General features: G+C 63.5%; 53 protein-coding genes (2 of these 53 running past the window's edge). 29 read left to right on the top strand and 24 right to left on the bottom strand.

The features are described 5' to 3' along the window. Positions 1-335, bottom strand: the 5' portion of a protein-coding gene (locus J3D46_RS02155; protein ID WP_231343382.1) for a hypothetical protein. 301 nt of this gene lie to the left of the window's left edge; the window shows 335 of its 636 coding nt (coding positions 1-335); the start codon lies at positions 333-335; the stop codon falls past the left edge of the window. 78 nt (positions 336-413) lie between these two features. Continuing rightward, on the bottom strand, positions 414-920 hold the full coding sequence (locus J3D46_RS02160; protein ID WP_231343381.1) for a hypothetical protein: 507 nt from the start codon (positions 918-920) through the stop codon (positions 414-416). A 199-nt stretch (positions 921-1,119) separates the two neighbouring features. Here J3D46_RS02160 and J3D46_RS02165 point away from each other — a divergent pair, with 199 nt between their 5' ends. From J3D46_RS02165 to J3D46_RS02185, 5 genes are all read left to right on the top strand, one after another. Continuing rightward, entirely contained in the window at positions 1,120-1,839 is a 720-nt protein-coding gene (locus tag J3D46_RS02165; RefSeq protein WP_231343380.1) for a FadR/GntR family transcriptional regulator, read from the top strand. Then, a complete protein-coding gene (locus J3D46_RS02170) occupies positions 1,836-2,867 on the top strand; it encodes an asparaginase (RefSeq protein ID WP_231343379.1) in 1,032 nt (343 codons plus the stop codon). Before J3D46_RS02165 ends, J3D46_RS02170 begins: the two co-directional genes overlap by 4 nt. Positions 2,868-2,880: 13 nt before the next feature. Further along, on the top strand, positions 2,881-4,314 hold the full coding sequence (locus J3D46_RS02175; protein ID WP_231343378.1) for an aspartate ammonia-lyase: 1,434 nt from the start codon (positions 2,881-2,883) through the stop codon (positions 4,312-4,314). A 126-nt stretch (positions 4,315-4,440) separates the two neighbouring features. Then, positions 4,441-5,949: an amino acid permease gene (locus J3D46_RS02180; RefSeq protein WP_231343377.1), complete on the top strand. Its 1,509-nt coding sequence runs from the start codon at positions 4,441-4,443 to the stop codon at positions 5,947-5,949. A gap of 199 nt (positions 5,950-6,148) precedes the next feature. Then, on the top strand, positions 6,149-6,820 hold the full coding sequence (locus J3D46_RS02185) for a FadR/GntR family transcriptional regulator (RefSeq protein ID WP_231340285.1): 672 nt from the start codon (positions 6,149-6,151) through the stop codon (positions 6,818-6,820). Positions 6,821-6,833: 13 nt separating this feature from the next. On the opposite strand, the gene J3D46_RS02190 is transcribed toward J3D46_RS02185, so the two are convergent. The 5 genes from J3D46_RS02190 to J3D46_RS02210 are packed head-to-tail and all read right to left on the bottom strand — an operon-like array spanning position 6,834 to position 11,555. After that, positions 6,834-7,697, bottom strand: coding sequence for an amidohydrolase (locus tag J3D46_RS02190; RefSeq protein WP_253464846.1), 864 nt, complete (start codon positions 7,695-7,697; stop codon positions 6,834-6,836). Then, entirely contained in the window at positions 7,690-8,655 is a 966-nt protein-coding gene (locus tag J3D46_RS02195; RefSeq protein WP_374110759.1) for an aldo/keto reductase, read from the bottom strand. Before J3D46_RS02195 ends, J3D46_RS02190 begins: the two co-directional genes overlap by 8 nt. Next, positions 8,640-8,954, bottom strand: coding sequence for an L-rhamnose mutarotase (locus J3D46_RS02200; protein WP_253464852.1), 315 nt, complete (start codon positions 8,952-8,954; stop codon positions 8,640-8,642). The genes J3D46_RS02195 and J3D46_RS02200 overlap by 16 nt, the downstream gene beginning before the upstream one ends. Continuing rightward, on the bottom strand, positions 8,947-10,254 hold the full coding sequence (locus J3D46_RS02205) for an alpha-L-fucosidase (RefSeq protein WP_253464855.1): 1,308 nt from the start codon (positions 10,252-10,254) through the stop codon (positions 8,947-8,949). Before J3D46_RS02205 ends, J3D46_RS02200 begins: the two co-directional genes overlap by 8 nt. Further along, positions 10,251-11,555: an L-fuconate dehydratase gene (locus tag J3D46_RS02210; protein WP_253464857.1), complete on the bottom strand. Its 1,305-nt coding sequence runs from the start codon at positions 11,553-11,555 to the stop codon at positions 10,251-10,253. The genes J3D46_RS02205 and J3D46_RS02210 overlap by 4 nt, the downstream gene beginning before the upstream one ends. A 141-nt stretch (positions 11,556-11,696) precedes the next feature. Here J3D46_RS02210 and J3D46_RS02215 point away from each other — a divergent pair, with 141 nt between their 5' ends. Both J3D46_RS02215 and J3D46_RS02220 read left to right on the top strand, forming a co-directional pair. After that, entirely contained in the window at positions 11,697-12,620 is a 924-nt protein-coding gene (locus J3D46_RS02215) for a fumarylacetoacetate hydrolase family protein (protein ID WP_253464860.1), read from the top strand. Between the two features lie 4 nt (positions 12,621-12,624). After that, entirely contained in the window at positions 12,625-13,386 is a 762-nt protein-coding gene (locus J3D46_RS02220; RefSeq protein WP_231340278.1) for an SDR family NAD(P)-dependent oxidoreductase, read from the top strand. A gap of 16 nt (positions 13,387-13,402) precedes the next feature. Here J3D46_RS02220 and J3D46_RS02225 read toward each other — a convergent pair whose 3' ends face one another. Further along, positions 13,403-14,509 carry an FG-GAP-like repeat-containing protein gene (locus tag J3D46_RS02225; protein ID WP_253464862.1) on the bottom strand — a complete coding sequence of 369 codons (1,107 nt, stop codon included), beginning with the start codon at positions 14,507-14,509 and terminating at the stop codon, positions 13,403-13,405. A gap of 259 nt (positions 14,510-14,768) precedes the next feature. On the opposite strand from J3D46_RS02225, the gene J3D46_RS02230 reads away from it, so the two are divergent. Further along, positions 14,769-16,067, top strand: a complete 1,299-nt coding sequence (locus J3D46_RS02230; RefSeq protein WP_253464865.1) for an ATP-binding protein — start codon at positions 14,769-14,771, stop codon at positions 16,065-16,067. A 115-nt stretch (positions 16,068-16,182) separates the two neighbouring features. Then, the gene (locus J3D46_RS02235; protein ID WP_231340275.1) at positions 16,183-17,427 is read left to right on the top strand and encodes a low temperature requirement protein A; all 1,245 of its coding nucleotides are present in this window, start codon (positions 16,183-16,185) and stop codon (positions 17,425-17,427) included. Positions 17,428-17,453: 26 nt separating this feature from the next. Here the strand turns inward: J3D46_RS02235 and J3D46_RS02240 are convergent, their stop codons facing one another. Together J3D46_RS02240 and J3D46_RS02245 are read right to left on the bottom strand one after the other, a co-directional pair. Then, the gene (locus J3D46_RS02240) at positions 17,454-17,990 is read right to left on the bottom strand and encodes a phosphohydrolase (protein ID WP_159708288.1); all 537 of its coding nucleotides are present in this window, start codon (positions 17,988-17,990) and stop codon (positions 17,454-17,456) included. Between the two features lie 101 nt (positions 17,991-18,091). Then, positions 18,092-18,883 carry an SDR family oxidoreductase gene (locus J3D46_RS02245; protein WP_231340274.1) on the bottom strand — a complete coding sequence of 264 codons (792 nt, stop codon included), beginning with the start codon at positions 18,881-18,883 and terminating at the stop codon, positions 18,092-18,094. Positions 18,884-18,986: 103 nt separating this feature from the next. On the opposite strand from J3D46_RS02245, the gene J3D46_RS02250 reads away from it, so the two are divergent. Beyond that, positions 18,987-19,616, top strand: a complete 630-nt coding sequence (locus J3D46_RS02250; protein ID WP_231340273.1) for a TetR/AcrR family transcriptional regulator — start codon at positions 18,987-18,989, stop codon at positions 19,614-19,616. 50 nt (positions 19,617-19,666) lie between these two features. Here J3D46_RS02250 and J3D46_RS02255 read toward each other — a convergent pair whose 3' ends face one another. Continuing rightward, complete coding sequence (locus J3D46_RS02255; RefSeq protein WP_231340272.1) at positions 19,667-20,812, bottom strand: serine hydrolase domain-containing protein; 1,146 nt, start codon at positions 20,810-20,812, stop codon at positions 19,667-19,669. A 25-nt stretch (positions 20,813-20,837) separates the two neighbouring features. Beyond that, the gene (gene gluQRS, locus J3D46_RS02260) at positions 20,838-21,725 is read right to left on the bottom strand and encodes a tRNA glutamyl-Q(34) synthetase GluQRS (protein WP_231340271.1); all 888 of its coding nucleotides are present in this window, start codon (positions 21,723-21,725) and stop codon (positions 20,838-20,840) included. A gap of 370 nt (positions 21,726-22,095) precedes the next feature. On the opposite strand from gluQRS, the gene J3D46_RS02265 reads away from it, so the two are divergent. The 3 genes from J3D46_RS02265 to J3D46_RS02275 all read left to right on the top strand — a co-directional run bounded on the left by J3D46_RS02265 (position 22,096) and on the right by J3D46_RS02275 (position 24,792). Next, positions 22,096-22,554 carry an Lrp/AsnC family transcriptional regulator gene (locus J3D46_RS02265; protein ID WP_231340290.1) on the top strand — a complete coding sequence of 153 codons (459 nt, stop codon included), beginning with the start codon at positions 22,096-22,098 and terminating at the stop codon, positions 22,552-22,554. Between the two features lie 100 nt (positions 22,555-22,654). Then, the gene (locus J3D46_RS02270; protein ID WP_231340270.1) at positions 22,655-24,136 is read left to right on the top strand and encodes a WXG100 family type VII secretion target; all 1,482 of its coding nucleotides are present in this window, start codon (positions 22,655-22,657) and stop codon (positions 24,134-24,136) included. A gap of 143 nt (positions 24,137-24,279) precedes the next feature. Next, a complete protein-coding gene (locus J3D46_RS02275) occupies positions 24,280-24,792 on the top strand; it encodes a hypothetical protein (RefSeq protein ID WP_308102714.1) in 513 nt (170 codons plus the stop codon). 22 nt (positions 24,793-24,814) lie between these two features. Here the strand turns inward: J3D46_RS02275 and J3D46_RS02280 are convergent, their stop codons facing one another. Beyond that, the gene (locus J3D46_RS02280) at positions 24,815-25,270 is read right to left on the bottom strand and encodes an Lrp/AsnC family transcriptional regulator (RefSeq protein ID WP_231340269.1); all 456 of its coding nucleotides are present in this window, start codon (positions 25,268-25,270) and stop codon (positions 24,815-24,817) included. A 101-nt stretch (positions 25,271-25,371) separates the two neighbouring features. Between J3D46_RS02280 and J3D46_RS02285 the strand changes: the two genes are divergently transcribed. Then, the gene (locus J3D46_RS02285; protein WP_231340268.1) at positions 25,372-26,028 is read left to right on the top strand and encodes a LysE family translocator; all 657 of its coding nucleotides are present in this window, start codon (positions 25,372-25,374) and stop codon (positions 26,026-26,028) included. Here J3D46_RS02285 and J3D46_RS02290 read toward each other — a convergent pair. The 3 genes from J3D46_RS02290 to J3D46_RS02300 form a co-directional block, all read right to left on the bottom strand. Then, positions 26,025-26,492, bottom strand: a complete 468-nt coding sequence (locus J3D46_RS02290) for an SRPBCC family protein (protein ID WP_231340267.1) — start codon at positions 26,490-26,492, stop codon at positions 26,025-26,027. The two genes, J3D46_RS02285 and J3D46_RS02290, sit on opposite strands and share 4 nt — an antisense overlap. A gap of 32 nt (positions 26,493-26,524) precedes the next feature. Beyond that, on the bottom strand, positions 26,525-26,875 hold the full coding sequence (locus tag J3D46_RS02295; RefSeq protein ID WP_231340266.1) for a helix-turn-helix transcriptional regulator: 351 nt from the start codon (positions 26,873-26,875) through the stop codon (positions 26,525-26,527). A 107-nt stretch (positions 26,876-26,982) separates the two neighbouring features. Next, on the bottom strand, positions 26,983-27,954 hold the full coding sequence (locus J3D46_RS02300) for a hypothetical protein (protein ID WP_231340265.1): 972 nt from the start codon (positions 27,952-27,954) through the stop codon (positions 26,983-26,985). 156 nt (positions 27,955-28,110) lie between these two features. Here J3D46_RS02300 and J3D46_RS02305 point away from each other — a divergent pair, with 156 nt between their 5' ends. Then, positions 28,111-28,590: a DUF4383 domain-containing protein gene (locus J3D46_RS02305; protein ID WP_159708264.1), complete on the top strand. Its 480-nt coding sequence runs from the start codon at positions 28,111-28,113 to the stop codon at positions 28,588-28,590. Positions 28,591-28,679: 89 nt separating this feature from the next. Here J3D46_RS02305 and J3D46_RS02310 read toward each other — a convergent pair whose 3' ends face one another. The 4 genes from J3D46_RS02310 to J3D46_RS02325 all read right to left on the bottom strand — a co-directional run bounded on the left by J3D46_RS02310 (position 28,680) and on the right by J3D46_RS02325 (position 33,465). Continuing rightward, complete coding sequence (locus tag J3D46_RS02310) at positions 28,680-29,483, bottom strand: IclR family transcriptional regulator (protein ID WP_231340264.1); 804 nt, start codon at positions 29,481-29,483, stop codon at positions 28,680-28,682. A gap of 86 nt (positions 29,484-29,569) precedes the next feature. Then, positions 29,570-30,826, bottom strand: coding sequence for an aminopeptidase P family protein (locus tag J3D46_RS02315; RefSeq protein WP_231340263.1), 1,257 nt, complete (start codon positions 30,824-30,826; stop codon positions 29,570-29,572). A gap of 28 nt (positions 30,827-30,854) precedes the next feature. Beyond that, the gene (locus tag J3D46_RS02320; RefSeq protein WP_231340262.1) at positions 30,855-32,219 is read right to left on the bottom strand and encodes an MFS transporter; all 1,365 of its coding nucleotides are present in this window, start codon (positions 32,217-32,219) and stop codon (positions 30,855-30,857) included. A 574-nt stretch (positions 32,220-32,793) separates the two neighbouring features. After that, the gene (locus tag J3D46_RS02325) at positions 32,794-33,465 is read right to left on the bottom strand and encodes a GntR family transcriptional regulator (RefSeq protein WP_253464867.1); all 672 of its coding nucleotides are present in this window, start codon (positions 33,463-33,465) and stop codon (positions 32,794-32,796) included. 152 nt (positions 33,466-33,617) lie between these two features. Between J3D46_RS02325 and glyA the strand changes: the two genes are divergently transcribed. Genes glyA through purU form a run of 7 tightly spaced genes read left to right on the top strand, consistent with a single transcriptional unit; the run spans position 33,618 to position 42,536 of the window. Next, positions 33,618-34,988: a serine hydroxymethyltransferase gene (gene glyA, locus J3D46_RS02330; protein ID WP_253464869.1), complete on the top strand. Its 1,371-nt coding sequence runs from the start codon at positions 33,618-33,620 to the stop codon at positions 34,986-34,988. Beyond that, positions 34,985-36,205 (top strand): sarcosine oxidase subunit beta family protein, encoded by a 1,221-nt coding sequence (locus J3D46_RS02335; protein ID WP_026542964.1) that lies wholly within the window; start codon positions 34,985-34,987, stop codon positions 36,203-36,205. The genes glyA and J3D46_RS02335 overlap by 4 nt, the downstream gene beginning before the upstream one ends. A 21-nt stretch (positions 36,206-36,226) precedes the next feature. Then, positions 36,227-36,658 (top strand): sarcosine oxidase subunit delta, encoded by a 432-nt coding sequence (locus tag J3D46_RS02340; protein ID WP_253464871.1) that lies wholly within the window; start codon positions 36,227-36,229, stop codon positions 36,656-36,658. Between the two features lie 2 nt (positions 36,659-36,660). Then, entirely contained in the window at positions 36,661-39,606 is a 2,946-nt protein-coding gene (locus tag J3D46_RS02345; protein WP_253464874.1) for a sarcosine oxidase subunit alpha family protein, read from the top strand. Next, positions 39,599-40,243 carry a sarcosine oxidase subunit gamma gene (locus J3D46_RS02350; protein WP_231340257.1) on the top strand — a complete coding sequence of 215 codons (645 nt, stop codon included), beginning with the start codon at positions 39,599-39,601 and terminating at the stop codon, positions 40,241-40,243. The genes J3D46_RS02345 and J3D46_RS02350 overlap by 8 nt, the downstream gene beginning before the upstream one ends. Next, the gene (locus J3D46_RS02355) at positions 40,243-41,634 is read left to right on the top strand and encodes an L-serine ammonia-lyase (protein WP_253464876.1); all 1,392 of its coding nucleotides are present in this window, start codon (positions 40,243-40,245) and stop codon (positions 41,632-41,634) included. Before J3D46_RS02350 ends, J3D46_RS02355 begins: the two co-directional genes overlap by 1 nt. Positions 41,635-41,636: 2 nt before the next feature. Then, positions 41,637-42,536, top strand: a complete 900-nt coding sequence (gene purU / locus J3D46_RS02360; RefSeq protein ID WP_231340255.1) for a formyltetrahydrofolate deformylase — start codon at positions 41,637-41,639, stop codon at positions 42,534-42,536. A 92-nt stretch (positions 42,537-42,628) separates the two neighbouring features. On the opposite strand, the gene J3D46_RS02365 is transcribed toward purU, so the two are convergent. Then, complete coding sequence (locus J3D46_RS02365) at positions 42,629-44,098, bottom strand: PucR family transcriptional regulator (RefSeq protein WP_253464878.1); 1,470 nt, start codon at positions 44,096-44,098, stop codon at positions 42,629-42,631. A gap of 108 nt (positions 44,099-44,206) precedes the next feature. Between J3D46_RS02365 and J3D46_RS02370 the strand changes: the two genes are divergently transcribed. Both J3D46_RS02370 and J3D46_RS02375 read left to right on the top strand, forming a co-directional pair. Further along, positions 44,207-45,742, top strand: a complete 1,536-nt coding sequence (locus tag J3D46_RS02370) for a cytosine permease (RefSeq protein ID WP_253464882.1) — start codon at positions 44,207-44,209, stop codon at positions 45,740-45,742. Next, positions 45,739-46,692 (top strand): polysaccharide deacetylase, encoded by a 954-nt coding sequence (locus J3D46_RS02375; RefSeq protein ID WP_159708236.1) that lies wholly within the window; start codon positions 45,739-45,741, stop codon positions 46,690-46,692. Before J3D46_RS02370 ends, J3D46_RS02375 begins: the two co-directional genes overlap by 4 nt. An 84-nt stretch (positions 46,693-46,776) precedes the next feature. Here J3D46_RS02375 and J3D46_RS02380 read toward each other — a convergent pair whose 3' ends face one another. After that, positions 46,777-47,280 (bottom strand): DUF456 domain-containing protein, encoded by a 504-nt coding sequence (locus J3D46_RS02380; protein WP_253464884.1) that lies wholly within the window; start codon positions 47,278-47,280, stop codon positions 46,777-46,779. A 255-nt stretch (positions 47,281-47,535) separates the two neighbouring features. On the opposite strand from J3D46_RS02380, the gene J3D46_RS02385 reads away from it, so the two are divergent. Next, positions 47,536-49,104, top strand: coding sequence for an alkaline phosphatase family protein (locus J3D46_RS02385; RefSeq protein ID WP_253464885.1), 1,569 nt, complete (start codon positions 47,536-47,538; stop codon positions 49,102-49,104). 88 nt (positions 49,105-49,192) lie between these two features. Here J3D46_RS02385 and J3D46_RS02390 read toward each other — a convergent pair whose 3' ends face one another. Together J3D46_RS02390 and J3D46_RS02395 are read right to left on the bottom strand one after the other, a co-directional pair. After that, on the bottom strand, positions 49,193-50,383 hold the full coding sequence (locus J3D46_RS02390; RefSeq protein ID WP_231340250.1) for an NADP-dependent malic enzyme: 1,191 nt from the start codon (positions 50,381-50,383) through the stop codon (positions 49,193-49,195). A gap of 280 nt (positions 50,384-50,663) precedes the next feature. Beyond that, positions 50,664-51,272: a TetR/AcrR family transcriptional regulator gene (locus J3D46_RS02395; RefSeq protein WP_231340249.1), complete on the bottom strand. Its 609-nt coding sequence runs from the start codon at positions 51,270-51,272 to the stop codon at positions 50,664-50,666. 207 nt (positions 51,273-51,479) lie between these two features. Here J3D46_RS02395 and J3D46_RS02400 point away from each other — a divergent pair, with 207 nt between their 5' ends. From J3D46_RS02400 to J3D46_RS02415, 4 genes are all read left to right on the top strand, one after another. Continuing rightward, positions 51,480-52,607 carry a VCBS repeat-containing protein gene (locus J3D46_RS02400; protein ID WP_231340248.1) on the top strand — a complete coding sequence of 376 codons (1,128 nt, stop codon included), beginning with the start codon at positions 51,480-51,482 and terminating at the stop codon, positions 52,605-52,607. Between the two features lie 51 nt (positions 52,608-52,658). Then, a complete protein-coding gene (locus J3D46_RS02405; RefSeq protein ID WP_231340247.1) occupies positions 52,659-53,807 on the top strand; it encodes a VCBS repeat-containing protein in 1,149 nt (382 codons plus the stop codon). An 8-nt stretch (positions 53,808-53,815) separates the two neighbouring features. Next, entirely contained in the window at positions 53,816-55,660 is a 1,845-nt protein-coding gene (locus tag J3D46_RS02410; protein WP_253464886.1) for an FG-GAP-like repeat-containing protein, read from the top strand. A gap of 143 nt (positions 55,661-55,803) precedes the next feature. Then, a protein-coding gene (locus tag J3D46_RS02415; protein WP_253464887.1) for a VCBS repeat-containing protein crosses the window boundary here: on the top strand, positions 55,804-57,022 show its 5' portion. It continues 56 nt past the right edge of the window; only the first 1,219 of its 1,275 coding nucleotides appear in the window; the start codon lies at positions 55,804-55,806; its stop codon lies off the right edge, out of view.

Here is a 57,022-nt window from a genome sequence, read left to right on the forward strand (position 1 = left end):
CCCATGACGCGTCCGCCGCCCAAAGGAATCAGCTTGTCTGACTTGCCTAAAAACGCGGCCAGGACGGGGATCTCCGTCAGCCAACTGGCAATTTCAGGAAGCACGTCCTCCGGCTTCGCTGCTCCCTTGGTCCACGCTGCGATGTCATGGGCCAGGTCGTCGAGAATCCCGACATGCAGCAGGGTCATATGTAAGCCCGAGGGATTTCGAAGCGAATCGACGAAGCGGTTAAGGCCCTCGTAGTCCGAGGCACCGGCCCCAACACGGAGAACGGGTACCTCAACGGTGACGCGAGGTCCATGCGGTTTGCTTCCAGTGGGGTTGCTGGCCGTCATGGTTGCCATTATGCGCCGGCCGCGAAGCAAGCGGGAGGCCGACGGCGGAACTCGGCTTCCGCCGTCGTGCGTTGTTCCTTACTTCTTGGAGCGGGCCTGGACCAGGTTGGCAAACGGAAGCCGACCGAAGGCCGCAATGAAATCAGCGTGGTAGGTCGCTTCGGCGGCATTGACTTCGCTTGCAGGAAGCTCCTTCCATGCAATCACCAAGTCCAAGGCATCACGCAGTTGCCAGATGAGCCGCGCGTCCCAGACAACGGTCGGACGTCCGCGGCCGTAATCCATGAACTCCTGGATCTGCTTGCGGAGCCCGCGGTTACCCTGGCTGCCGGCACTCGCTTTGCCGAGGTACACCACAGAAGCGTCCGGAATCCACTCTGCTTCCAGTGCTTCCCGTTTGAGGGAGGGGTCCTTCTTCTTGAACGTTCCGGCGGCGCTCTTGCTAAGGAACATGGGCTCGAAGTCGGCCGGGCGGAGGATCGCAAAGATGCCGGGTCCTTGGGGGATCCTCATGGGATCGAGTTCGTCGAGCGGCCGGAACCCGGTGAACCCGTCGTCGGTGAGGGACTTTCTGGTGAAGAGCATGGTCCATTGTGTCAAGGATGGGTGGTCGGGTGGATGGCCAAGGCGGCTTCCCGTACCGCTGTGCCGTATCCGGGAAGTCGGCGTACGGCGACATTTGCGAATGTCGCCGTACGGCGACAGAGGGCAGTACCAGCTTCCAAACCCTGAAGCGGTTCTTTCAGCGTTGACAGGCCCTTGTGACCCGTGCCATATTCAAAGCGTGAACCTGTCAGACAGCCGGACAGCCGGACAGCAAGAGCCCCAGGGTGCGCATATGCCCATCTCCCGCATCTCCGCAGCTGAAGCGGTCTTCGCGGCCCTGAGGCGAGCCATCGAGGGCGGCCAGTTCGATATCGGCACCAAGTTGAGCTCCGAAGCAACGCTCGCTGGTCAGTACGGCGTCAGCCGCTCCGTCATCCGGGAAGCGCTGAGGTCCTGCAACACGTTGGGCCTCACGGTCACCAAAACCGGCAAAGGCACGTTCATCGTGGCGAACAAGGTTGCTAACGACCTTACCTTGGGTCAGTACAGTGCACGGGATCTCAACGAGGCACGTCCGCACATCGAGATTCCGGCGGCCGGGCTCGCCGCCCAGCGCCGCACTGATGAGGAGCTGGAGCACCTCAAGGAAATCGTCCAGGAAATGCTCAGCGAGAACGACCCCGAAGCCTGGGTGAACCTGGACGCGAGCTTCCATTCAGCCGTGGCCCGCGCCAGCGGAAACCGGGTGTTCGCCAGCGTCGTCTCGGATATCCGTGAGGCACTGGCCCACCAGTCCGAAACCCTTAACCTCGTAGCAGACCGGCAACACCGCTCGGACGAGGAACACGTTGCCGTGCTCAACGCGATCGAAGCGGGCGACTCCGAAGCCGCAAGTAAAGCCATGGCCGCCCACCTGCAGGCCGTCAGCGTGGCACTGGACACGATCCTCAGCAAATGACACACCCCAAGGACACCATCACCATGCCCGTCCCCGAAGCAATGGCCACACCCCAGGCCTCCGCGCACCAAGCCCCCAAGCATGTCCCGCTCGTCGAGGTAACCCGCGACGGCTTGGTGGAGAGCATCCACTACGGTTCGCTGATCGCCCTGCGGAGCAACCGCACCACCGCAGTGGAGGCCGGCGAGCCTGACGCCCCGATGTACCCGCGTTCAAGCCTGAAACCATTGCAGGCCGTAGCCCTGCTCAAGGCCGGCTTGGATATCCCCCAAAACCTCTTGGCCCTCACGGCGGCCAGCCACTCCGGTGCGCAGATGCACCAGGCTGGCGCCACTGAAATCCTGAAGCTGCACGGCCTCACAGAAGCGGCTCTGGGTAACAGCACGGACCTCCCGTACGGCGTCCCCGAGCGCGAAGAGTGGCTCCGCCAGGGCAACGGCCCTACCCAAATCGCGCAAAACTGCTCCGGCAAGCACGCCTCCATGACTGCCGTGTGCGTCATCAACGGCTGGCCTGTGGAGGGGTACCTGCATCCCGAGCACCCGCTGCAGGTCCTGGTCCGCGACACCATCACCGAACTCACCGGGGAGGAAGCGGCCGCAGTGAGTACTGACGGCTGCGGAACCCCGCTCTTCGCACACTCGCTGCACGGCATGGCCCGCGCTTATGGCCGCCTCGCGGCCGCCGACGAGAGCACTGACGAAGGCAAAGTCGCCCACGCCATGCGCCGCTTCCCGGAAATGGTGGCCGGCGAGGGCCGCGACGTCACCGCCCTCATGCGGGCCGTGCCAGGCCTGCTCGCCAAGGACGGCTTTGAGGGCCTCCAACTGGTGGGGCTCCCGGACGGCACGGGCATCGCCGTGAAGATTTCCGACGGCGGCGATCGCGCCCGCATGCCCGTCACCGTTGAGGTTCTTCGCCGGTTGGGCGTCGACGGCGGCAGCTTGGACACGCTTCAGAGCCCGCCCGTGCTGGGTGGCGGCCTTCCGGTCGGCGAACTCCGCGTAGCCCAAATTTTCAGCAACTAAACCAAGGACAGCTATGACCACCGTCGATCAGGCAATCCCACTCCGTTCCGAACACGACCTTCTGGGGGACCGAAACGTCCCTGCGGATGCTTACTGGGGCGTTCATACGCTCCGGGCTATCGAGAATTTCCCCATCACCGGACAGCCCCTCTCAACCAACAAGCACCTCGTCAGGGGTTTGGCTGCCGTGAAGCAAGCTGCGGCCCGCACCAACCATGAGCTTGGCCTCCTGGATGCCGAACGGGCAGGCGCCATCGAGCAGGCGTGCCAGGACATCATGGACGGCATGCTCCATGAGCAGTTCATGGTGGACGTGATCCAGGGCGGCGCGGGCACCAGCTCAAACATGAACGCCAACGAGGTCATCGCCAACCGTGCACTGGAAATCCTGGGTCACCCCAAGGGGGATTACTCCAAGCTGCACCCGAACGACCACGTCAACCTGAGCCAGTCCACCAATGACGTCTACCCGACGGCGGTGAACCTCGCCACGATCTTCTCCGTCAAGGAACTCCTCCTGGCACTTGAAGAACTCGAGGTCGCTTTCGCAGAGAAGGGCCGCGAATTCAGGACCGTGGTCAAGATGGGCCGCACCCAGCTCCAGGACGCCGTGCCCATGACCCTGGGCCAGGAGTTCGGCGGGTACGCAGTGACCATTGGCGAGGACCGCGCACGCCTGGACGAGTCGCACATGCTGATCCACGAGATCAACCTGGGTGCCACCGCAATCGGCACTGGCTTGAACGCCCCGGCCGGTTACGCCGAAGCTGCCTGCCGCCACTTGGCTGAAATCACAGGCCTTCCCCTCCTCACTGCTGCGGACCTCATCGAGGCCACCCAAGACGTGGGCGCGTTCGTTCACCTGTCCGGCGTCCTCAAGCGGGTGGCAGTGAAACTCTCCAAGATTTGCAACGACCTCCGCCTGCTGTCCTCCGGACCGCGTGCGGGTTTGGGCGAGATCAACCTTCCGGCTGTGCAGTCCGGCTCGTCGATCATGCCCGGCAAGATCAATCCGGTGATCCCGGAAGTGGTCAGCCAGGTGGCGTATGAAGTCATCGGCAACGATGTCACTGTCACCATGGCCGCCGAGGCGGGCCAGCTTCAGCTGAACGCCTTCGAACCGATCATTGTGCACAGCCTGCACAAGAGCATCTCCCACCTGGAAGCAGCGTGCCGCACCCTTACGGCACGCTGCGTCCGGGGCATCACCGCAAACACCGAACGGCTACGGCTTACCGTGGAGCAGTCGATCGGTCTCGTCACGGCATTGAACCCCCATATCGGTTACGCCTCCGCCACCGCTATCGCCCAGGAGGCGCTGGCAACGGGCAAGGGTGTGGCAGAGCTCGTTCTGGAGCACGGCCTGCTGACCGCAGCGCAGCTGGAAGAACTTCTCAGCCCCGAACGTCTGGCAAATCTCAGCAAACAGGTCGAAACTGACCACTAAGCCCAGCGGCTTTAGTCAGCCGTCCCGCCCGATGAGGCATACCGCCACGAGGCGCTGTCTTGCGTGCCCGAATCCCTGACCGGACGCGCCCAGGACACCCCCAACAGGACACTCCTAAGGATTCCAATGACCAATCCCATCACGGACCACACGGTCCCGGCCCAAGCGCACGCCAGCGAAAAAGCCCTCCACCAGGAGGACTCCGGCTACCACAAGGACCTCAAGCCCCGCCAGATCCAGATGATCGCGATCGGCGGCGCTATCGGCACCGGCCTGTTCCTGGGCGCCGGTGGCCGGCTCAATGCGGCCGGCCCGTCCCTTGTCATTGCGTACGCAGTCTGTGGCTTCTTCGCTTTCCTGATTCTTCGCGCCCTTGGTGAACTCGTTTTGCACCGCCCGTCGTCGGGGTCGTTCGTCTCCTACGCCCGTGAGTTCTACGGCGAGAAGGCAGCATTCGTCTCGGGTTGGTTCTACTGGATCAACTGGGCCACCACCACCATCGTGGACATCACCGCAGTGGCGCTATATATGAACTTCTTCGGCAAATACATCGCCTGGATGGGCGCCGTTCCGCAGTGGGCCTGGGCGCTCATTGCCCTGGTGGTGGTACTCTGCCTCAATCTGGTGTCCGTGAAGGTCTTCGGCGAAATGGAGTTCTGGTTCGCGCTGATCAAGGTGGCCGCGCTGGTGGCCTTCCTCCTTGTCGGCACCTACTTCGTCATCTTCGGCACCCCAGTGGATGGCCAGGAAGTGGGCTTCAGCCTCATCTCGGACAACGGCGGTGTCTTCCCGAACGGCATCCTGCCCATGATCATCCTCATGCAGGGTGTGCTGTTCGCCTACGCCTCGATCGAGCTCGTGGGAACCGCTGCTGGTGAAACTGCCAACCCGGAGAAGATCATGCCCAAGGCCATCAACTCCGTGGTCTTCCGCATCGCGGTCTTCTACGTTGGCTCCGTCATCCTGCTGGCCCTGCTCCTCCCTTACACCTCGTACGAGAAGGGCGTCAGCCCCTTCGTGACCTTCTTCGGCTCCATCGGCGTCGAAGGCGTAGACGTCATCATGAACCTCGTGGTGCTCACCGCCGCCCTGTCCTCGCTGAACGCCGGGCTCTACTCCACGGGCCGCATCCTCCGCTCCATGTCAGTGGCCGGCTCCGCCCCGAAGTTCGCGCAGCGCATGAACAAGGCAGGCGTCCCTTATGGCGGCATCGCCATCACAGCAGGCGTTTCGTTGCTCGGCGTTCCGCTGAACTACCTGGTGCCGTCCGATGCCTTCGAAATCGTCCTCAACGTTGCCTCCGTGGGCATCATCGTCACCTGGGCCACGATCGTCCTTTGCCAGATGCAGCTCAAGCGCTGGTCCGACAAGGGCTGGTTGAAGCGACCGTCGTTCCGGTTGTTCGGCGCCCCCTACACGGGCTGGCTGTCCTTGGTCTTCCTGCTGGGTGTCCTGATCATGGTGTTCATCGAGTCCCCGCTCACCATGCTGGTCACTGCGATTGCCTGCGGACTCATGGTCTGGGGCTGGTTCCTGTGCCGTAAGCAGATCCACGAACTCGCTGCCACGCGCGACGGTTACACCGGCAGCGCACCGGTGATCGCCAATCGCCCGCTCCCCGGCGGCGACAAGTAGCAAGCAACAACCGCTGAATCACGACGGCGGCACCCACGTTCCGTAACAGCGGAACCCGGGTGTCGCCGTCGTCGGTTAACGCGCCCAAGCAGGTCGCACTTCAGGTCGTTCCGAGCGCTGGGAACGACCTGAGCTGCGACTCGGTGGGTGCGGACGCGGCGGAAACAGACATCGGATCATTCGTGGCTACTATTGGTCCATGGCTGTCACAGACGAGGCGATCAGCAAGATCAAAGACATGCTGATCCGCGGGGAACTTAAGGCTGGCGACCGACTTCCGCCGGAAAAGGAACTGAGCGAGAGGCTTGGCCTTTCAAGGAGTTCGTTGCGGGAAGCCGTGAAGGCGCTTGAGCTGATCCGCGTGTTGGACGTCCGTCGCGGAGATGGCACTTACGTCACCAGCCTGGACGCCAAGCTGCTCAATGAAGCCGTGGCATTTGTGGTTGACCTGCACCAGGACAGGTCCATCCTTGAGCTCTTTGAGGTCCGACGAATCCTGGAACCGGCCACCGCACACCTGGCGGCTGGCAAAATCGGACCCGGGCAACTGCTGGCCCTCCGCAGCACCATGGACGGTATCGACGAAAACACGGACGTGGAAGAACTCGTGGCCCATGACCTCGAGTTCCACAGCATCATCACCGAAGCCGCCGGTAACGACTACCTCGGCAGCCTCCTTGAAGCCCTGTCAAGCAGCACAGTCCGGGCACGGATCTGGCGGGGACTGACCCAGGAAAAGGCTGTGGCGCACACCTTGGCCGAGCACCACGCAATCGCGGACGCCCTGGAACGGGGCGATGCCGAACTGGTGCGGGCTTTGGTTACCGTGCACATCAGCGGCGTGGAAAACTGGCTGCGGCAAGCCCTCTAGCTTTCCTCGCGCTCTAGGCGCCAGCGTGCGGAGCAAGGCCGTAGGTACGGATCGCAGTCCCTTCAAGCACAGCGTCCTGCTCGGCCGGACTCAGGGTGGAAACAAGTTCCAGCAGGACGTCCAGGGTCCGCCTATACGGCGCTCCGAGCGTACTGACCGGCCAGTCGCCGCCGATCATCAACCGCTCCGGGCCGAAGGCCTCCAAAGCTGATTCGAACAAGGTCAGCAAACTGTCCGCCGAGTACTCAACGCCCGGCACGTGAAGGCCGGACAGCTTGGCCACGGCGTTCGGCTGGCGCCCAAGGGAACGGAAATCGGCGTGCCACGAGTCCATGGCCCCGGGGTCGGCAAGAGGCGGCTTGCCCAGATGATCGAGCACTATGGTCAGTTGGGGCATCTCACGGGCCAGCCGGACTGCCGACCCCAGATGCCGGGGAAAGGCATCCGGGACATCGAAGGCGAGCCCGCGCCCTGCCACCAGCGCCAGCGACTCGCGAACGGCCGGCAGGTGGAGGAAGTCAGCCCGGGGATCCTCATGGATCAGGTGCCGGACGCCCTTGAAAACGGGATGGGCGCCAAAACGGGCCAATTGCTCGGCGGCCTCGGTCGGTGACTCCAGCCGCACCCAACCCACCACTCCCAGCACCCAGGAATTCCGCGCGGCCACAGCCAACATGGCCTCGGTGTCGGCCTCGGTGTCGTCGGCCTGCACCAGGACGGCTCCCCTGGCCCCGGCAGCATCCAACACCTCATGGGCCTCGTCCTCGCCGTAGCTGCGGAAGAGCGCACCGTGCTGCGGACCGAGCCAGGAATAGGGGCGCGCTCCGCCGGTGACGAAGGTGTCCAAGGTCCACAGATGCAGGTGCGAGTCAATCACGCCCGGATGCCTCCAGTGCTTCCCACAACTCGTCGGGAACGGTTTCCTCCATCCGGGCCGCGTTGGTGGCGACCTGCTCGGGAGCGCTGGCTCCGGCGGTCACGTTCACCACGGCGGGATGCCGCAACGGGAACTGGAGTGCCGCCGTCGGAAGTTCCACGCCAAAGTCGCGGCAGACCGTCGCCAGGTGACGTGCCCGTTCCACCAGTGCTTTCGGTGCCCGATCGTAGTTGTAGTGGGCGTCGTCGGGGACTTCCGCTCGGGCCAGCAGCCCGGAGTTGAAAGCACCAACGCTGACGACGCCGGTGCGGCGCTCCACACAGCGCTCAAGCAGCGGGACGCTGGGCTGCTCAAGCAGGGTGTAGCGTCCGGCGAGCATGACAAGGTCCAGGTCTGCGGCTTCGACGCATTCGAGCGCAGCTTCGGCCGAGTTGATGCCCACGCCGATTGCCTTGATCAGGCCCTCGGACCGCAGCTTTTCCAGTACCGGCAGCGCCTGGGAGATTCCGGCTTGGAGGTCGTGGACGTCGGGATCGTGGAGATACGCGATGTCCACATGGTCCAGGCCGAGGCGCTCCAAGGAGTCTTCGATGCTGCGCCGAATGCCGGCGTCGGAGAAGTCCCATACTCGCCGGGTGCTGGCAGGGACATCGAAGCCTTCCGGGTCCTGTCCACCGGCGTTGTTGGGTTCCAGCAGCCGGCCGACCTTGGTTGAGATGACAAACTCGTCCCGCGGCTTGTCCCGAAGGACGGCTCCAAGTCGCTGCTCGGACAGGCCCAGGCCGTAGTGCGGCGCGGTGTCGAAGTAGCGGATCCCGGCGTCCCAGGCAGCCAGGACAGTGGCGAGCGCCTCCCCATCGGGGATGGAACGGTAGAGGTTCCCGATCCCGGCCGCGCCAAAGCCGAGCCTGCCCAGATTAAGTGGCGTCAGTGATTCAGCATTCATGGCAACTCCCATACCTTATGAATACCCTGATCCTCCCCTGAGTAATCGTCCTGGACCTCCAAAAGTTCTGCCATCCTGGCCTGCCACGGCACATTGGCAGGGTGGTCGGCGAGCGCGTGGCGCATCGATTGGTAGTCGTCGACGTCCACCACATGGAAGAGGTGGAGCCCGCTGCGCCAAATACGCCAGTTCCTGACCCCGGCGTCCTTGAGAGCCGCAACCAATTCAGGCGGGATGTGCTGGTGGGCGTCGGCGTATTCCTCTTCGGCTCCCGGTTTGAGCTTTGTGTGGAGGGCGATGCTCTCAGCCATGGGATGCCCCGCGCTCCGCAGTCCCGGGCTTCAGGAACAGTTCCAACACTGGAACTGCAACGTCGGGGCGTTGAACAGGCAGCTTGATGGTCAGTGTTCCCGGGGGTTGGCCGCCCGGTGTCATGTTCATTGCCTGCTGCCCGGGGTCCACCTCTTTGAGGAAGACCTCCGAGGCATCGTTCAGCAATTGCGCGTACTCGACCTTGCCCGCGAGGTCCGGCAGATGAACGTACTCGAACGGCCACGCAAAGAGGTGGACATAGAGCCGGTCGCCGCGCTGGGTGTAGCGGGCATCCGCCGGGGCTGTCAACGGCGAAGCCCCGGCACCGTAGATGGCGCGGGAGTGCAGCTTCATCCACTCTCCAATGCCCGCCAAGGAGGCGAGCGCCCGGGGATCGATGCTGCCCCGGCCTGTCGGCCCGACATTGAGCAGCAAGTTGCCGCCCTTGGACACCCCATCCACCAGCATGCGGATGAGCAGGTCCACGGACTTGTCATTCAGATTGTCCCGGTCGTAGCCCCAGCTGCCGTTGAGAGTCTGGCAGGCCTCCCAGGTGACCGGTTCGCCGTCGAGCATCATGGGGCCAGCGGGCTGGTACTGCTCCGGCGTGACGAAGTCTCCCGGTATGTCCAGCCGGTCATTGACGATGATTCCGGGCTGCAGCTCCCGCACCATGGCGAGCAGTGCTTCCGAGTCCCAGTCCTTGCGACCCTTGCCACCCCAATAATCCTCTTCGTGTCCACCTGTGTAGGAGAAGTCGAAGAACAGGTAGTCGATGGTGCCGTAGTTGCTCAGGAGCTCACGGACCTGCCCATGCAGGTAGTCCCTGTAACGGGCCATGTCGCGTCCGCTGTTCAGGCTTTCGACGTCGGCCGCGTTGCGTTGGGGATGGACCCCGTCAATAGGGAAATCGGGGTGGTGCCAGTCGATAAGGGAGTGGTAGAAACCAACCTTCAGCCCCTCTGCCCTGAGCGCTTCCACATAGGGGGCGACCAAGTCCCGGCCCGCAGGAGTATTGGTGGCTTTGTACTCCGTCAGGGCTGAATCCCACAGGCAAAAGCCGTCGTGGTGCTTGGTGGTGAGGACCACGTACTTCATCCCTGCTTCCCGGGCGGCGCGGGCCCACTCCCGGGGATCGTAGAGATCCGGGTCAAAGCGCCTGAAGTACTTGGAGTACTCCTCCACAGTGGTCTCTTCCCGGTTCATTACCCACTCGTGCCGTGCCGGGAGCGCGTATAGGCCCCAGTGCACGAACATCCCAAAGCGTGCTTCTTCGAACCAAGGTGCGTGCTGGATCAACGGGATTCCTTCCATACGGGGCCGTTCGGAAAGCTGTACGCGGCCAGTGTTTCACGGAGCATTTCGTTGCCGGCTCCGGGAGCCGACGGCGGCCAGTACGCGCCGCTGTGGACATCTACGGGTGTGATGAAGTGTTCGTGGAGGTGATCCACGAACTCAATGGTCCGGCCTTCCTTTGTCCCGGATACGGCGATGTAGTCGAACATGGACAGGTGCTGCACGGCCTCGCAGAGCCCAACCCCGCCGGCATGTGGGCATACCGGGACGCCGAACTTGGCGGCGAGCAGGAGGATGGCGATGTTCTCGTTGACTCCTGCCACACGGGCAGCGTCGATCTGCAGGACTTGGAGTGATCCGGCTTGGAGCATCTGTTTGAACACCACCCGGTTCTGGACGTGCTCCCCGGTTGCCACGGGAATCGGAGCAACGCCGCGGGCGATGGCTGCATGGCCCAGAATGTCATCCGGGCTGGTGGGCTCCTCGATCCAGGCAATGTCGTAGGGGGCCAGATGGGCCATCCAGTCGATGGCGTCCTGGACGTCCCAGCGCTGGTTGGCGTCCACGGCGATCCTGATATCCGGGCCAACAGCTTCGCGCGCAGCCCGGACGCGACGGATGTCATCCTCCAACGAGGCTCCGACCTTGAGCTTGATCTGCGTGAATCCGTCGGCCACGGCTTCCTTGGCCAGCCGCGTCAGTTTTTCATCGCTGTAACCCAGCCAGCCCGGCGTCGTGGTGTATGCAGGGTAGCCCTCGGCGAGAAGAGCCGCTGTGCGCGTTTCCCTTCCTGGCTCGGCGGCTCGAAGTATCGCCAACGCCTCGTCAGGGGTGAGCGCATCCGTGAGGTAGCGGAAGTCAACCAAGGCCACCAGCTCTTCCGGAGTCATCCCGGCGAGCAGCTCCCAGAGGGGCAACCCGGCGCGTTTGGCCTTCAGGTCCCACAGGGCGTTCACCACGGCGCCGATGGCCATGTGAATGACGCCCTTCTCCGGACCGAGCCAGCGGAGTTGGGAATCGTGGGCCAACAGTTTCCAGGTGGCGCCCATGTCTGCGAGCAGGTCCTCAACTGTCCGGCCGATGATGTGCCCGCGGAGGGCATCGAGTGCCGCAGTTTCCACCTCGTTGCCACGCCCGATGGTGAACACAAAGCCGTGGCCCTCATGCCCGTCCCCGGCGTCGGTGCGGATGATCAGGTAGGCGGCGGAGTAGTCGGGGTCCGGATTCATGGCATCCGAGCCGTCCAGTTCGAGGGATGTGGGGAAGCGGATATCGTACGTATCCACTGCGGTAATGGTGCTCATGCGGCTCCTGAAGTGCGTCACGATTCTTCACCGAGCCTAAACATCCGATGTCTGCCTTGTCAATGGGTCACATTTCCGTATTATGGGGGGGAAACAGCACACTAGAGCTCGGATGTTAGTCCCGAACGCACGGAGGAAGCCATGACCTTGAAATTCGCCAGGCTGGGTACGGCCGGAAACGAACAACCGGCAGTCATCGCCCAGGACGCCGACGGCACCGAGAAGTACTTCAACCTTTCGAGCCTGACCAGCGACATCGACGGCACTTTCCTCGCCTCCGACGGCATCGAACGCACCCGTGAGGCCCTGAATAAAGGGGAACTTCCGGAAATCCCAGCCGCAGGCCTGCGCATCGGCGCTCCCGTTGCCCGCCCCGGTGCCGTGGTGGCCATCGGCCTGAATTACACGGCCCACGCTGCCGAATCCGGTGCGACGCCGCCCGAGGTTCCCGTAGTCTTCCTCAAGCCGAGCAACACCATCGCCGGCCCGTTCGACGCCGCCCCCATCCCGCCGTCGTCGGAAAAGTACGACTGGGAAGTTGAACTGGCGATCGTGATCGGCCGCGAAGCGTCATACCTTTCCTCTGTTTCAGAGGCTGAAGCATGCATCGCCGGCTACGCAGTGGCCAACGACCTCTCCGAGCGCGAGTACCAGATCCCCGGTTCGGCCGGACAGTGGACCAAGGGCAAATCCCTCCCCGGCTCCACTCCCTTGGGCCCGTGGTTGGTTCCCGCCTCGGACGTCGACCCCGGCAACCTGCGCCTGCAGACACTGGTCAACGGAGAAGCCCGCCAGGACTCCACGACCTCGGACATGATCTTCGACCCTGCCACGATCGTCCATCATCTCAGCCAGTACATGGTCCTCGAACCCGGCGATGTCATCATCACCGGCACCCCCGAGGGCGTCGCACTGTCCGGGCGCTTCCCGTTCATCCAGCCGGGTGACGTTGTGGAACTGGAGATCGACGGCTTGGGCCGGCAGCGCCAGGAGTACTTCCGGGCCACGTCCGGCTCAGCCACAGGTACTGGCCACGCCGTTTCCTTCGCCAGCACCACTGCCTGACCCGATGGCAAAATCGGTGGGCAATGAATTCGAAGGCCTCGCAGCTCTGGTGACCGGCGGCGCCTCCGGGATCGGAGCGGCCATCGCGGACCGCCTGGCGGCCGGAGGTGCGCAGGTGGCGGTCCTCGACCTCGCCCCGGAAACCAGCCCGCACTTTGGCGTGCAGTGCAACGTTGCCGATGACGCCTCGGTGCGTACCGCCGTCGAAAGCGTTGCCAGGCAGTTCGGCCGCCTGGACATCGTCATCAACAACGCCGGCATCGGCGCCCAAGGTGACATCGCAGCGAACGACGACGACGAATGGCTCCGCGTCCTCAACGTCAACGTGGTGGGAATCGCCCGGGTCAGCCGGGCAGCCCTGCCATATCTGCGTGAGTCGCCGGCCGCCGCGATCGTGAACACCTGTTCCATCGCCGCCACGGCAGGGCTCCCGCAGCGGGCACTCTACTCTGCGTCCAAGGGCGCGGTCCTGTCCCTGACGCTCGCCATGGCGGCTGACCACGTGCGGGAGGGCATCCGCGTGAACTGCGTGAACCCCGGCACCGTGGACACTCCGTGGGTGGGCCGACTGCTCGATTCGGCCGCTGATCCCTCCGGCGAGCGCGCCGCGCTCAACGCCCGCCAGCCCCACGGCCGGATGGTTGACCCCACGGAGGTGGCCGGTGCCGTCGCGTACTTGGCGAGCCCGCTGTCAGGTTCGACGTCGGGCACCTCGCTGGCGGTCGACGGCGGCATGCAGGGTTTGCGGTTGCGGCCGGTTCAGTAACCGGTGTGGGGCTGGATCACAAGATCCCGTTGAAGATCTGCCAGCCCCAGCCAACGGTTTCGGCGCCTTTCCAACCACCGCGGCCATCGGCGTAGTACATCACCAGTTCGCCGGCCGCGTTAATACCGTGCACGTCATTGAAGCCATCGCGGTTGAAGTCCCCTGCGCTGCCGATGCTGGTCAGCGCGTTCCAGCCCTGCCCGATCCAGCGTGAGCCGGTCCATCCACCTGCGCCGTCTCCACCGTAGAGATGGAGTCCTCCGGCCTTGTCTTTGGCCAGGACATCCACGTTGCCGTCGCCATCAAAGTCGCCGGGACCGATCAGGAGGTCCATGACGTCCCAGCCCTGGCCGACCTTCACCCTGGGACTCCAACCTCCCCACGGATGCGAAGGGAAGACGTAGAGATCCCCGTTCGCCTCGCTGCCCAAAAGATCATTGAGGCCATCGCCGTTGAAATCGCCGGGACCCAACACTTTGTCCATGCTGTTCCACCCCCAGCCCACGGCATAGCGGAAGGTATAGAACCCGCCGTCACCCGTTCCTTGGAAGCGGTACAGCGTCCCGGAACCATCGGTGGCCATGAGGTCGGTGATGCCGTCAGTGGTGAAGTCTCCGGCGGCAAAGATCCTGGTAAACGCGTCCCATCCAGGGCCTACTTGCCGGGTTTCCTGCCAACCTTGGACACCATCCCTCCCCAGGTACATCAAGAGTGTTCCGTCGCGCCTGCGGGCCATCAGCTCAAACACGCCCCGGCCAGTGAAGCCCTCCGCCCGCATTGGTTCTTTGCGGATCTCCTCCGACTCGCCGGTGACAACTTCCTTGCCGGCGCAGTTGGTAGGCGAGCCAGTGGCAATCGCAGAGATCCGGCCGCCAATGTCATCAGCTTCCAAGGGATAGAGGTATGGAGAATAGGGCGGACTGGTTTCCACGGGTTCGCCGTCCCGAAGCCACTGGATGGAATAGCTGGACTCGCCGCCCCCACCGCAGTTGGCGAAGTAGGCCGGCGCACCTTCCACGGACAGGACCGCGCCCACGATCGGATGGCCATAAACGCTCACATCCCGGGCGTCTGCTGCGTGCGCGGCCGGCATCAAGGTAGTGCCCACCAGCAACGCAGCCATGACTCCTGCCGCGCCGATTCTTTTCCCGCAAAACAGGCCCACGATTCTCCCTCGAAAGGTGCCATATGCGCCCATCCTAGGAGGCGCCCCCGACGGCGGGACGAACGCGGGGGACGACAGGCCGCCGTCGTGCGCTGTTTCCTGCGGCGCCTCCATTGCGTAACGCAACTGGCCCGCAACGTCCGGCCCTCACGGTTCGCCTATGCTCAACCACAAGGAATCAACGGCGACTCACTTAGCAAACCCAGGAGACACGGCCATGAGCAACTGGCGCATCAGGGACTTCCACTCGTCCGACCTCGACGGCATCCTGCACCTGTGGGAATCACTCAAGGCCGATGGCGTGGAACCCGTCTACGCGTTGTCCGAGGTCCTGGCATCGTGCGAAAAGGACCACGCGGTGGTGGCCGTGCAGGGTGATCAAGTAGTTGGCGCCGCAGTGGGCCGCGCCGCGCACGACCAAGGCTGGATCGTCTTCCTGGCCACCCTCACCGAATTCCGCGGCCGTGGCATCGGCACCTCGCTGCTGTCCGCCGTCGAGAACCGAATGGCTCCCCACGGCCTGAACAAGCTGTCCGCGCTGATGCCGGAAACCGAGACGCGCGTAGAGGCGTTCCTTGGCCGCGGTTTCGTGGTGAAGAAGAACCTGCGCTACTTCGAACGGACCATTCCCGTGCAGCGGCAGGAGCTGGGCGCATTGGGGCTGCTCGGCGGGCGGATCCTGGCGCGGGATCTCTGGGAGAACGTGGCGGGCATGCGCCGTGAGAAGGAACTGCTGGAACGCCGCTTGGTGCTGCCGCTGGCCGAGGCCGACCTCGCCGACGAATACGGCGTGGTCCCGCCGCGCGCCGTCGTGCTGTTCGGCCCGCCAGGCACGGGCAAAACCACTTTTGCCAAGGCCATTGCTTCACGGCTCGAGTGGCCGTTCGTTGAGGTCTTCCCTTCGCGTTTGGCCGCTGATCCCAAGGGCCTGGCCGGTGCGCTGCGCGAGACGTTCCTGGAAATCGCCGAACTGGAGCACGCCGTGGTGTTCATCGACGAGGTGGAGGAAATCGCGTCACAGCGTGCCGGGGATCCGCCGTCGCCGTTGCAGGGTGTCACCAACGAGCTCCTTAAGATCATCCCGGCCTTCCGCGAGCAACCCGGCCGTTTGCTGGTGTGCGCCACCAACTTCATCCGTGCCTTGGACACGGCGTTCCTCCGCCACGGCCGCTTTGATTACGTGATCCCCATCGGCCTGCCCGACGTCCATGCCCGCGAGGCCATGTGGCAGCGATTCATCCCCGCCACCGTGGTGGACTCGGTGGACATCGCCCAACTGGTGGAACGGACCGAGGGCTTCTCGCCCGCAGACATCGAGTTCGCTGCCCGCAGCGCCTCCCAGCGTGCTTTGGAAAAAGCCGTGTACGACGACGACGGCTCCGGTCTTGCGAGCAACGGACGTAAGGGACCGGCCACCCAGGATTACCTCGACGCGATTGGCGACACCCGGACGACTGTGAGCCCGGAGGTGCACCAGGACTTCCTGGAGGACATCGACGTGCTGGGCCGGGTCTAGGGGCTCTTTTTCGCGAGATCGCCGCAGCGGTGTGGGTTCGCCGGAGCAATCCGGCAATCTGGACGCAATCCGGCGATCTCGGCGCAGGGACACGGGCGACGGTAATCTTTGAGCCATGTCCACGAATCCCCTTCGCCATGCGCTTTCCCGCATGGGCGGCCGCGATCCCCATGAAAAGCACCGTACAGCCACTCCGTTGGAGCTGTTCTTCGACCTGACCTTCGTCATTGCATTCGGTGTTGCCGGCGGCCAGTTCGCCCATGCCGTGGCCGAGGCGCATTTCTGGCCAGGCTTGTTGGCATTTTCGTTCGCCATGTTCGCGGTGATCTGGGCCTGGATCAACTTCACCTGGTTCGCCAGCGCCTACGACACCGACGACTGGGTGTTCCGCGTCGTCACCATGGTTCAAATGCTGGGGGTGCTCATCCTGGCCATGGGCATCGAGCCAGTGTTCCACTCCATCATCGAGGGCAAGCACGTGGACAACGTCACCATGGTGCTCGGGTACATCGTGATGCGGGTGGCCCTGATCTTCCAGTGGCTGCGTGCTGCCCGCCAAGACCCCGAACGCCGCGAGACCTGTTTGCGCTACGCAAAGTACGTGGCAGCCATACAGGTCGGCTGGGTGGCGGTCCTCCTCATCGATGCGAACGTCCTCACGACGTTCCTCATGGCCACGCCCCTGTTCATCCTGGAGATGGCGGCACCGTACTTCGCCGAACGCAAGATCCGCACCCCTTGGCACGCCCACCACATCGCCGAGCGCTACGGACTCCTGGCCATCATTGCCCTGGGTGAGTGCCTGATCGGCGCCATCGAAACCCTGCGGGCGATCGTTGCCTTGCACGGTTGGACGCTGGATGCCGCCTTGGTTGGCCTCAGCGGAACAGGCTTGGCGTTCGCCATGTGGTGGATCTACTTCATCCTGCCCTCAGGTCCGGCGCTCCATTTCCAGCGGAACCGTTCGTGGGTCTTCGGGTACGGGCACATCTTCATCTTCGCTGCCATCGCCGCGACGGGAGCCGGCCTCCATGTCGCCGCCTACTTCATCGACCACGAAGCCCACATTCCTGCGGCCGCCGCGGTCGCCTCGATCGCGTTGCCGATCATCCTGTTCAAGGTGTCCCTGACAACGCTCTACAGCATCATGCTCGGGAGGGACCGCGAACTGATCTGGAGCACCACACTGGTGGTCCTTGCCCTTGCGGGAAGCATCGCCATGGCGGCGGCCGGGGCATCTGTACCGCTGTGCATGCTGGAGATGATGGTGGTCCTGGGCCTGTCCATCGCCTACGACGAACGCCGTGGGCACAAGGGCAGGGCGGCAGCGCTTCGACGGCTGGAAGCTGCCGCCGGCTAGGGTTCTCTTCGCGTTGTGAGGCCAACCTACTCGGGAACGATCTCGTCCAACTCCGCGATCAGGTACGGATTGATCCGCTCCAGGATCATCAGGATTTCCTCGCGGGGAACCGCCGTGTACAGCACTGGGCGGGCATCAGCATAGCGGGTCACCGGCGGCTTGTCCGGCCACTTCTCAGCGAGGGCTTGGACCCGCTCAGGGAGCGAGTTGTGGGCGTTGTCGGCGATCTTGACCAACGTGGCGTCGTGGTCCTCGGCAACGTAACGGATGCCGGCGTCGTAATCTTCCGGGTCATCGTGGAAGCGGCGGGTGACTCGTTCGATAATCGCGAGCGCCCGTTCAGAGACGCCCATGTCCAGCAACGCCTGCCGGGTGATGGGCGTGTCCTCAGCGATGTCGTGAAGGTAGCCGGCGATCTGGATGTCCTCGTCGAAGTCCGCGAGCGCATCGCCCACGGCCAGGACATGTTCCCGGTATGGACGTTTGAGCTTGTCTTTCTGCCGGTTGTGGGCCACCTCCGCCAGGACCTGGGCTGTCTCTACAGTGAAGCGTGGTTCGGTCATGCGGGCCTCCGGGTTGAACATGGGACCACGGGGATTGGTCCCATGTTCAGGCTATCCGCTGTTGAGTGACCGAAAGCGCGCTTTGCGGGTTGGGGACCTGTTTACCAATCCTGAACTGCGCGTGCGGCGATGGCGACGGTGACGGCCCTCGGCAAGCGCTGCGCGAACCCGGCCGCAATGCGGTTGACCCAGCCCGAGACGACGCTGCCGGGTGTTCCCTTGCGATCGAGGGCCTTGAGTGCAGTCCCCACAACCTGTGCAGAGGTCTGCATCTTGCCCACGGCCGCGGACTCACCGCCAAGGACTTCGAAGAACTCGGTGCGGGTTGCTCCGGGGCAAAGCGCCAGGACATTGAGTCCGGAATCCTTGGTCTCGTGGGCCACGGCTTCGGTGAAGCTCAGGACGAACGCCTTGGTGGCACCATAAACGGCCATGCCGGGGATGGGTTGGAATGCGGCCGTGCTGGCGACATTCACCAGGGCGCCCTTCCCGGAGGCGAGCAGGTTTGGCAGGAAAGCGCGGGTAATGTCCACGAGGGCGGCAACGTTCAGGGCAATCTCAGACGCGATGGTGTCCGGGTCCTCCTCGACCAAAGGACCATGGGTGCCGAAACCGGCATTGTTGATCAGCGTATCCACCGTGATTCCACGGCCGGCCAGCTCGTCGAAGAGCTCACGGCCAACGCCTGCGCGGCCCAGATCCATGGGGAGCACCGTCACGGTGACTCCGCTCTTGGAGCGCAGTTCCGTGGCCAGCTCCTCCAAGCGATCCACGCGCCGGGCAACCAGGACCAGGTTGGAGCCACGGGCAGCGAAGCGGTGGGCGAATTCAGCACCGAGTCCGGAACTGGCACCGGTGATGAGTGCGGTGGTGCCGGTGTAGGTCATGGTCATGGCATATCCAATCGGTTTGAGGCTGAAACTGATGTAGTCACTGTCAACATGGTAGGCAGTGTCTACTTTGTTGTCAATGACTACATTGGCCTAGACTTATCCCATGATCGAGCAGCCCTACCACCACGGCAAACTCCGGGAAGCCCTCCTGGAACGCGCCATGGAAACCATCGAAGAAGGCGGCGTTGACGGACTCTCCCTGCGGCAACTCGCCCGCGACGTAAATGTCAGCCACGGGGCCCCGGCCAAGCACTTCCGCGATAAACAAGCCCTGATTGATGCGATGGCACTGGCTGGCTTTGAGTCGATGAACAGCCTCATCCTGGAGGCCGCCCAGTCCGACAGCGATCTCCGCAGCCGCTTCGTCAGGGTTGGAAAGGCATACGTCGACTTCGCCGTTGCGCACCCGGCCCTCCTGACCGTGATGTACTCCACCAAGCACCACCCTGATTCCAGCACCGAATTGCGAAGCACAGGCGAGCAAGGGATCCAGGTTGCCCAGGACATGATCACCGAGGCACAGGAGGCCGGCGCCCTGGCTCCAGGCGACCCCGAAACGCTGGCCATGGTGTGCTTCGTGAGCCTCCACGGCGCCGCGCTGCTTGCTGCCGGCAATCATTTGGAGGGAACAACGGTGGACGCCGTAGTGGCCGCCACCACCGACACGTTATGGGCCGGCATGGCGGCCGGAGTCCGTTCCGCGCAGCTCGCGCAAGCAGCGCAGCCCAGCTAGGCGCCAAGCAGCACAGCTAGGCGCACAGCAGAGCTAGGCAGCGAGCAGAGCTAGGCAGCGAGCCCCGCGATCACTTCCCTCACCGCCGAGCTCAGCTGGAAGTTGCGGCAGCCCACTCCCCCGGGCTCGGCCTGCTGCGGCACGTACCCAAAGCCGAGTTCATACACGGGGTCCGCGAACCCCAACGATGCGCTGGCGCCGTCGTGTCCGAACGCGCGGTAGCTGCCGAACGGCATCCGGCTGTGCGACTTCATGAAAACTGTGCCAAAGCAGCCTGTTTCCCCAAAAACGCGGTCAATCCCGAACACCCGTTCGGCGGTCACCGCACGGATCGTTTCCTCGGTGAGAAGAGGCGCGACGGCGGCCTGACCGTCGGACACTGAAGCGTCGCCTTCGCCAACGAAGCCCGTCAAGGCCGCCGCATAGATCCTCGCCATTCCTTCGGCACTCGCCACGCCGGCAGCGGAACTCAACCCTGCTGCCCTCACTTCGCGGATGTTGGGCAGGTCCAGGATCTCACCCACCGCGGAGTTGGCCGCCAGGCCGAAGTGGCTGGCGGGATCCACCCATGGCCACGAAGGATCGGCGGCCCAACGGAACGGGGCAAACCGGGCTTCTTCGGAATCGGGCAGCCCGAGGTAGAAATGGGCTCCGGTCACCGCGCGGATCCGCTGTTCGAAGACTTTCTGCAGCGTGGAACCGGTGATACGGCGACACAGCTCTTCCATAAAAATGCCGATGGTCAGCGCGTGATATCCGAACGCCGCGCCCGGTTTCCACAGTGGTGGCAGCTTGGCGAGCTTCACCGCGGCGAGCTCGGAGTTATTAACCTCCTCAAGCGTCAGCCCGCCTTCTACGCCCAAAAGCCCGGCCTGATGGGACAGGAGCTGCCCAACGGTGATCGACGTTTTGCCCTCAACGCCAAACTCGGGCCAGTACTTGACCACCTCGACATCAAGGTCCAGAACTCCGTCCTGGACCAGCAGAGCCATGACCAGTCCCGCCATGCCTTTGGAACACGAAAATACGCCAGTCACCGAGTCCGGGCGGGTGTGCGGTCCGCCGCTAAGGTCCAGCACTTTGACGCCGCGGTGGTAGGCCGCGACTTGTGCAGAGTAGTCCGGATCCTGGTCGAGGAAACGGCCGAAGAGCTCGGCGACAGTTTCAAAACCTGGGGCGATCACCTGTGAATGCATCCAGACAGCCTACGTGGTGGGTCTCTCAGCTTCGGGGCGTTATCCACACCCAAGGCTCCTTCGGCAGGGTTCCAGGGCTGAATGCCGGGAGAGCCCCGGGCAACGGACCGGCTGGAAGATGGAGCGATTCAAGGATCAGGTCCCGCACCCGTTCCGCAGGAATTCCGACGGCGGCGAGGTCGCCCAGCGTGACCGCGCCGTCCCGCTTGGCCAGCCTGGCGCCGTCGTGGTTTACCACCAGCGGAACGTGGGCGTATTCCGGAGTCGGCAGGCCCAACAGCGTAGCCAAATACGCCTGCCGGGGAGTCGATGGAAGGAGGTCGTCGCCGCGCACCACCTGGTCAATTCCCTGGGCGGCGTCGTCCACCACGACTGCCAGGTTATAGGCGGTTACACCGTCGTTCCGGCGCAGCACGAAGTCGTCCACCACGCCCACGTACTTGCCATGCAACTGGTCCTCAACAGCCCACTCAGTAACGTCCGAAAGCAGGCGGATCGAGGCCGGACGTGAGGCGCGCCGGATCTCACGTTCGGCGTGGGAAAGCCGTCGGCACGTGCCCGGATACGCACCCTGAGGAGCATGCGGCGCGGACGGCGCCTCTTGGATCTCCCGCCGCGTGCAGAAGCATTCATAGGTACGGCCCTCATGGGCGAGGCGGGCGATCGCGTCGTCGTAGAGCGCCGCGCGCTCAGTCTGGCGTACGACGGCGGCGTCCCAACCGACGCCGATTGCCTCAAGATCGCGGAGCTGCTCCGCCTCCGCACCGGACCGGGCGCGGTCCAGGTCCTCGACGCGCAGCAGGAAATCACGGCCGCTGGACTTCGCGAACAGCCAGGCGAGGATGGCCGTGCGGAGATTGCCGACGTGCAACTCACCGGAGGGGCTCGGGGCGAAGCGGCCAGCAGAAGTCATGATCCAAGCCTATGCGGGTCTTTCGGGCCGGGCGGATTGTGCGCCTGAAGTCCCGGCAACGCAAGAGCCCCTCAGCTACCGCAACGATCCGGTGGCTCAGGGGCTCTTACTGTGCTGCCCGCACGAACGGGCGAGTGCAGAATGACAATGCTGTGAACAAGAGTCAATCAGCGGCTGCTTCCTTGCGGGAAACCTGTGCAGGGCTCCGGGTGGTGTTCCGGGTGCCTGGTGCCTGCGGGGTCCGGCGGTAGCCTCGTCCTGCTTCGTTGTCACCATTTGAGCAGGAGACATACAGTTGGTGCAACGGACAACGATAAGAATGGTCGATCTGACCAGTCTGCTGTGAAAACATGGACAGGAAGTGGTCACATTGCAGGAACTCGACGCCACGGACCGCCGGATCCTCGCCGCGCTTGATGAGGACCCGAGGGTGCCCATCATGGTGTTGGCCCAAAGGCTCCACCTCGCGCGGGGGACTGTTCAATCCCGCCTGGAGCGGATGACCGCGGCAGGGGCCCTGCGCCCGAACAGCAGCCGTGTACTGCCGTCCGCCCTGGGGCGCGGTGTTGCCGCCGCGGTCAGCGCAGAACTCGACCAGAGCCATTTGAACGAAGCCATCGCCGCCCTCCGGAACATCCCCGAAGTCCTCGAATGCCATGCACCCGCAGGCGACACCGACCTCATTATCAGGGTGGTGGCCAAAAGCCCGGACGACCTTTACCGGGTCTCCGAGGAAATTCGTCTATGTCCTGGAATCGTGCGAACGTCCACCAGCATGTTCCTCCGGGAAGTCATTCCGTATCGAACCACCGGCCTCCTTCAGGAGTAGGCACGCACGTTTATCCACATAGGGCAGTTGTGCCCATGTGCCAGTCTCTGGCCCCGGCCTAGGATGGGACAGATCAACGGCAGACAAATCTGGGGGCATAGTGGCGGGCAACTTCTACGGCGCAGACGTCGCGCAGCTGCGCCAGTTGGCCAAGGAACTGGCCCGCAAAGCGGACCGCCTCACGGATCTGGGACAACAGTTGTCAGGGTCAATCACCAACAGTCCATGGCGGGGGAACGACGGCGACCGCTTCCGTCATGAGTGGAACAGCTCGCATCTGCGGGCCCTCCAGAGCGCGGCGTCCGGCATAAAATCCGCCTCCGAGAGTCTTCTCAAGAACGCCCAGGAACAGGACACTGCCAGCACAGGTGGCGGTCCCGGTGGCGCAGGCTCCGGCGGAGCTGGTTCGTCGGGCGGGAACGGGCAGGAGCTCACGGACCTGCTGAACGCCATGACGCCCGGGGAACGTGCTGAATACCTCCGAAGCGACGAATTCAAGAGGTGGGCGCTCGAACATCCCGACGCAGCCAAGGCAGCCATGGATGCGGCCGCCGATTCGGGGCTTATCGAAAAGAAGTCACCCGAATACTCCCAATTCCTCAGCGATTACTGGAACCAGCAGGCCATGCGGGAGATGGGCATCGATCCCTCCACTTGGGACACCAGCAAGGGCACCGAGTACAACTGGGAAACCATCAAGAAGGTCTACGACTTCTACGGACAGGCCTTCCTGGCCAACCCGGACCTCCAATGGGCCGGCATGGCCAACATGATCGGCCCCTCCTTCGCCGGCGGCTTCAAGGACATGGCCATGCTGCGCGACCTCGCCCAGCAAATAGCCGACAACCCGGCCTCGGACATCCCCATCCCGGTGCTTGACCAGATCGAGCAACTGGCCGGCATGACCGATGCCGAGATCAAGTTCTATGAGACGTCCATGCTGGACATGAACAAAGAGATCTTCCTGGACCAGGCCCGCCAGCACCAGGCGTACATGAATGGCGGCATCGACGAGATCAACCGTCTCCGTGATTCCGGGGCCATCGACCCCGGAACTGCAGAGGCTTGGGCACAGATCGATTCCGGCGACCCCGCACAGGTCAAGGAGGGCAACACAGCCCTGTTGTACCGCGAGCAGAACGAAATCATCGCTGACGATTACACGAACATGCGCAACCACCCTGGCGGGGAAGCCGTGACCTACATGGTCACCCTGGCCGGTGAGCCATCCATCCCTGGAGCCAAGAGCTATCCCGAGGTCTTCCCTTACGAATTCAGCGTGGAGAGCCCGGGACCCGAGAACGTCCCCTTCACCAACTGGGATAACCCGGCACAGTTCCGCACGGATTTCACCACTGGGTTCCCGGACGGCAACATCGCCGATGCCGACCAACGGTGGGCGCTGATCCAGCAAGACACTCTCCCGGCCTACCAGGACCTGTTGGCCAACGATCCGCAGGAGGCCAGGGACATCATCGGATCAGACTTCAACGATCGCGTTGAGCAGTATCGGCCTACCAACAATATTCCCGGCATCATGGACCGGTTCCTGGATGGCTTCGACGCGGAGGTGCACCAATGATGCGGCCGTTCCGCGGGCTTCGTCAGCCAGCACTCTCCGTGGTTGTCGGTCTTGGACTCCTGGCCACGACCGCATGCCAAATGCCCGGCCCCGTTCCGCAGTCCCAGCCGTCAGAAACGTCCTCATCTTCCCAAGGGAGCACAGTGATTACCTCGGAATTCTCCACGCTCGACGCCGCAGGTGTTGACCGGATCAGGACGGACAAGCAGGCCCGGCTGGACATGAGCGGCGGTACCCTGCAGAAATCGGCCGTGCGTGTTTCCGGGGATAGCTACGGACCGGAAATCAATACTCAAGGCTCCGGCAAGATCAACCTCACGATCGTGGGCCCCAGTGGCGAGGTCAACGGCCAAACGGACCGCATCCGGTTCAAGACCACGGATGCCCGGCCCGACTTTACTGAGGTCACCTACTTCCTCACCGCAGATTCCTTGGACGGACTCAGCACTCTCATCCGCGACGGCGTGGAGAAGTACGGAATCGACTCCGATGACGCCGAGCGTTGGATTGACTCCGCCGGAAAGGACCCGGGGTCAAAGAGCGACTACTCGCTGACCTCAGGCACCAGCACAGGGCTTGAGGTGAACTACGACCTCCGCTTTGACGGCTCCAAGGACCAATACGTCATCATCGTTCACGTAAGCCCCGCCGACTGACCCGCCCGTTGCATGGAGATGGCTAGACGGGTGGACCAATGTTCGTCTTCAGGTTCTTCATCACCAGGGTTGATGTCAGGCGTTCCACCCCAGGAAGAGCTGCGAGCTCGTCGTCGTAGAAGCGCTGATAGGCAGGCAGGTCGGCGGCAATGACCTTCAGCAGGTAGTCCGGAGAGCCGAAGAGCCGCTGGGCCTCCACAATGTTGGGACTCGCTGTTACGCGCTCCTCAAAATCGGCCAGAATGGTGCGCTCCACCTGCCTGAGGGTGACAAACACAATCGCTTCGAAACCCAACCCCACCGCGGCAGGATCGATGTCGGCGCGGTAGCCACGGATCACCCCTGAGGACTCCAAATCACGAAGCCGCCGGTGGCATGGGGCTACGGTCAAGCCCACCTTGGAAGCGAGCGCCGTGGCCGTCATTCGCCCATCCTCTTTGAGGTGACGCAAAATGCTTCTATCAATTCCGTCAATCACGCAATAATCTTACCCAAAATTGCGGATACAGAGCTAAATCAGGGAACACTTATGGGGCCTTTTTCCCTAGAGTTTTCTTACCAACCAACTCTGGAGAGATCGTGAATCCGCAGCTGTTCCTCGCCTTCATGCTTGTGGCCGTCAGTTTGGCGTGCACCCCCGGCGTCGACTGGGCGTACTCGATTTCCGCCGGCCTCCGTCAACGGAGTTTCGTCCCCGCTGTTGCCGGCCTCTGCAGCGGGTACGTCATCCATACATTGCTGATGGCAGCGGGGTTGGCCGCACTGCTCGCAGGAGTCCCGGGACTCCTGGGGTGGTTGACCATCGCGGGCGCCGCGTACTTGCTTTGGCTCGGCGTGGCGACGATCCGCTCGTGGCGAGGGGCGAGCTTCAGTGCGGAAGGCGGCGTCGTGCAGTCCGGAAACCAGCTCCGAACGTTCATCCAGGGCATGGGTACCAGCGGCATTAATCCCAAGGGCCTGCTGTTCTTCGTCGCCTTGGTTCCGCAGTTCGTCAGCCCCGAGGCAGCGCTGCCCGTTCCGGTCCAGTCAGGCTTGTTGGGCCTGACCTTCGTAGTCCTTGCCGGTCTTGTCTACACCGGCGTGGCCTTGACGTCCCGGAAGTTGCTGGCTTCCCGGCCTGGCGCCGCGCGGGTTGTGACGCTGGTCAGCGGGATCATCATGATCGGACTCGGGACAGTGCTGTTGTCGGAACAACTCATTCCATTGCTGCCACTGCTGGCGTCGTCGGGCGCTTAGGCCGCCAGCAGCTCGTCCAGGCGCTCGTATCCTTCGATCACGCCGTAGTCCATGCCAGTGGCCAGGGCCATGTCGCGGGCTTCCACGGACGGATAGACCTCATGGGCCGACATCCGGGTCCTGCCATCGATTTCCTCGAAGGTGGTGGTGCTGATGACCACTTGGTTGGGAGCGCCGTCGAACTCGACTGTCTGGATGATCAACGCATCGGATTCAACGGTGTGGAAGACGCCGCGGAAGCCATACATCCCACTGTCGTCGCCACTTTCGTACCGCCAGCTGCCTCCAGTGGTGGCGTTGTACTCGGTAATCTTCGTGACGGTGCTGCGCGGGCCCAGCCATTTGGCCAACAGGTCCGGGTCAACGTGGGCTTTGAAGACTGCACTGACCGGGGCATCGAATTCGCGGACTGTGTCAACGAACGGGACGCCATCGCCGGCAGTGATTGTTGTTGGATTGCTCATTTCAGTTCCTCTTTCTTCTTTGCTGGTTGTGTTTAAGGTTCTTGTTCCACTGGGCTGGCGCCCAACAGGTCATCCAGGCGCCGGAAGCGGGATTCGGCGATCAGGCGGTACTGGTCAATCCAGGCCGTCAAACGCTCAAGCGCCGCTGCATCGAGATGGACAGGCCTCCGCTGGGCATCGCGGGAGCGGGTCACCAACCCAGCGTGCTCCAACACCTGGATGTGCTTTGAAACGGCTTGCTTGGTGATGGCGAATGGTTCCGCGAGCTCGTTGACAGTGGCATCTCCGCGGGAAAGCCGGGCAACGATGGCCCGCCTGACCGGATCAGCCAATGCCATGAAGGCCTTGTCCAAGGTGTCAGGGCCCGGAGCATCGTGTTGCATCGCCGCGTCACCCTTTCGTCATCATCATTAATCAACCGTTTGCTTGATCAACTACTTGGTTGATTACAACGATACGCCTCTCCTGTGGAAGGCACAATGGTTTTTTCCTACTCGCCGCCCAGCTGCCGGAAGTCGTTCTCCCACAACCTGCGCATTTCGGCGTCCTTGCGGATGACTTCCGAGGTCTCCAGCTCTGCCGGCGGGGCGGGCCGCTTGGACCGCGGAGTCAGGGTACGGCGGCCTTGGTCAACTGCCAGGAGTGCCCTGTCAGTGAGGGCGTCATTCTTCAACGCCAGATTGGTCTTCCGACGACGCAGGACTTCCTTCAAGGCAGCCTGCGCGGATTCGAAGTCGCCCCGGGCCCGCAGGGAACGTGCCCGGATCAACAACAACGCGGCCGAAAGGTCGTCCGTGTTGAGCAAACCCTCAGTCCAGAGCACAACGTCGCGGTGCCGCTGCAACGAGTATGCGGCTGTGCAGCGTGCCAGGGCAGAAGGCAACGACGGCGGCAGGCTCACCACAGCCTCCAGCGCCGACTCAGTCATCCCCATCTCCCGGAGGCAATGGGCCAGCGCCAGGAACACCGATTCCTCGCTGAACAAGACAGGAACCTCAATGCGTTCGGCAACCTCGACCCGGGTGACCACCTGCCCAAGGTAGATGGCCGAGAACTGGCTGGCGTCGTCGTCGATCCTTGTTGTCAGACCGCGCTGCAACAGCTCGGATGCCCTGAGGAACCCGCCGTGCTTGTATGCGAGCAGGCCAGCCATCACATTGCATAATCCGGCCCACCCCGGATTCATGCGGCCAAAAGCCAGGAGCCGGTCCGGTTCCGTGGACGTGAAGACGGCTTCGTGCATCGCCTTCGCTGTCTTGGGGGAGAGCATCTTCAGCCTCGGAACATTGCCCACCAAGGATAACTTCGCGTGGTCACGGCCGTTCAGGACCCCGGAGAGAACGTCATTGACACCGTCGGCCAAGCCGCGGACCGGTGTCCGGACGTAACCTTCCCGGAACGGTGTCAAATCCCGGGTGTCATGGAAGATCGTGTGCACGCGCCCGTTTGGAACTTGGCTCATGAAACCATGCTAACCGCCGCTGAACTGGGCACATCCCCTGCTATCGGAGGCATTTCAGGAGTATTATGGCGGCGTCGGCAAGGTTTTGCCACACCCCTTGCCGCAGGTCGGCTCTCCATGAGAAGAGCCGGTTAACCGCGTGAAAGGGAGGACTTGATGACCACCGCTTCGCACCCCGCCGAACACCACCACATGATGGGGTTGACACTTCGCAACACCGCCATGGGCGTTGGCATTGTATTTCTGCTGGTTGGTGTCCTGGGCTTCATCCCGGGAATCACCACCAATTTCGGCGCCATGACCTTTGCGGGACATGAATCCGGCGCCATGCTGCTTGGAGTCTTCCAAGTGTCCATACTCCACAACATCGTTCATCTGCTGTTTGGCGTGGCCGGCTTGGCCATGGCAAGGAACGCACGCATGGCCCGCCTGTTCCTCCTGGGCGGCGGCGCCGTGTACATCGTTCTTTGGATCTATGGCCTGGTCATCAACCAGGAAACAGGCGCCAACTTCGTTCCGTTCAACACGGCCGACAACTGGCTGCACCTGATCCTCGGCGTTGCCATGATCGGTTTGGGCGCCTGGCTGGGCAGGGATGCCATGGACGAATCACCGGCGGCGCGAAGGAACATGTAAACCTTCCTGCACGTCTTGTGAATCAACGACGGCGGCTGCCCCCTTCGTGGGGACGGCCGCCGTTTTGTTTTCGCCGAGGTTTTCTGGCTTTAGCGCGGGGCTCGTCCGCCCAACCGCGTGGTGACCTTGGCAGCTGCTGCAGCACACGCTTCGCCGAGGCTTGCCAGGGTGTCCTGCGAGACGCGGAATTTCGGCGCAGGGATCAGGACCGACGCCACGATGTCGCCCCGGTGGTCATAAACGGGAGATGCCACGCCCACCTCTTCGATGGACGTTTCCCCGAAGTTCACAGCCCAGCCGCGCTCCATCGACTCCTTCAGCCGCACAAGGTACGTCTCGACCGCGTCCTCGTCCATGCCAGAAAGGATGACCGAACCGCTGCGCAACAGCTGTCGCACGCGGTCCTCGTTCTCCGCGGCAAGGAACACTTGCACCGACGAACTCAGGGCCTCGTTGTAACGGGCACCCAGCGGAGCCAGGTGCTTGACCTGGTGCCTGCTGGGGATCTGTTCCACGCACATGGATTCGTTGCCGTTCCACACCATGAGCGCGCTGGTCTCCCCTGTACGTTCGGTGAGTTCGCGCAGCACGGGGTAGGCGACACGGCGCTCTTCGAGTTCCGCCAGGAGCGGGCCCGCCATGGCGATCATCCCCAGCCCCATGCGGAACCTGCGCGAATCGACGTCGCGCTCTACCAGGTTCTCCTGTTCCAGCGTCGCCAGGATGCGGGAGACGGTGCTCTTGTGCAGTCCGATCCGGCCCGCGATTTCAGTAACTCCCAAGAGGGGCTCGTCAGCCGTGAAGCTGCGAAGGACTGCTATGGCGTTGACGATCACCGACGTGCTTTTGTTATCGCCGTTGCTTGGAGCGTCGTTGGATTCCGAGGGGGTCATGGGTTCACTATATTTCGACGGCGGTCGCCGCGCCGGACCCGACTTGGCCAGTGGACACCGCGCACAGTATCCACCGGCCCAGGCACCTAGGCTCCGATGATGTTGTACTCGGGCCCAAACGGGAACTTGGTGATGTTCTCGGCGCCGTCTTCGCCAACCACCAGGATGTCGTGTTCGCGGTACCCGCCGGCACCCGGCTGGCCGTCAAGGACAGTGATCATTGGCTCCATGGACACCACCATGCCCGGCTCCAGCACGGTATCGATGTCTTCGCGCAGCTCAAGGCCGGCCTCACGGCCGTAGTAATGGCTGAGCACGCCGAACGAGTGTCCGTAGCCGAACGTGCGGTTGGCCAGGAGCCCGTGGCTGACGTAGATCTCGTTCAGCTCAGCGGCGATGTCCTTGCAGACCGCGCCGGGCTTGATGAGTTCCAGGCCGCGCTTGTGGACGTCCACGTTGACGTTCCACAGCTCCAGGGAGCGGGCATCCGGTTCGCCGTAGAACAGGGTCCGCTCCAAGGCCGTGTAATAGCCGCTGGTCATGGGGAAACAGTTCAGGGACAGAATGTCGTGTTCCTGGATCTTGCGGGTGGTGGCCCAGTTGTGGGCGCCGTCGGTATTGATGCCCGACTGGAACCAAACCCAAGTGTCGCGGATTTCGGAGTCCGGGAACGTGCGGGCGATCTCGTGCACCATTGCCTCGGTGCCGATCAGCGCGACCTCATACTCCGTGATGCCGGCCGTAATGGCGTTGCGGATGGCTTCGCCGCCCAGGTCGCCGATGCGGGCACCATGCTTGATGACCGCGATTTCCTCGTCAGACTTAATCATGCGCTGACGCATGGCCGCCTGGGCCACATCCACCAGTGTCGCGCCGGAGAAGGCGGCCTGGATCTTGTTTCGATTGTCCAGCGGCAACGAGTCGTCCTCGACGCCGATGCGGCGCGGGTTGATGCCGCGGGTTCGCAGGACTTCCTGGATGGCGTGGATGTAGTTATCACGACGCCAGTCCGTGTACACCAGGTTGTCGCCGTAGCTGCGGCGCCAAGGCATCCCGGCGTCGATATTTGCCGTAATGGTGACAGTGTCATCCTTGGTGACCACCATCCCGTAGGAGCGGCCGAAGTAGGTGAAGAGGAAGTCGGAGTAGTACTTGATGGAGTGGTAGCTGGTGAGGATGACGGCGTCGAGGTCCTTCTCGGCCATGATGCGGCGCAGGCCGCTGAGGCGACGCTCGAACTCTGCATCGGAGAACGTCAGCGAGACCTTCCCGCCATTGTTGAGGACCTTGGTGCGCTCGAGCTTGGCGACATCGTTGACGGCCTCGTTCTGGGTGATGGTCATGGTCTTTCCTTTCAAGGGGTTGGTAGTTCTAGTCCTGCAGCAAAGGCTTCTTGGAAGTCTCGGCGGCGAACAGGACTGCGATGAGGGAAACTATTGCGGCGGCCACGAGGTACCAACCGGGGGCCAGCTTGCTGGCGGTCATGCCGATCAGGAGGGTGGCCATGAACGGTGCGGTGCCACCGAACAAGGCGTTGGAGAGGTTGAAGCTGACGGCGAAGCCGGTGTACCGGACCTTCGTGGGAAAGAGTTCGGCGAGGAAACTGGGCAGGGTGCCGTCGTTGAGGGTAAGCATGCCGCCCAGCAGGATCTGCACCAGCACGATCACCAGGAAGTTCCGCGTGTCCAGGAGCATGAAGGCCGGCACTGTCAGCAGGATGAAGAGGACTGAGGCCGTGATGAGCATTCGTTTCCGGCCGAACTTGTCCGAGGCGATGCCCGTCAGGAAGATGAAGCCGATGTAGCTGGCCAGGGCAATGGTGGTGGCAAGGAACGACTCCGTGGCACCGAAGCCCAGTTCCTCGGACAAATACGTCGGCATGTAGCTGAGGATGACGTAGAACCCGACGGCGTTGAGCAGCACCGCGCCCGTGGCGATGATGAGCTGCTTCCGGTACGTCTTGAACATTGCCAAGGCCGGGGCTTTGACGCTGCTGTCCTTTTCAGCCAGTTCACGGAACGCAGGAGTGTCCTCGAGCTTGGTCCGGATGTACCTGCCGATGAGGCCCATCGGCGCGGCGAGCAGGAACGGCAACCGCCAGCCCCAGTCGCCCAGTTGCTCGGCGGTGAGCAACGAGCTTAGGAGCGCAGCCAGCAACGATCCCAGCAGCAGTCCCGCTGCTGTACTTGCAGGCACGACGGCGGCGTACAGTCCGCGACGATTCGGCGGCGCGTACTCCACCAGGAAGGCCGACGCCCCGGCGTACTCGCCTGCTGCGGAGAAGCCCTGGACGACGCGTACCAGGAGGAGCAGGATCGGCGCCATCACGCCGATGGTGGCGTAGCCCGGTATCAGTGCGATGCAGAACGTCGCCACCGACATCAGGACGATCGAGAGGGAGAGCGCCTGCTTCCTTCCGAGGCGGTCGCCGATATGGCCCCAGATGAAACCGCCGAGCGGCCTCACGAAGAAGCTGATGGCGAAGACACCGAACGTCGCGAGCAGGGCTGTTTGGCGGTCGGACTCGGGGAAGAAGACAGTAGAGATAGTGCCGGCCAGGTAGCCATAGACGGCGTAGTCGAACCACTCAACGAAGTTGCCGATGAAGCTGGCAGTGACCACACGACGTCGGGTGTCCTTGCTGACTGTGTTGTTGGGGCTGTGTTCGAGGATGTGGTTGGGGCCGGAGGCGGAGGAAGTGCCTTGCTCGGCTGCCACAGAGGATTCATTGCTCATGTGTCCACCAAAATCATTTGGGTTGCATTGAACGCAACGCTGTTGCACCAGACTATGTGTGAGCGACGCCACGGTCAAGGGTTATTTTGAATCCGAATTTTTAGCAAAAATTAAGCTCCGACTTACGCGGACTCTGATGGCATGAGTTGATTTTGTTGCGATAGCGCCAACCTAGTTGCACTAATCAACCGATCCCCTCTCACCTTTCGGTCCTTTTTCAATGACGCCCTCTCACCTTCCGACCCCTTTTCGGCAAACGCTCTCTCACCTGGGCGCTTGAGGCCCGACGTCGGCACTCAAGGAGGCATCGACGTCGGGCGCTGCCTTCTGGCGGCGGAGCACGCTGCCGCCGCCAAGACGAAGCCAGTCGGGACGCACGCGCACAACGGCGCCATGCAGCGGACGTGAGAGAGCGCCAGGAAAAACCGGCCTAACCGTGAGAGAGCGCCGGGAAAAACCGCGCAAACGGTGAGAGGGCGCCAGGAAAACCGGCCTAACCGTGAGAGAGCGCCAGGACAAACCGGCCTAACCGTGAGAGAGCGCCAGGAAAAACCGCGCAAACGGTGAGAGGGGGTCAGAGGACCTTGCGGATGGTCTCTTCGAAGCTGACTACGTGGTGCAGGGCGAGCTCGGCGGCCAGGTCTTCGTCGCCGTCGGCGATGGCAGTCAGGAGGTCGGCGTGCTCGGAGATATGGCCGGAGACGGAGGGCATTTTCTCGAGCATGTGGCACCAGATGCGGGTGGCCAGGTTGTCGTACCGGATGAGGACGTCTTCGAGGTGCGCATTGGCGGAGGCCTTGTAGATGAGCCGGTGCACCTGGATGTCGTAGCGCATGAGCTCTTGGGAGGAATTGTCCTGGCCTTCAAGATCACGGATGGCCGCTGCGACAGTGCGGAGTTCCGAACGCATGGAGGGACTGGCCATGCGGGCAGCCTTCCGGGACGCCAGGGGTTCCAGCAGCTCGCGGATCTCGGAGACCTCGGCGAGCTGCGTGATGTCCACGCCCGTGGCAAAGGTTCCGCGCCGGGGGTACGACACCACCAGATGATCGCTTTCAAGGCGCTTGATGGCTTCGCGGACAGGAGTGCGCCCGATGCCGAGTTCGGCGGCGATCTGGCCGTCGTTGATGGGGTCGCCAGGCTTGATGTCCAGCATGATGAGCCTGTCGCGCAGCAGCAGGTAGGCGTTCTCCGCCAGGGACGTACCCTGCGGAGCTGATTCCAGTGCTTCCAGTGCTGCGCTCATTGCTCTCTCCCGTTAGTCGCGTTCCCAGTCTGCTGGATGAGTTGGCGCAGACCTGTTGACGACTATGTGATCTCCAACATACTATGGCAATAGTTCTAATATATCAGTTGCCTAACAGATGGCTGCTTCAAGTACTTCAAAAGGAGAACACCATGGTTGAACCGCTGATCCGCCCGCTGGCACAGGCGGACCCGGAGGTCGATCAGGCGATCGCCCAGGAACTCATCCGCCAGCAGTCAACGCTGGAAATGATCGCCTCTGAGAACTTCGCCCCTACGGCCGTCATGGAGGCCCAGGGATCGGTACTGACCAACAAGTACGCCGAAGGTTACCCGGGCAAGCGCTACTACGGCGGCTGCGAGCACGTTGATGTGATCGAACAGCTGGCCATCGACCGCCTGAAGTCCTTGTTTGGCGCAGAGTTCGCCAACGTCCAGCCCCACTCCGGAGCCCAGGCCAACGCCTCGGCCATGCACGCGCTGATCACCCCGGGCGACACCATCATGGGCCTGAACCTCGCCCACGGCGGCCACCTGACGCACGGCATGCGGATCAACTTCTCCGGCAAGCTCTACAAGGTTGTTCCCTACGGCGTCCGCGAGGACACCCACACCGTGGATATGGCCGAAGTTGAGCGTCTCGCCCTTGAGAGCAAGCCACAGCTGATAGTCGCCGGCTGGTCCGCTTACTCACGGCAGTTGGACTTCGCCGAGTTCCGCCGCATTGCGGACTTGGTGGGCGCCTACCTCATGGTTGACATGGCCCACTTCGCCGGCCTCGTAGCAGCAGGACTACACCCCAGCCCGGTCCCCCACGCGCACATCGTCACCAGCACCACGCACAAGACCCTCGGCGGCCCCCGCGGTGGCGTGATCCTGACCAACGACGCCGACATCGCCAAGAAGGTTAACTCCGCAGTCTTCCCCGGCCAGCAGGGTGGCCCCTTGGAGCACGTGATTGCAGCCAAGGCCGTAGCCTTCAAAATGGCCGCCGAGCCCGAATTCCAGGAACGCCAGGTCCGCGTGCTGGAAGGCTCCAAGATCCTGGCCGAACGCCTCCTCCAAGATGACGTAGCCGCAGCCGGCATCTCCGTGGTCAGCGGCGGAACCGACGTCCACCTGGTGCTCGCCGACCTCCGCCACTCAGTACTTAACGGTCAGCAGGCCGAAGACACACTGCACCGGATCGGCATCACGGTCAACCGCAACGCAGTCCCCTTCGACCCCCGCCCGCCCATGGTTTCGTCGGGCCTGCGCATCGGCACCCCCGCCCTCGCCGCCCGCGGCTTCGGCGCCGAGGACTTCACCGAAGTCTCAGACATCATTGCGACGGCGTTGATCGCCGCAGCGAACAGCGGCACCGAAGCCGGCACCGAGGGTGACGTGACCCTGGACGAAACCACCGCCGTCGAACTCCGCCGCCGCGTGACCGCGCTGGCAGAGAAGTTCCCGCTTTACCCGCACCTGAACAACAACGGCAACGGCGCCGCAACCGAAGCAGAATTGATTGGAGCAGCCCAGTGAGTGCAGACCACCTCCCCGAACACCCGGACTTCCTCTGGCGCAACCCGGACCCGAAGAAAAGCTACGACGCCGTGATTGTGGGCGGCGGCGGGCACGGCCTGGCCACCGCGTACTTCCTGGCGAAGAACCACGGCATGACCAACATTGCCATCCTGGAAAAGGGCTGGCTGGCCGGTGGAAACATGGCCCGCAACACCACCATCATCCGTTCCAACTACCTCTGGGACGAGAGCGCTGCCATCTACGAGCACGCGCTCAAGCTCTGGGAAATCCTCCCGGAAGAGCTCGAGTACGACTTCCTGTTCAGCCAGCGCGGCGTCATGAATCTGGCCCATACCTTGGGCGATGTCCGCGAGAGCGTGCGCCGCGTGGGCGCCAACAGGCTCAACGGCGTTGACGCCGAATGGCTTGACCCGCAGCAGGTCAAGGAACTCTGCCCCATCCTGAACATCAGCGACAACATCCGCTACCCCGTCATGGGTGCCACCTACCAGCCGCGTGCAGGCATCGCCAAGCACGACCACGTGGCCTGGGCCTTCGCCCGCAAGTGCGACGAGCTGGGCGTGGACATCATCCAGAATTGCGAAGTCACCGGCTTCATCAAGGACGGCAACCGCGTCACCGGCGTCAAGACCACCCGCGGCACCATCAACACCGAAAAGGTGGGCCTCTGCGCCGCCGGCCACAGCTCGGTCCTGGCAGAAATGGCCGGCTTCCGACTTCCCATCCAGTCCCACCCGCTCCAGGCACTGGTGTCCGAACTGCACGAACCCGTTCACCCCACGGTGGTCATGTCCAACCACGTGCACGTGTACGTCTCCCAGGCCCACAAGGGCGAACTGGTGATGGGCGCAGGCGTCGATTCCTACAACGGCTACGGCCAGCGCGGCTCGTTCCACGTGATCGAGGAGCAGATGGCAGCAGCGGTCGAGCTCTTCCCGATTTTCGCCCGGGCCCACGTGCTCCGGACCTGGGGCGGCATCGTGGACACCACCTTGGACGCCTCGCCGATTGTTGGCCTCTCCCCGGTGGAGAACATGTTCGTCAACTGTGGTTGGGGAACCGGCGGCTTCAAGGGCACTCCGGCGGCCGGCCTGACGTTCGCCCACACCATCGCTACGGGCGCACCGCACAAGCTGAACAAGCCGTTCGCGCTGGAACGCTTCGAGACCGGTGCCTTGATCGACGAACACGGCGCCGCAGCCGTGGCCCACTAGCCAGGACAGGACAGGAAAGACATGCTCCTCATTTCATGCCCCAACTGCGGGCCCCGCGACGAAACCGAATTCCACTACGGCGGCCAAGCACACGTCGCCTACCCCGAGAGCCCGAATGACCTCACGGACCGTGAATGGGCTGAATACCTGTTCTACCGCGAGAACACCAAGGGAACCTTCGCCGAGCGTTGGGTTCACAGCACGGGCTGCCGCCAGTGGTTCAACATGCTCCGTGACACCGTGAGCTACGAAATCCACTCCATCTACGGGATGGGCCAGCCCCGCCCGGAGCTCCAAGCAAGCGTTGCCAGCGCCGGGACAAGCAAGAGCGAACCCTCCCAGCCGGGCGAGTTCAGCCAAGCCGGGGACTTCGGCCAGGCCGGCGAACCAGGCCTCGCCCCCGGAGCCAGCTCACCCACGGCCACCACCCCCATCTCCTCGGAAGGAGTCTAGAAGTGACCAGCAAGAACGCACGCCTCGCCACCGGCGGACGCATCGATCGCAGCATCTCTTGGCGCTTCACCGTGGACGGCCAGGAATTCACCGGCCACCCGGGTGACACCATCGCTTCGGCGCTGCTGGCCAATGGCCACATCAACGCCGGCAACTCCCTCTATGAGGACCGCCCCCGCGGCATCATGGCCGCCGGCGTGGAAGAGTCCAACGCCTTGGTCAAGATCGCTCCCCGCTTCCGCGGACATGTTGCCGAGTCCATGCTTCCCGCCACGGCAGTCTCGCTGGTGGACGGCATGAACATTGAGCTCTTGTCCGGCCTTGGCAAGCTTGATCCCAACGAGGACAAGGCCGAGTACGACAAGAAGTATGTCCACACGGATGTCCTGGTAGTCGGCGGCGGTATTGCCGGACTGGCGGCGGCCCGCGAAGCTGTCCGCACCGGTGCCCGCGTCATCCTCATTGACGACCAGCCCGAACTTGGCGGCTCCCTGCTCTCTGGCTCAACTGCCGAAGGCCTCGCAGATCAGATCGAAGGCAAAGCGGCCCTGGAATGGGTTGCGGACGTGGAAGCTGAACTGGTCTCCGCCGGCGAATGCACGGTGCTGAACCGCACCACGGCGTTCGGCTCCTACGATTCCAACTACTTCATCGCAGCCCAGAACCGCACGGACCACTTGAGCGTTCCGGCAGCGTCGGGTGTCTCCCGCCAGCGTATTTGGCACATCCGTGCCAAGCAGGTTGTCCTGGCTCCGGGCGCCCATGAGCGTCCGCTGGTGTTCGAGAACAACGACCGCCCAGGCATCATGCTCGCCTCGGCCGCCCGCACGTACCTCAACCGCTACGCCGTCGCCGCCGGTTCACGCGTCGTCATCAGCACCACCAACGACTCCGCTTATGCTCTCGCCGCGGACCTGCAGGCAGCAGGCGTGGCGATTGCCGCCGTCGTCGATGCCCGTCCGCAGCTCAGCGCGAAGGCCGCCGCCGCCGTCGAGTCCGGTATCCGGGTCCTCATCGGCAGCGCAGTGGCGGACACCTCTGCAGATGCCAACGGCCGCCTGAATGGCGTCACCGTCCGCAGCATTAACGACGACGGCGAACTCACCTCGGGCGTCGAACAGCTGGCTGCCGATCTGCTTGCCGTTTCCGGTGGCTGGTCTCCGGTGGTCCACCTCCACAGCCAGCGCCAGGGCAAGCTGCGTTGGGATGACGAGCTCGCAGCGTTCATTCCCACCAAACCGGTCCGCGACCAGCAGGTTGTTGGCGCAGGACGTGGCAGCTACGAACTGAAGGACTGCCTGGCAGAGGGCATCTGGGCGGGAGCGGCAGCATCCATCGCAGCCGGCTTCGAGTCCGCGACCACCCCGGTGGAACTGCAGGCTCCCGTGGCGAGCGCTCCCAGCCGCCAGCTTTGGCTGGTTCCCGGCCAGACCGGTGAGCCCGGCGAATGGCACCACCACTTCGTTGACTTCCAGCGCGACCAGTCCGTGGCAGATGTCCTCCGCTCCACCGGGGCGGGGATGCGGTCCGTGGAACACGTCAAGCGGTACACCTCCATCAGCACCGCCAATGATCAGGGCAAGACCTCGGGCGTCAACGCGATTGGCGTCATCGCCGCCGCGCTGAAGTTCGGCGGTGCCGAGAGCATTCCCGGCGTTGGCGAGATCGGCACCACCGCGTACCGCGCACCGTTCACGCCCGTGGCCTTCGCAGCGTTGGCAGGCCGCCAGCGTGGCGAACTGTTCGACCCCGCCCGCGTCACCTCCATCCACCCGTGGCACGTTGCCCAGGGCGCACTGTTCGAAGATGTCGGGCAGTGGAAGCGCCCCTGGTACTACCCGCAGGCCGGGGAAGACATGGACACAGCAGTCCTGCGTGAATGCGCAGCCGTCCGCGACTCCGTGGGCTTCATGGATGCCACCACGCTGGGCAAGATCGAGATCCGCGGCAAGGACGCGGGCGAATTCCTGAACCGCGTTTACACCAACGCGTTCAAGAAGCTCGCCCCGGGATCCGCCCGCTACGGTGTCATGTGCACCCTGGACGGCATGATCTTCGACGACGGCGTGACCCTCCGCTTGGACGATGACCGCTACTTCATGACCACCACCACCGGCGGCGCAGCCAAGGTGCTGGACTGGCTGGAAGAGTGGCACCAGACGGAGTGGCCGGAACTCGATGTGGTCTGCACGTCCGTCACGGAGCAGTGGAGCACCATCGCCGTCGTTGGCCCGAAGTCCCGCGCCGTGATCGCCAAGGTTGCTCCGCAGCTGGCCGAAAACGGTGGCCTGGATGCCGAAGCCTTCCCGTTCATGACCTTCCGCGAGACCACGCTGGCCTCCGGGGTGCAGGCACGCGTTTGCCGCATCTCCTTCTCCGGCGAATTGGCCTACGAAATCAATATCCCGTCCTGGTACGGACTCAACACCTGGGAAGCCGTTGCTGCCGCAGGTGCCGAGTTCAACATCACCCCCTACGGCACCGAAACCATGCACGTGCTCCGCGCCGAGAAGGGCTACCCGATCGTCGGGCAGGACACCGACGGCACGGTCACGCCGCAGGACGCCGGCATGGACTGGATCGTCTCCAAGGCCAAGGACTTCATCGGCAAGCGCTCCTACCTCCGTCAGGACGCCAGCCGCGAAGACCGGAAGCACCTGGTCAGCGTCCTTCCCGTGGACCACTCGTTGCGCTTGCCGGAAGGCACCCAGCTGGTGGAAAAGGGCATCCCGGTCAACCCGGCTAATGGACCCGTCCCCATGGAGGGCTTCGTGACCTCCAGCTACCACAGCGCCGCGCTGGGCCGTTCCTTCGCCCTGGCTCTCATTCAAAACGGCCGCAACCGCATCGGCGAGACCCTTGTGGCCTCGCTGGGAGACCAATTGGTGGACGTGGTTGTTGGCGAAACCGTACTTTTCGATGCTGAAGGGACCCGCAAAGATGGCTGAAACAGCAACACCAGCAGAAACCGCACACGTCGACCGCGTCCGGGGCGCCCGCCGCAGCCCGGCCGAGCACTTGGCTGACGCTTTCACCTCCGGCTCCGTGCCGGGCACGGTGACGCTCACCGAAATCCCCTACCAGGCCATGGTGGGCGTTCGGGTTCACCGAACGTCCGACGCCGGTGCCCGCGTGGCGTCCGTGACCGGCGGCTTGCCTGCCGCTTGCGGTGACGTGACGGGCAGCGGTTCCGTGAACACCCTGTGGCTTGGCCCTACCGAATTCATGGTCGTCGCACCCGAGGAAGCCCACGATTCCCTCGGAGGCTCTTTGGTCAGCGATCTGACCACGGCCCTCGGTGGAGACGCAGGCCAGGTGGTGGACCTGTCCGCCAACCGCACCACGTTCGAGCTCTCCGGCAGCCACGCCCGCGCAGTGCTGGAGAAGACCTGCGCCTTGGACCTGCACCCACGGGTCTTCAAGACCGGGACAGCTGTTTCCACCGAGCTCGCCCACATCCCGGTGATGCTCTGGAAGACCTCTGACGAGTCCTACCGGATCTTTCCCCGGGCCTCGTTTGCCGATTTCCTGGGACGCTGGCTCCTCGACGCCATGCGGGAGTACGCCTCCCCAGAGGTCCCCTAATGGCATTGAGTGTGCTTGATCTGTTTTCTGTTGGCATCGGGCCGTCGTCTTCCCACACGGTAGGCCCGATGCGCGCGGCAAAGCAGTTCACGGACGGTCTTGAATCGTCCGGCCAGCTTCCGGCTACGGTGCGCGTCCAGGCTGAGCTTTTCGGCTCCCTGGGCGCCACCGGCCGGGGCCACGGCTCAGACAAGGCCGTGGTGCTGGGGCTGCAAGGCCACTCCCCCGAAACCGTGGACACCACCACTGCCGATGACCAGGTCGCAGCTGCCGCACTCGATGCAGAGCTACGCCTGGGCGGCAACCACCGCGTGGACTTCAACTGGGACGAGGACGTGGTCCTGCACCGGCGCAAGTCGTTGCCGGCGCACCCCAACGGCATGACGTTCCGCGCGCTGGACCACAGCGGCTCGGTCCTGCGGGAACGCAGCTACTACTCCATCGGAGGCGGCTTTGTGGTGGACGGGGACGTCTCCGGAGCCGACAAAGTGGTAGCCGATGACACCGTTCTGCCCTACCCCTTCACCACTGCCGATGAGCTCCTGGCCATCTGCGGCCGCGAAGGCAAGTCCATCTCGGACATCATGCTGGCCAACGAGCTCGTGTGGCGTACGGAAGAAGAGCTACGCGAACGGCTGCTGGGCATCTGGGCCGTCATGCAGGAATGCGTGGAGAACGGCTGCTCTGCCGAGGGAATCCTACCCGGAGGCCTGAAGGTCAGGCGACGGGCGCCGTCGTTGTTCAAAAAGCTTTCCGAGACCGACGCGGACCTGAACGGAGCAAGTTCAGCGGATCCCCTCCTCGCCATGGAATGGGTCAACCTGTTCGCCCTGGCCGTGAACGAGGAAAACGCCGCGGGCGGCAGGATCGTCACCGCGCCCACCAACGGTGCAGCCGGCATTGTCCCGGCAGTGCTGCACTATTACACCAAGTTTGTGCCGGGAGCCAACGACGACGGAGTCGTGCGCTTCCTGCTGGCGGCGGCCGCCGTCGGAATTCTGTTCAAGATCAACGCATCCATTTCGGGTGCCGAAGTCGGCTGCCAAGGCGAGGTTGGTTCCGCCTGCTCCATGGCCGCTGCGGGGCTCTGCGAAGTCCTCGGCGGAACGCCTGAGCAGGTGGAAAATGCTGCCGAGGTGGGCATCGAACACAACCTGGGACTCACCTGCGATCCCGTGGGCGGGCTGGTGCAGATCCCCTGCATCGAACGCAACGCAATCGCCAGCGTGAAGGCCATCAACGCCGCCCGCCTCGCCCTGCACGGCGATGGCAGCCACAAAGTGTCCTTGGACAAAGCCATCAAGACCATGCGCGAAACAGGCGCGGACATGAAATCAAAGTACAAGGAGACCTCCCGTGGAGGCCTCGCCGTCAACGTAGTGGAGTGCTAGCCATGACTGCCATCCAAACTGAAACTGCTGCCGTTTCCCCCACTGAGACGACTGTGGAGCACGTCCTCACCCTCGACTGCCCTGAGGGTCCCGGAATTGTCCACGCGGTGTCCGGCTTCCTGCTGGAACACGGCTGCGACATCATCGACAACAAGCAGTTCGGCGATCGCGCCGAACGCCACTTCTTCATGCGGGTACACTTCGCGTCCGACGCCGGCACCTCCACTGTTGATGAGCTGCGGGCCGCTTTCTCTCCAGTAGGCGAGAAGTACGGCATGAACTGGCAGCTGGAGCGCCAGGGGTACAAGCGCCGCGTGCTGATCATGGTCTCGAAGTTCGGGCACTGCCTGAACGACTTGCTGTTCCGCGCACGGATCGGTGAGCTGCCCATTGACGTGGTGGGTGTCGTGTCCAACCACACCGACCATCAGGGTTTGGCAGAGTGGCATGGGATTCCGTTCTTCCACGTTCCTGTCACGGCTGCCACCAAGCCTGCAGCCGAGGGTCGCTTGCTGGAGATCATCGATGAACTGGACGTTGAGCTCATTGTCCTTGCCCGCTACATGCAGGTACTCAGCGACGACCTCGCCCGCAAGCTCGACGGCCGGGCGATCAACATCCACCACTCGTTCCTGCCGAGCTTCAAGGGTGCCAAGCCCTACCACCAGGCCTACGCGCGTGGCGTGAAAACTGTGGGTGCCACTGCCCACTACGTGAATGGCGAGTTGGACGAAGGACCAATCATCGCCCAGCAGGTAGTGGAGGTGGACCACACGTTCGGGCCGGACGATCTCGTAGCCGCCGGCCGGGACACAGAATGCAAGGCCCTCAGCAACGCCGTTCGCTGGCACTGCGAGGGGCGGATCATCCTGAATGGGACCAGGACGATCGTGTTGAAGTAGGCCTTGACTACCCGATTCGACGGTTTGCTGCGCGTTAGACGGTTTGAGCCGTCGAGTGGGCAGCGAGCCGTCGAATTGGTGGTTAAAGGCCGCTACAAGCGGGCAACCTTCGTTGCCAGATGCAAGGCCCCGAGCCGGCCAGTCCCCCGTGGATCTCCCCCGCACAGGTCAAAAATCCGCTGCAGCCTGTGATGCATGGACTGCCGCTCCAGGTGCAACCCACGTGCCGCTTGGGCCGTGTTGCATCCCGAATCCAACCAGACGGTCAGCGTGCGCAACAGCTCGGACTTTTTCAGGCGGTCATGCTCGAGGACGGCGCCCAGCTGCCGCTGGACGAACCCTTCGCGCGCGGCCGGGTCCAGGGACTCTTGGGCAAGGAGCTCCACCGCCAAGGTGTCAGCATCCACCACACCCCCGGTGCCCGGATCCAGGCCAAGCGCCCGCCGCGCCTCAGCCAGGGACCATGGCGCATCATCTATGCCGACACCCAACGGCCCGACAGCCACCGCAGAGCCGGCCGGCACCTCCAAGCGACGCAACGCATCCAACAGCGAACGCCGGGTGGCAGCCCCGTCGCCCAAGGCGGCGAGCGCGATCAGTTCAGCATTGCCCGCATAGCTTGCGCTGTGCGGAACACACTCGCGCAGCAGGGCATCCACGGCAGGGCGCAAGTGCCCTGCGCCTGTTGATCGAATCACGACGGCGGCTACCGCGCCGTCCGTGGGGAAGCCCGACGCAGGTCCGAGCTGCTGAAGTTGCCAACGCTGACTCCCCGAATTGATGGCACGCATGAGCTCGATTCCCGCCAGCTCCTTCAACCCCGGCGGCATGCGTTGCATCAACGCCAATCCGAGGATGTCGACGGAACGCTCCCCGGCCACGCGCGCCAGGCCACCGTCGCCGCCGTCGGGCATGACCAACTCAAGGCGGGCCGCAAGGACTCCCCGCACCGGAACGTCCACCACGGTGACGCTCCCGCCGTCGTCCATTCCAGAAATGCCGCCGGCGGCGCCGAGGGTGAGGCCCGACGGCGAGACCAGCCGCGCGCTGGCACCTGTCCTTTCGGACAGGACAGCCAGGAGCTGGTCGAGTCCGCCGCCGTGGGCAAGTTCGGCGGCCATGGCATGGCTGGCTTGGTCGGCATGTTGGAGGTGCTCCACGGATTCGCTGACCAACAGGGAATTGATCTCCTGCATTACGCCGACGAACGGGACAACCTGGCGCAGTTCGATCACCGGCAATCCGGCAGCCTCGGCCACCTCCAGCATGATGGCCGGCACCTCGGGAAGCGCCGGGCCGGTTTCCAGCGCCAGCGCCGCGATCCCCCGGGCCGCCAGCTCGCGGACGTAGTTGGCCTGCCGTTCCGCGGTCACGCCGGCGAGCGCCTGCCCACCGCTGAGCAGCAGTTCGCCGCCACTGAGGAGCGGGGCGATGTCCAGCACTTCGCTTGAGTGCACCCAACGGACCGGCCGGGAGAGCGCGTCCGGCACATCGTTGAGGACCCGGGGGTCCGCAGATTTCAGGCTTTGGTACTCCAGAGCTGCTCCCAGCACAATGGACATGACACTCCGTACGGTCCTTGATGGCTTGTTTAGACACATAGTATCTTGTTGCTGTGATCTGGGGCACATACGCTGAAAGGGTCCCTTTCACACACGGAGGCTCTCCCCATGCAAGACAACCTCTCCCCTTCGCCTTCAAGCCCAGCGCAGTCAGGTCCGGCAACGGCGCCGGCCCACGACAGTGAAGCCTGGCTCCAACCCATCCCCGAGGCAGACCGTACGCGCAAGGTTTCCGGACAGTTCTGGATCTGGGCAGGCGCAAACCTCGCCCCTATTAACTGGGTGCTGGGTGCACTCGGAATCCACCTCGGCCTCGGCTTCGCGGACACCGTCATTGTCCTGGTCCTTGGAAACCTGATCGGCATGCTGCTCTTCGGCTGCTTCGTGCTCCTCGGCCAGAAAACCGGCGCTACGGGAATGGTGCTGGCCCGCGCAGCCTTCGGCCGCCGCGGCAACTACCTCCCCGCCGCCATCCAGGCCCTTTTGGTGATCGGCTGGTGCGCCGTCAATACCTGGATCATCCTGGACCTGGTGATGGCATTGTTCGGCACCCTTGGCTGGGTAGATCCCGAGGCCAAGAACTACGCCTGGAAGATCGGCGTCGCCACCGCCATCATGGCAGCCCAGGTAGCCATCGCCTGGTTCGGTTACAAGGCCATCGCAGCTTTTGAAAAGTGGACCGTCCCGCCCACCATCATCATCCTGGCTGTCATGTCATGCGTGGCGTGGTTCGGCATGAAGATCGACTGGGGGTACGCAGGTCCCGCCGGTAACATCCTGGAAGGATCCGAGCGGATCGCCGCCATGAGTGCAGTGATGACAGCAATCGGCATCGGCTGGGGCATCACGTGGTTCACTTACGCTGCCGATTACTCCCGCTTCGTCAGCACTTCGGTTCCCAAGCGAAAGGTTTACCTCGCATCAGTTCTCGGCCAGTTCATCCCCGTGGTGTGGCTTGGCGTCCTCGGTGCCAGCCTGGCTACCAACAGCGGCGAGATCGATCCCGGTAAGTTGATCGTCCAGAATTTCGGCGTCCTTGCCCTCCCGGTCCTTCTCATGGTCCTGCACGGCCCCATCGCCACCAACATCCTCAATATCTACACCTTCTCCGTGGCCACGCAGGCCCTGGACATCAAGATCAGCCGCCGCAAACTGAACCTCTTCGTCGGCGTCTTCTCGCTTATCGCCGTCGTGTTCTTCATCTTCCAAGAGGACTTCGCGGCAGTGCTCGATGCCTGGCTGATCGGTCTGGTTGCCTGGGTGGCCGCCTGGGGCGGAGTCATGCTGGTGCACTACTTCTGGCTGGAAAAGCGTTGGCCTGCCAAGGTTGACCGCCTGTTCGACGCCGTGGGAACGCACCGCTTGCCCGTCATCAACTGGGCCGGAATCCTATCCCTGCTGATCGGCATCTTCTCCACCTGGCTGTTCATGTACGGACTGGTTCCCGCCATGCAGGGCCCCATCGCCGTGGCATTGGGCGGGTGGGATCTCTCCTGGCTGGCTGGGGGACTCACCAGCGCGGCAGCCTATGCAATCCTCGGGCCACGGGCCCACAAGAAGTTCATCCTCGCGGACTCGAACCATGTGTCGGCAACACAGCCGGTACCGGCCGCTCCGGCAGTTCCCGAAAGGACCACAGCATGAACCAGCCCGCTTTCGCTGATTCACTCCACCCGATCACGTGGCCCGAGGGCTACCGGGCCGCAGCGTCCTTCACGTTCGACGTCGATGCCGAGTCGTGCACCATCGCCCATGACCCTTCCAGCACGCGGCGCATGTCCCTTATGAGCCACCAGTCGTACGGCCCCAAGATCGCCGTGCCGCGTTTGCTCCAGATCCTGGACCGCCAGGACATCAAGGCTTCCTTTTTCATTCCGGGTTTCACAGCCGAGAGCTACCCTGACGTCGTTCGCAGGATCGCCGACGGTGGGCACGAGATCGCCCACCACGGCTACCTCCACGAGCCTATGCAGGGCATCGACGCCGCTACCGAGGCCAGTTATCTGGACCGCGGCCTGGAGGCCCTCGCGAACGTTGCCGGCATCAGGCCCGTGGGTTACCGGGCACCTTGGTGGGAGCTGAACTGGCAGTCACCTGCCCTATTGGCGGACCGCGGCTTCCTCTATGATTCGAGCCTGCTCGACGGCGATGCCCCCTACCGCATGGCCGTCGCCGAGGGCGACTCCAGGGACATCGTGGAGATCCCAGTGGACTGGGCACTGGACGACTGGGAGCAATATGGGTTCTACCCTGGCGTCACGGGGAGCGGGGTCATCGAGAGCCCGGCCAAGGCGCTCGAAATGTGGACCCTCGAGGCCCAGGCGCACCACGCCCAGGGAAGCTGCTTCGTCCTGACCAACCACCCGTTCATCTCCGGCCGGCCGTCCCGGGCTGTGGCTTTGGAACAGTTGATCGAGCGGGTCAAGGACCTGGATGGCATGTGGGTCACCACGTTGGCCAGGATCGCGCAACACACCAAGGACACCGTGCACGAAATCCACACCCACGCCCGAATCGACATCCCGCTGTTCCCGGGAGCCGGAGCAACCTTCCGCCCTGCACAGGTCAAAGCGCCCCTCCCCGCGCACCACTAATTCCACCGCCCAGATGGCAGAAGATGACAATCCTGGAGCTCGGGATTGCCATCTTTTGCCATCCCGGCGCGGTGTTTAAGGGCTTTAACCGTTCACGGCGTTGATCCACACTCCGATGATCCATGTACTTGCTGCGGCACACGCCAGCCCGAACTCCACAAGGATCCCGATGCCGGTGGCTTTGAGCGCGGCGCCACTGGATTTCAAGGCATCAGGGAAGTTGCGGGTGCGCTGGACTTCGCTCAGGAGAAGTCCGGCGGCGAACCCCACAAAGAGCCCCACCACGGGAATGACGAACATTCCCACGACGCCCAGGACCACGCCGATCAGCACCGACCGGTTGGGGATGCCATGCTGCTTCAGCTTGCGTCCGGTCAGCACCGCGCTGGCGGCCATCCCCGCCACCACAAACACCATTCCGACGGCGAAGATCACCCATCCCAGCGGACCGGCACCTCCCCAGATGGCCCATGCCAACAGGCTTGCGCCGATAAGAATGCTGCCCGGAAGCACGGGAATGATGGTTCCGGCCACACCGACCGCGATGGCCAGGCCGCACAGGATGGTCACGATGAGTTCGGCGTTCATGCCCCTCAGTCTAGGTGGCGCCCGAAAACAAACGGCGTCCGCGAGCTGTATGAACAACTAGCCAACCAAGGCCAATGACTAATCCTCGGCTACACAGAAATGATCGGGAAACAGCAGATTAACGCCAATCCAACTTGTCTATACAACTGGCGATTTTCCTTGATTAGCCCGTCTCCGCGCGGCAGGGTTGAGGAGTCAGGCTGTCGGCAACACTCAGCCAACAGCTCCCACTCGGACCCGAACCTGGAGAAAACATTGGACAACGCACGTCCTTTTCGCACCACCACGGCAACTGCCGCACTAACGCTCGCCGCCGCCGTCGTACTCCCGTCCGCTGCGATAGCCGCGCCTCCGGGACCGGACGCGCCCGACACCCGGTCCGCAAGCACCGCCAGCCGCCCTGCCCATGCTCCATACGCAGGGCTTCCCGATGGGACCAAGCGCAAGAAGACCTTGGTGATTGGCCTCGATGGCGCCGCAATCGCCAAGTTTCCCGCTGCCGGCGTGCCGAATATCCAAAGCGTGGTCGACTCCGGCATGACCGCCAAGAGCAACCTGTTCGCTAACCCGATGGCCCCTACCGTCTCGGGAGCGGGCTGGTCGAGCATCGCGACTGGAGTGTGGCCGGACAAGCACAACGTGGTGGACAACAACTTCACGGCACCCAATTACAGCCAGTACCCGGACTACCTGAGCCGCCTCGAATCGACCCAACCCAAAGCCTCCACCCTGGTTGTGGGCACTTGGTCTCCCATCCCCCAAACGGTGTTCGGCGAAAAGGTTGACCTGAGGATCGCCGGAGGAAACGACGCCGGCACCACGGCGAAGGCCGTGGATTACCTTGCCAATGGCAACCCGGACAGCACGTTCGTCCACTTGGACGAGGTTGACGGCGCGGGCCACTCCTACGGCACCGAGCGTGAGGAATACCTGGCGGCCCTGCGCACGGCGGACGGCCAGGTCGGCGAGATCCTGAATGCCGTGAAAAACCGTCCCAGCTACACGTCCGAGGATTGGCTGGTGGTTCTAACAGCCGACCACGGACACACCCCCACAGGTGGCCACGGTGGCAACACACCCGCCGAGCGCCAGACGTTCGTCATCGCCGAGGGCAAGGGGATTAAGGCCGGTACCGTCCGCAACGACGTCAAGATCACGGACATCGCACCCACTGTGCTGAAGCACGAAGGAGTCAAGACCGACGCCGCCTGGAACCTCGACGGGCAGGCCATCGCCGACATCAAAGCAGACGGCTTCGATTCCCTGCGGGACAGCCTGCGCACCCGCGCCGACGAAACCGCGCCAGCCGCCGATGTGAAGGGGTGGACCACCACCGCGCCCGAAGGCTGGAGTATCGACAACTCCGCCATGCCGGCCGGCGGTGTGACCGAATGGCGCGGCTGGTCGTTCGCCACCGACGAGTTCTGGACCAACACCGACCGCAACCAGGGCCGCGAGACCTCCGTCCGCAACCGCAACGTCTTCGCTGTCGCCGACTCCGATGAGTGGGATGACAAGGCACACGACGCCGGACTATTCGACTCCACCCTCGTAAGCCCCGAATTCAAGGTCAAGGGCGGCAAGGCGGCAACACTGTCCTTCGCCTCGAACTACAGGATCGACGGACCCCAGAGCGGCGAAGTGTTTGTCAGCTACGACGGCGGAGTCCCGCAGCTGGTGAAGGCCTACACTGCAAACTTCAACGGCTTCGAATCCCTTGCTCTTGAGGTCCCCAAAGGTGCCAAGAAGGCCAAAATCAGCTTCCGATACACCGGAACCAACAGCGCCTTCTGGACAGTTGACCAGGTGAGGCTGGACCGCTGACCCGCCAACGGCAGGATTAACCAAAGAACGACGGCGACGCTCCCCAGCACGGGAGGCGTCGCCGTCGTCGGTCTTTCGTCAGTAGCCGCTATTCGGTGACTGCAGCAGCAACAGCTGCGGTGACGGCCGGTGCCACGCGGGCATCCAGCGGGCTCGGCACGATGTAGTCGGCGGAGAGGTCCTCCGCGGCGAGCTCAGCAATGGCGTTGGCGGCGGCGATCTTCATGGCGGGCGTGATGCGGCGGGCCTTGGCATCGAGTGCGCCACGGAAGATACCCGGGAAAGCCAGGACGTTGTTGATCTGGTTCGGGAAGTCGCTGCGGCCGGTGGCAACAACGGCCGCGTACTTCTGGGCAACCTCAGGGAGAACTTCCGGGTCCGGGTTGGACAAGGCGAACACGATCGACTGATCGTTCATCAGCTTCAGGTGCTCTTCGTCCAGCTTGGAGGAGGAGACGCCCACGAATACATCGGCGCCGGTCAGCCCCTCGCCCGGACCGCCGGTGATGCCGCGCGGGTTGGTGCGCTGGGCCATGCGGGCCTTGACGCTGCCGGGATCGGCCACAAGGTCGGCGCGCTCAGCGTTGACGACGCCCTTGGAGTCGAGCAGGATGACGTCCTTGATGCCAACAGCAAGAAGAATCTCGGCAATGGCAATACCTGCCGCACCTGCGCCGGACACGACGACCTTGAGGCCGGCGAGTTCGCGCTGGGTCACCTTGGCCGCGTTGGTCAGGGCAGCGAGAACCACGACGGCGGTGCCGTGCTGGTCATCATGCATGACGGGGCAGTCCAGGGCTTCGATAAGGCGCTCTTCGAGTTCGAAGCAGCGGGGAGCGGAGATGTCTTCGAGGTTCACGGCGCCGAAGCTGGGGCGCAAGCGGACCAGGGTCTCGATGATCTCGTCCACGTTGGTGGTGTTGAGCACCAGCGGAATGGAGTCGAGGTCGCCGAAGGACTTGAACAGGGCTGACTTGCCTTCCATGACGGGAAGGGAAGCGCTGGGGCCGATGTTGCCGAGGCCAAGGACGGCGGTGCCGTCGCTGACCACGACGACCAGGCGCTCGGCCCAGGTGTGGGTGCGGGCGAGCTCGGGGTTTGCGTGGATTGCGCGGCTGACCTGCGCAACTCCGGGGGTGTAGGCAATGGAAAGGTCGCGCTTGTTGTTCAGCGGGACGGTGCTGGAAATGGTCAGCTTGCCGCCTTCATGGGCTGCGAAGATCTCTTCTTCGGTCAGTACCAGGGCGTCGTTGTCTGTAGCGATTGTCTCGATGGACACGTCTTTGTCTCCTCAGGCTAGCCGTGGACCCACGGCACGATTCGGGCAGGAACAGAACTGCTGTAGCGGACCAAGGGTGGCTGGTCCGGCGTTGCTTCTGCAGATAGGGGCTGCTAGCCGCTTCGGTGTTTCCAGCCTAAGGAGGGGTTGAGGGTACAAGATTCAATACCAAGAGAGACGATTCGAGAGTAAAACGTTCAACCAGAGCCAATTGTGATCCAGGTCATACAAAAAAGCGTGTTCTGAGAGCCTCGCGGTCTAGACCAGTGGGAACTTTTCGTCATTCACCGGTCAGCAGGGTGCAGGCTTTCTTCAGATCTTTCTCCGCCTCAAACAACGACAACCGGCGGCAACGCACTGCCTGGACAAGACCACTGACCAGGTGCAGCAGGATCCTGGCCCTGACAGCATCCTTGCCCGTGTCCTTGCTCAGTGAACCAACCACTTCCTCGGACAGCGCATCGATCTCCCGCAATAGCTGCGCGGTGTCATCGTCCTTGCCTGCGGGCCGGATAAGGCAGTGCTCCACACCCGGCTGCATGACCCTCAAGTGGAAGATCTCCATCATCAAACCCGCGAGCGCATGGCCCTTACCCTCGCGACGACGAACACCGTCGCGAAGCTCCCGCAGCTGCTGCCTGTAAACGGCCAGCATCAGGTGGGCTGTGGAGGGAAAGTATCGGTACAGCGTGCCGAGCGGGATGTCGGCCCGCGCGGCGACGTCGGAAAGGCTCAAGGTATCGAACTGCCGCTGGGCAAAGCCGGCCGCCGTTTTCAGGATCCGGGCATAGCGCAGCTGCTGCCGCGGTGTCGTCGGCGCGGCGGCCATACGGGGCAACCCCGTGGTCAGGTCAAGGGAGTACGGTTCCAGTGAGTTTGATACGGGCATTTCCGGCGATCTCTTGGCAGGCTGACAAGGAAGCGGCCGGCTGGGGTCAAAGACCCGTGGCTGGCCGATCGCATCAATGATACGGGAGCTAAATGACCGTTTCCTGAGAGCTCGCCTGACCTGGAAGCGCGCATGCCGCTCCCAGCCATTGGCGTTCCGCCCGCATACACTTCATGAAGGTTTGAGCTGCTGCTTGGGAGGAACACAATGGGGAGATTTCGACGCCGGATGGCAGCAACGCTGCTGACTGCCGCTGTGGCGGCCATGGCACTTTGTCCCCTGCCGGCGTCGGCCGCTACCAGCAGCGGACCGGACCCCATCCTCAGCGGTGAAGCCTTCGTCGGCCAGAAGCTCACAACTGAGATCGGCCCCTACACGTTCTATGGCTGCGGGGGCGGCAAGGGCCCGGATTTCACCATCTACTGGACCCGTGACGGATTCCTGGTCGCCGGCGAGACCGCGCGGACGTATGCCCTGCAGGCGGATGACACCGGAGCCCGCATGGCCGTCCATGTCACAGCCAGCAAGACGGCCTGTGGTGGCGAGTCGCTGCACAGCGACGAGACCAAGCCCGTGGGCGCCGCCAACCGGGCTGCGGGTTTCACCGGCCGAAGCTTCGAACTCCTGACGCGCGGCAACGACGGCGCGTTGCAGCTCTTCGGTCGCAAAGGCACCGCCTGGGAAGCGGCCCGGACCGTGGGCTGGGGCTGGAACATCTTCAATCTGACCCTGTCACCCGGGGACTTCAACGGCGACGGCAAGGGCGATGTGATCGCGAGGGACGCCGCCGGAACCCTGTATCTCTACGCAGGGGATGGAACGGGCGGTTGGAAACCGGCACAGACCATCGGCAAGGGGTGGAACGTCTTCGACACGATCGTCAGCCCCGGAGACTTCAACGGCGACGGCCACAACGACATCCTCGCCCGCGAACCGGGCGGGGCCCTCTACCTGTACCCGGGCAACGGTTCCGGAGGCTGGTTGGCGAGAACCGCCGTCGGGCAGGGCTGGCAGGTGATGGACGCGCTGCTGACGCCGGGAGACTTCAACGGTGACGGCAATGTGGACGTGCTGGCGCGCGACCGCAGCGGGTACCTGTACTACTACGGTGGCAATGGGGCCGGCGGCTGGACCAGGTCCTGGCTCATTGGGGTCGGTTGGAACGCGTTGAAGGCTGCGGGCGCGGCCGGCGACTTCGACAATGACGGCTTCAACGACGTTTATGGCGTCGATCAGCAGGGCCGCCTGGTGATTTATTACGGCAACGGCCGCACCGGTTGGCGCGGGTCTGAGGTCGCCGGGAATGGTTGGGGAGGTTTCACAGCGATCTTCTAGAGAAAACCCAGTCGCGGTAGAATTAGCCGCATAAAGTCTGGGGAGGACATCATGAACGCACCAACGCGCCCTACGTCAGGTGTGCGCCGAGTGGTGGCTGGCATTGCAGCGGCAGTTGTTGCCGCGGTGGCTTTCGCGCCCGCACCGGCCATGGCAACCATGGACCCTTCGAATCCCGTGATTCATGGCGCGCCGTTTGTCGGCTCAACGCTCACGCTTGAGATCGATCCTGCTTCCTACCGTGGCTGCGGCGCCGCTGCCGGCCCGGACTACCGGATTTACTGGACCCGTGACGGCGTCCTCGCCGAGGACCACTGGGACTGGTGGCGCTACACGCTGGGCGAAGAGGACCGCGGCAAGACCATCGCCGCCCACGTCGCAGCCAGCCAGAACGGGTGCGAGCCGCTGGAAGTCTCCAGCGAAGAAACCGCCCCCATCTCTGCCTCCAACAGGGCAAACGGCTTCACCAGTCGCGGCAGTTACGAAATGCTCGCGCGCCGCACTGACGGCACGCTCATGCTTTACCCACGTCTGAACAACGCCTGGGAGTCAGCCAGAACGGTCGGCCCAGGCTGGAACGGCTTCGGCACGGTGGTTTCGCCCGGCGACTTCGACTCCGATGGCACCAACGACATCCTGGCCAAGGATTCCGCCGGAAATCTCTTCCTCTACGCAGGCAAAGGCGACGGCGGGTTCTACGCCGGACGCCAGGTAGGCAGTGGTTGGAACGCGTTCAATTCCGTGGTCTCCCCCGGTGACTTCAACGGTGACGGACACAATGACATCCTTGCCCGCGATTCCGCCGGGCTCCTGTATCTGTACCCGGGCAACGGCGACGGCGGCTGGCTTGGCCGGTCGGTTGTCGGCAGCGGCTGGAACGTGGTCAACAAGATGATCACGCCCGGTGACTTCAACGGCGATAACAACGTTGACATCCTTGCCCGCGACGCGGCCGGTGCATTGCGCTTGTACCGAGGCAACGGTGCAGGCGGCTGGAACGGAATGACCGTCGTCGGCCAGGGCTGGGGCGGCATGACCACCATTGGCGCGGCTGGCGACATCGACGGCAACGGCAATGCAGATGTTTACGCTGTGGACGGCTCCGGCCAACTGCTTGCTTACTATGGCGATGGCGACGGCGGCTGGAACGGCGCCGGTGCCATCGGTTGGGGCTGGGGCGGGTTCAACGCAGTGTTCTAGGGGGAACCATGACAACTCTTTCTTCCATGCGTGACGCGGGGACAGGAATTCGCATCCTCCTGGCCGCTCTTTTGTGCGCCGCGCTGGCGATCGCAGTTCCTACCCCGCGCGCCGTGGCCGCAGGACCGGACGTACCGCTGCCCACCGTAGTGACGCGGACATCGCCGGCCACAGTGGTACCGGGCAACACCATCTCCTTGTCGTTCACCCTGAGCGGCCCCGCCCAGGAAGTAGGATTCACCTACGTCAACGAAGACACGTTGGAGCAGGCAACCCTGTACGGGCCCACCAGCCAAGCGCCTGGACCGTACAGCGCCCAGGCCAAGATTCCCGTTAACGGCAGCGCATTTAAGCGGACAGGGCGCTACAAGCTCCTCAGCGTCAACATCGCGCTTCCAGCCGGCAAAGGCTCCGTCCGCTATGGCCGCGACGGCAACATCCTCTTCCTCAGCCAAGGCCTCGAAGCCCCGACCCAGCGGCCCGGCGCCCTGGACGGCGTCGACTTCTCCGTCAACAACCCCAACTTCCCGCTGATAGACAACCCCAACACCAAGCCCCCCGTCGTCTCCGGCGTGGCGCGCTATGACCAAGTGCTGACCACCGACAACGGCACCTGGACCTCCCCACCCACCGGCTTCGCCTACCAGTGGCTCCGCAACGGCCAGCCAATCACCGGCGCGACCCTCAACAACTACCGGGTAGCCGAAGCCGACCTGGACCAGACCCTGTCAGTCCGGGTCACGGCCACGAAGGCTGGATACCGGGCTGTGTCAGCATCCTCGCTGCCACTCACACCCACATCGCCCATCACTGCCACCGCCCCTACGCTGCAAGGCAGACTGACAGTTGGCGAGAAGCTCACCGGCGCGTTCAACGAGGGCAGCGTCGCCACGGGCACAGCCGGCGGCGCCGTCAGCGTCAAGTACGAATGGGTGCGGAACGGAACCCCAATCAACGGGGCCACCGCCAAAACCTACACCCTGACCGCAGCCGACCGTGGCGCCGTCGTCGGCTTCCGCGCGGTTGTCCAGGCTGGCAATCCCGCCACGGCCACGAGGCCGTTTACGGTCTACAGCCGCACTGTAGTGCGGAACAAGGCCCACACATCAGGGTTCGACGCCGGTACCTCCTTGGATCTGTTCGCCCGGAACGCTGCGGCGAACCTCCTCCTGTACCCCACAGACGGCGCCGGGCGTTGGCAAGCGGTGAAGACCATCGGGTTCGGCTGGGGTGGTTTCGATCTCGTTTTCAACGCCGGCGACTTCAACGGCGACGGCTTCAACGACGTCCTGGCGCGCGACGATGCCGGCACCCTGTTCCTCTACCCCGGCAATGGGACCGGCGGTTGGCTGCCGCGCAAGGAAGTCGGCTGGGGCTGGGACGTCTTTGACTCCGTCTTTGCGGCGGGTGACTTCTCAGGGGACGGCAACAACGACCTCCTTGCCCGGACGCCCTCAGGCGCCCTCGTGCTGTATCCCGGCAACGGGGTCGGCGGATTCCGCTCCCCCGGCGCCGTTGGCCAGGGCTGGGAAGCCCTCAACCAAGTCTTCTCCCCCGGTGATTTCGACGGCGACGGCAACCCCGATGTCATGGGCCGCGATGGTGCCGGGAACCTCCGGCTCTACGGCGGCAACGGCAAGGGTGGGTGGACGACAGCCAAGGCCATCGGCACCGGCTGGAACGTCATGGGCCGAATCGGCGGTGCGGGCGATTTCAACGGCGACGGCTTAAACGACGTCTGGGCCATCGACTCCGCCGGCCAACTGAACATGTATTACGGCAACGGCAGCGGCGGTTGGAAAGGCGCCGGTGTTGTTGGCTGGGGCTGGGGCGGGTTCACCGCTGTGTTCTAAGCCGATTTCGGTTGCGTTTTGGGTTTTGACTTGTCTTTTTCGTGAATCTTTGCCAGCGAATTCCCAGCCATCGGTTCTGCCAATGTACTCTCAATTCACTGACACCCGCCGGCCCCCTGGGACCGGCTTGAATTGGGGGAACAATGGGGAGCACTCGTCTGCGCCGTGCACGCACCTGGCTGGCCGCATTTGCGAGCGGCATCGTCGTGATTTCTGGTCTTGGTTTCGCGCCGGCTGCCCATGCCGACGACTTCTTCGCGCCGGTTCCGGTCGCCGTGTCGACGACGCCGAACTCGTTCGAGGCCGGAGGACAGGCAACATCGAGGATCACCTTCCAGGCAACAAGTCCCATCGCCGACGTGTACGTGGCGTTCCGACACGCAGCTACCAACACCGTTCACAGGCAGCTGACGCAGGGCTCCTACAACGCCTCTGACTCGACGTATTCATTTGACGTGTTCGCTGAACAGCAGACCCCATCAGGTGCCTATCTTGCCCAGTACGTAGAAATCCACACCACCGCGGGCAACGTAGTGGTCTATTGGCGCGACGGATCACTCATCGAGAACCAGGGCAACCTGGCTATCCCCGGAGTCGATGCAGTGAGGCTCGACGCCATGGACTTCACCTACTCCACCCCGCTGGATCGTCCCCACACCACCGGGTTCTACCGTGAGTACTGGGATCCCTACACCATGAACTTGATGGTCCGCGACCCCTTGGGCCGTCTGGGCATGTACACCACTGGAGGGAACGGCACATGGAAGGGAGCCTACGAAGTCGGCTCCGGATGGAACATCTTCAATGTGATGCTCGCAGCCGGCGACTTCAACAACGACGGCGAAAATGACGTGATCGCACGCGACGCTTCCGGTGCTCTGTTCCTTTACCCTGGCGACTGGCATGGCGGCTGGTATCCGCGACAGCAGATCGGCTGGGGTTGGGGAATCTTCACAACAATTATCGCAGCTGACGATTTCAGCGGAGATGGCAACAACGACCTCCTGGCGCGCAGGCCTTCCGGCGAGCTCGTTCTGTATCCAGGCAATGGACAGGGCGGCTTCCTCGCAGCAAGCACTGTCGGGTGGGGCTGGAACGGCATGACGTCCATCTTCTCCCCGGGCGACTTCGACGGCGACCACAAGCCCGACATCCTGGCCCGTGACACTGCCGGGAACCTGCGATTCTACGGTGGCAACGGACGCGGTGGATGGACCACAAGCAGCGTGATCGGCCAGGGATGGAACGCCATCACCAAACTGGGTGGTGCAGGAGACTTCAACGGCGACGGCGCAAACGATGTCTGGGGCGTCGACACCTCCGGACAGATGCGCATGTATTACGGCAACGGCTCCGGCGGTT

The organism is Paenarthrobacter sp. A20, assembly GCF_024168825.1.
Lineage (GTDB): Bacteria > Actinomycetota > Actinomycetes > Actinomycetales > Micrococcaceae > Arthrobacter.

Excerpts from the sequence above, each read along its gene's own strand:
- J3D46_RS02405 (WP_231340247.1), top strand. The coding sequence starts at position 52,659 with ATGAACGCACCAACGCGCCCTACGTCAGGTGTGCGCCGAGTGGTGGCT.
- J3D46_RS02170 (WP_231343379.1), top strand. The coding sequence starts at position 1,836 with ATGACACACCCCAAGGACACCATCACCATGCCCGTCCCCGAAGCAATG.
- J3D46_RS02320 (WP_231340262.1), bottom strand. The coding sequence starts at position 32,219 with ATGAGCAATGAATCCTCTGTGGCAGCCGAGCAAGGCACTTCCTCCGCC.
- J3D46_RS02250 (WP_231340273.1), top strand. The coding sequence starts at position 18,987 with ATGATCGAGCAGCCCTACCACCACGGCAAACTCCGGGAAGCCCTCCTG.
- gluQRS (WP_231340271.1), bottom strand. The coding sequence starts at position 21,725 with ATGACTTCTGCTGGCCGCTTCGCCCCGAGCCCCTCCGGTGAGTTGCAC.
- J3D46_RS02225 (WP_253464862.1), bottom strand. The coding sequence starts at position 14,509 with ATGGCTGCGTTGCTGGTGGGCACTACCTTGATGCCGGCCGCGCACGCA.
- J3D46_RS02235 (WP_231340275.1), top strand. The coding sequence starts at position 16,183 with ATGTCCACGAATCCCCTTCGCCATGCGCTTTCCCGCATGGGCGGCCGC.
- J3D46_RS02245 (WP_231340274.1), bottom strand. The coding sequence starts at position 18,883 with ATGACCATGACCTACACCGGCACCACCGCACTCATCACCGGTGCCAGT.
- J3D46_RS02350 (WP_231340257.1), top strand. The coding sequence starts at position 39,599 with ATGGCTGAAACAGCAACACCAGCAGAAACCGCACACGTCGACCGCGTC.
- J3D46_RS02380 (WP_253464884.1), bottom strand. The coding sequence starts at position 47,280 with ATGAACGCCGAACTCATCGTGACCATCCTGTGCGGCCTGGCCATCGCG.
- J3D46_RS02355 (WP_253464876.1), top strand. The coding sequence starts at position 40,243 with ATGGCATTGAGTGTGCTTGATCTGTTTTCTGTTGGCATCGGGCCGTCG.
- J3D46_RS02305 (WP_159708264.1), top strand. The coding sequence starts at position 28,111 with ATGACCACCGCTTCGCACCCCGCCGAACACCACCACATGATGGGGTTG.
- J3D46_RS02395 (WP_231340249.1), bottom strand. The coding sequence starts at position 51,272 with ATGCCCGTATCAAACTCACTGGAACCGTACTCCCTTGACCTGACCACG.
- J3D46_RS02300 (WP_231340265.1), bottom strand. The coding sequence starts at position 27,954 with ATGAGCCAAGTTCCAAACGGGCGCGTGCACACGATCTTCCATGACACC.
- J3D46_RS02195 (WP_374110759.1), bottom strand. The coding sequence starts at position 8,655 with ATGGGAGTTGCCATGAATGCTGAATCACTGACGCCACTTAATCTGGGC.
- J3D46_RS02315 (WP_231340263.1), bottom strand. The coding sequence starts at position 30,826 with ATGACCATCACCCAGAACGAGGCCGTCAACGATGTCGCCAAGCTCGAG.
- J3D46_RS02295 (WP_231340266.1), bottom strand. The coding sequence starts at position 26,875 with ATGCAACACGATGCTCCGGGCCCTGACACCTTGGACAAGGCCTTCATG.
- J3D46_RS02240 (WP_159708288.1), bottom strand. The coding sequence starts at position 17,990 with ATGACCGAACCACGCTTCACTGTAGAGACAGCCCAGGTCCTGGCGGAG.
- J3D46_RS02230 (WP_253464865.1), top strand. The coding sequence starts at position 14,769 with ATGAGCAACTGGCGCATCAGGGACTTCCACTCGTCCGACCTCGACGGC.
- J3D46_RS02325 (WP_253464867.1), bottom strand. The coding sequence starts at position 33,465 with ATGAGCGCAGCACTGGAAGCACTGGAATCAGCTCCGCAGGGTACGTCC.
- J3D46_RS02160 (WP_231343381.1), bottom strand. The coding sequence starts at position 920 with ATGCTCTTCACCAGAAAGTCCCTCACCGACGACGGGTTCACCGGGTTC.
- J3D46_RS02410 (WP_253464886.1), top strand. The coding sequence starts at position 53,816 with ATGACAACTCTTTCTTCCATGCGTGACGCGGGGACAGGAATTCGCATC.
- glyA (WP_253464869.1), top strand. The coding sequence starts at position 33,618 with ATGGTTGAACCGCTGATCCGCCCGCTGGCACAGGCGGACCCGGAGGTC.
- J3D46_RS02180 (WP_231343377.1), top strand. The coding sequence starts at position 4,441 with ATGACCAATCCCATCACGGACCACACGGTCCCGGCCCAAGCGCACGCC.
- J3D46_RS02175 (WP_231343378.1), top strand. The coding sequence starts at position 2,881 with ATGACCACCGTCGATCAGGCAATCCCACTCCGTTCCGAACACGACCTT.
- J3D46_RS02255 (WP_231340272.1), bottom strand. The coding sequence starts at position 20,812 with ATGCATTCACAGGTGATCGCCCCAGGTTTTGAAACTGTCGCCGAGCTC.
- J3D46_RS02290 (WP_231340267.1), bottom strand. The coding sequence starts at position 26,492 with ATGAGCAATCCAACAACAATCACTGCCGGCGATGGCGTCCCGTTCGTT.
- J3D46_RS02375 (WP_159708236.1), top strand. The coding sequence starts at position 45,739 with ATGAACCAGCCCGCTTTCGCTGATTCACTCCACCCGATCACGTGGCCC.
- J3D46_RS02370 (WP_253464882.1), top strand. The coding sequence starts at position 44,207 with ATGCAAGACAACCTCTCCCCTTCGCCTTCAAGCCCAGCGCAGTCAGGT.
- J3D46_RS02400 (WP_231340248.1), top strand. The coding sequence starts at position 51,480 with ATGGGGAGATTTCGACGCCGGATGGCAGCAACGCTGCTGACTGCCGCT.
- J3D46_RS02200 (WP_253464852.1), bottom strand. The coding sequence starts at position 8,954 with ATGGCTGAGAGCATCGCCCTCCACACAAAGCTCAAACCGGGAGCCGAA.
- purU (WP_231340255.1), top strand. The coding sequence starts at position 41,637 with ATGACTGCCATCCAAACTGAAACTGCTGCCGTTTCCCCCACTGAGACG.
- J3D46_RS02215 (WP_253464860.1), top strand. The coding sequence starts at position 11,697 with ATGACCTTGAAATTCGCCAGGCTGGGTACGGCCGGAAACGAACAACCG.
- J3D46_RS02340 (WP_253464871.1), top strand. The coding sequence starts at position 36,227 with ATGCTCCTCATTTCATGCCCCAACTGCGGGCCCCGCGACGAAACCGAA.
- J3D46_RS02220 (WP_231340278.1), top strand. The coding sequence starts at position 12,625 with ATGGCAAAATCGGTGGGCAATGAATTCGAAGGCCTCGCAGCTCTGGTG.
- J3D46_RS02210 (WP_253464857.1), bottom strand. The coding sequence starts at position 11,555 with ATGAGCACCATTACCGCAGTGGATACGTACGATATCCGCTTCCCCACA.
- J3D46_RS02365 (WP_253464878.1), bottom strand. The coding sequence starts at position 44,098 with ATGTCCATTGTGCTGGGAGCAGCTCTGGAGTACCAAAGCCTGAAATCT.
- J3D46_RS02310 (WP_231340264.1), bottom strand. The coding sequence starts at position 29,483 with ATGACCCCCTCGGAATCCAACGACGCTCCAAGCAACGGCGATAACAAA.
- J3D46_RS02185 (WP_231340285.1), top strand. The coding sequence starts at position 6,149 with ATGGCTGTCACAGACGAGGCGATCAGCAAGATCAAAGACATGCTGATC.